The sequence below is a fragment of the Actinospineispora eucalypti genome, assembly GCF_039543365.1.
Lineage (GTDB): Bacteria > Actinomycetota > Actinomycetes > Mycobacteriales > Pseudonocardiaceae > Pseudonocardia > Pseudonocardia eucalypti.
On record NZ_BAABJP010000052.1, the window covers coordinates 115,344 to 173,014 of the forward strand.

General features: G+C 70.8%; 4 protein-coding genes (2 of these 4 cut by a window edge). 3 read left to right on the forward strand and 1 reads right to left on the reverse strand.

Annotated features, from left to right (window positions below):
* Window positions 1–9,911, reverse strand: partial view of a DUF4781 domain-containing protein gene (locus ABEB12_RS35875; RefSeq protein WP_185063164.1) — the 5' portion only. The gene continues 42,241 nt to the left of window position 1, outside the view; 9,911 of the gene's 52,152 nt are visible here — the first part of the coding sequence; its start codon is at window positions 9,909–9,911; the stop codon falls past the left edge of the window.
* Window positions 9,912–9,918: 7 nt separating this feature from the next.
* On the opposite strand from ABEB12_RS35875, the gene ABEB12_RS35880 reads away from it, so the two are divergent.
* The 3 genes from ABEB12_RS35880 to ABEB12_RS35890 form a co-directional block, all read left to right on the forward strand.
* Window positions 9,919–10,221: a hypothetical protein gene (locus ABEB12_RS35880; RefSeq protein ID WP_185063163.1), complete on the forward strand. Its 303-nt coding sequence runs from the start codon at window positions 9,919–9,921 to the stop codon at window positions 10,219–10,221.
* A gap of 51 nt (window positions 10,222–10,272) precedes the next feature.
* The gene (locus ABEB12_RS35885) at window positions 10,273–10,542 is read left to right on the forward strand and encodes a hypothetical protein (RefSeq protein ID WP_185063162.1); all 270 of its coding nucleotides are present in this window, start codon (window positions 10,273–10,275) and stop codon (window positions 10,540–10,542) included.
* 1,673 nt (window positions 10,543–12,215) lie between these two features.
* A protein-coding gene (locus ABEB12_RS35890) for a rhomboid family intramembrane serine protease (protein WP_185063161.1) crosses the window boundary here: on the forward strand, window positions 12,216–57,671 show its start. Its footprint extends 77,307 nt past the window's final position; only the first 45,456 of its 122,763 coding nucleotides appear in the window; its start codon is at window positions 12,216–12,218; its stop codon lies beyond the right edge, outside the window.

Genomic DNA, 57,671 nt, shown 5'->3' on the forward strand with positions numbered 1-57,671 from the left:
TCGTGCACGCTGCCGTTGCCCTCCAGCCACCACATGCCGGCGCCGTTGCCGGTGGCGGCCAGGCCGCAGGACTTGGCGGAGGTGCAGGTGTTGTCCTTCCGGCCCCCGCCCGGGTTCTGCGAAGCGGTCGGGTCGCCGTTGCCGAAGGTGACGTGGCCATTCCCGCCGGAGGCGCACTTGGTATCCGTCGTGGAGCAGTTGCGGCGGTCGACGCCTTCCTGGCCGGCGTCCTTCGAGTAGACGGTGTAGGTGCCGTCTCCGTTGGCCCGGTAGCCGATCAGCGAGTCACCCTTCTCCAGCACCGAGGAGATGGTGTCCAGGTCCCACGGGGTGTAGCCGTACTTGTTGGTGATGTCGGCCCACTCTTCGGGGGTGAGGCCGTCGGTCTGCTCCCGCATCGGGTACATGTCGTTGCCGGAGACGATCGTCTCCATCATCTCGCCGGAACCGTCCCGCTTCATCAGCTTGATGGTTCCGCCGCCCTCGTGGGCGTAGTTCCCCAGGTTGCCCAGGCCGTCGCGGCCGATCAGCAGGTTCGGCGTGCCGTCCAGGTCGATCTCGTCGGTGAACTTGCCCTTGCCGATGTCGGTGTTGCTGATCGAGCCCTTGCAGCCGCCGTTGCAGGTGAAGGTGAACGGGGCGCCCCGGGTGTTGCCGAAGCTGCCGTTGTTGATGTTGTCCGGGCCGCCGCCGACCGGCTTGTTGTTCTTGAGGTGCAGGTTGGTGTCGGTGATGCCGTCGTGCACATTGCCTTCGCCCTCGACGACCCAGCCACCGTTGCCCTGTCCGTCGCCGGAGAGGCCGCAGCCCACGTTGGCGTCACAGGTGTGGTTGTCCTCGGGCTTGCCGCCCGGGGTGGACGGTCGGCTGGTCACCGGGTTGCCCGACTGCGGGATGTTGACCTCACCGCCGCCGCCGGTGATCTTCGGGTCGCACTCGGCGGCCTTGCACGTGCTGGTCTTGACCTCGGTGGAGCCGGCCTCCTTGGTGTAGATCTCGTAGCCGTCCTTGGTCTTCTTGTAACCGATGGCCGACTCGTCCTTGCTGAGTCCGTTCATCCAGGTGTCGAGGTCCTTGACCTCGTGCCTGGCCCGAGCGGCGGCGGCGCGGGCCATCGCCACCTGCTCGTTGTAGGACGGGCCGGTCTTGACGAAGCCGGTGGCGTGCTCCGCCTCCTTCACGAAGCCCGAGCAGTCACCGAAGCAGTCCACCTTGGCGCGGGCGGCGCGGGCGTCGGCCTGGGCCTGCACGCCGCAGCTGCCGCCGCCCTTCTTGTTGCCGTGGCAGGTGCCCGACGCGTCGGCCTTGCCGTAGCCCGACGGCTGGTCGGGGTTGGCCTTGCTGGCCTGCACCGAGTAGTAGTCGTGCGCCTCGGCGTGCGCGGAGTAGGGGTTGGTGCAGTTCTTGGCGCCGGTGCAGGTGGCGCTGGCCTGCGCCTGGCCGGGCCCGGCGGTGGCCTTGGCGAACACCTGCACGGTGCCGCCGCCCATCTTGCCGTCCTCGGAACCGTGCGCGTCCGCCTTCGCCCAGTTCGGCCCGGCGCTGGCCCGGTCGGACGCCTTGGCCTCGAAGTGGTAGCCGCAGTCGGCGCCCTTGGTGCCCTGGCAGCTGGCGCCGGCCATCGCGCTGCCGTCGTCGCTCGCCCCGACCAGGCTGCCGCCCGCGCACTGGCCGCTCTGCGAGAGCTTGCAGTCGCTGTGGGCGTTGCCGCTGGACTTGGCGGCCTTCGCCTCGCCCTCGCTGTGACCGGTGCAGCCGCCGGCGCCGCCGCACTGGAAGGCGACCTGCACCATCTCCGGCGACGCGGTGGCGCTGGTGCCGACCACACAGCCGGAAGCGGCGTCGCACTTGGCGTCGGACTTGGCGTTGACCTTCTTGGCACCGCTGCCGTTCGAGTCGCTGACCGCCTTGACCGGGCAACCGCCCTCGGAGCCGTCGGTGCAGGTGACCGCGACCTGCGCGGAGGTGGCGGCGAACCGCTGCTTCTCGTCGACCCCTGCGTCGGTCGCGGCGGCGCTGGTGGAGATGCGGATGCCGGCCTGGCAGGACTTGGTGCCGTCGCAGGCGGCGCTGCCCTCGCCGGTGCTCTTGGCGTTGCGGCCCTGCTGCTCCAGCTCCATCTGGGCGTTGCCGGTGACCTTGCCGGTGCAGCCTTCGGGGCAGATCAGGTTCGAGCCGGTGTCACCGGTGGTGGCGTAGCCGGGGAGCGGCTTGTCGTCCTTGGGGTCCTTCTTGTCCTTGCCCGGGTCGACCTGGCCGGAGTCGCGGAACAGCATCACGGTGGCGTCGCTGGTGGCCGCGCAGCCGTTCTTCCCGCCGGTGCAGGTGGCCTCGGTGTGCGAGTTGCCGGGGGCGCCGGTCACCTTGCCGGTGGTGGTGGCCTTGCAGCCCGTCTTGTCGCCGCCTGCGCACTGGGCGATGGAGGAGGACTGCGACCACGCCGCCGGAAGATCCTTCTCGGTGAGCAGCGTGTCGGCCACCTTGGTGGCGGACTCGGCGTCCTTCTTCGCCTGCTCGGCGGTCTTGCTCGCTTGCTCTGCGTGCTTTTTTGCCTTGTCGGTCGCGCCCGGGGCGGCAGCGGCCTGCTTGGCCTGCTCGGCGTCCTGCTCGGCCTTCTTCGTCGCCTCGGCGGCGGCGGTCTTGTTTTGAGCGGTGAACACGTCCGCGACGACCTGGCCGGAACCGGCGGTCGACGTGGAGGTGGCCTGGCATGCGGCACCGGTGGTGTCGCAGGTGCTGGTGGTTTCGCCGGTGGCTTCCGGTGGGCCGCGCGAGCCTTCACCGCCGTTGTTGTGGCTGGTGCCGGTGATGCCGGTGGCGGAGCTGTGCGGGGTGCCCTTGCACTTGGTGGCGCCGTCGCAGTTCAGCGTGGCCCACGCGGTGGTCCAGGAGGAGGCACCCGGGACGCCGGCGCCGCCGGTGTTGGCGGAGGAACCGGGGGCGGTGGCCGGCTGGTTGGGGTTCTGGCCGGGCTGGTTCGGGTCCTGGCCGTCGTCCTGCCGCGCGGTCTCGCCGGTCTTGCCGTTCTTACCCGCCTTGCCGTTCTTGCTGTTGGCGGCGCCGTCCTGGGGCTGGCTGCTGTCACCGTTGTCGCCGACCTGGGTGTTGCTGGTGGTGGCGTTGTCGGTGGGCTGGTCCTGGACCATGGGGCGGATCACGTTGGCGTCGGGGCCGGTGGAGGAGCCGCCGTTGATGACCGCGGTGCACTGGCCGCCGGTGGCGCCGGCGCAGGAGCCGTCGGCCTTGTTCCCGCGCGGGTCGTCGGAGACGCCGGGGTTGGTGGCCAGCACGGTCCCGGTGATCTTGCCGCCGCAGGTGGTGTCGCACTCCATCTTGCCGCCGATGGTGGACGCGGCCGAGGGGCCTTCGCCCAGGCGCTTGGCGTTCACCTCGGCGTCCTCGCCGGCGTAGGTGAGGGCGGCGCCGGGGCCGGTGGTGGCGTTGGACAGGGTCTGCACCTGGCAGGAGGTCGCGCCCTTCTCACAGCCGACGGTGCCTTCGCTGGTGCGGGGCTTGCCGCCGTCGACGGCGCCGTCCCAGGCGGCCGCGGTGGTCTTCGCGGTGCCCTCACAGTCCTTGCTCTGGCAGTCAAGGGACGCCGAGGCGCGGCTGGTGGAGGTCGGACCCGAGGTGGGCTGGCCGGGCAGCGGCTTGCCGGTCTTGGGGTCGTACTTGAGGAACTCCGGCGCGCTGGAAGCGTCGGAGCTGGTCTGGCCCAGGCAGTCACCGTTGCGCACGGTGCACTCCGCGGCGTCCGAGGAACCGCGGCGGTGCTCGGAGACGCTGGTGTCCAGTGCGGAGGTTTCGGTGTAGGAGTTGCCGCCACAGGTCTTGGCGTCCTGGCAGCGGACCTGGGCGTCGGCGTGGGAGACGCTGACGACCCCGGCGGGGATCTTCTTGCCGTCCGCCCGGACCTGCTCCTCGCGGTAGGCCACGGTGGTTTCGGTGGCCGACCCGCAGGTGCCGTTGGTGCCGTGCACCTCGCACTTGGTCACCCCGTCGGAGTCGCGTAGGCCCTTCACGTCTCCGGAGGCCTCGCCGGAGGTGGCGCCGTTGTCGGAGGCCTTGCAGTCGGTCGAGCCGCAGAACAGCACCGCGGTGGTCTTGCTGGTCGCGGTCAGGCCCTTGCCCAGCTCGGCGATCGGGTCGACCTTCTTCGCCTTGACCGGCTTGCCGTCCGCCCCAACGGTCGGGGTCTCGGTGGCGGCGAGCTCAGTGTCGAAATTGGTGCCGGCGTTGGTGTTGGCGACGGTGCTGCTGGAGTCGTTGGCGCAGTCACCGGTGGCGCCGCCCACGGTGCAGTCGTGGTGGGCGTCGGTCTTGCGGGTCGCGGTCTTGCCATCGATCCCGGCGGTGATCTGGGCGGTGGTGGCGGTGTTCGCCTTGCCGCCGCAGCCCTTGGTGTCCTCGCAGTACACCGAGCTGTGGGCGAGGGTGCCGTCGCCCTCGTCCTCACCCAGGCCGGAGGAGGTGGTGCAGGAACCGCCCGAGACCTCGCAGCCGGCGGTGCCGGTGTGCACCCGGTTGTCGGTGTTCTTCTTGGCCGGGGTGGCCCGGACCGCGGCTTGCCCCGTAGCCGGGTCCGCGGCCACCGCCGGGATTTCGGGAGTGGTCTCGGTGTTCTCCGTCTTGCCGTTCGCGGTGCTGGTGGCGTTGCCCTTGCAGTCCTTGGCTCCCTGCGCGCACCGCACGGCGGCCTCGGCGGCCGGCTTGCCGGGGGTGCCTTCGTCGTCACTGGGGCCGAACAGGAACTCGGCCAGCCAGCCGCGCTGCCCGGTGGTCGGGTCGGTGCCGGCGGTGACCGTGCTGGTGGTGTCACAGCCGACCGCGCTGGCCTGGCAGTGCGCCTTGCTGGTCGCCTCGCCGTTCTCCTTCGCGCGGGCGGCGGCCTGAGCCGGGGTCTCGTTGGCCGGGGCCGGTTCGGTCTCGGTGGTGCGGCGGCCGGTGGAGGTGTTGTCACAGGTGCCGTTGCGGGTGTTGCAGTCCGACCCGGCCTGGGAGGCGTTGGCGAACCCGGCCAGCGCGCAGTCCTTCGTGCACGCACCCTGGGACTCCGAGGTGCCGTCCTTCTTCCCGGCCGCGACATCCTTGGCGTTGGGGGCGGTGGGCAGTTTCCCGTTTTCTGTACACCCGTTACGCGCCTGACAGAACGTGTCCGAACCCTGGGAATCGGCGGTGGCCGACAGGTTGCACTCGCCCTTACCGCAGGTGGTTTCCGCGGTGGTCTTACCGGCCTTGGTGGTGGTGCCGCAACCCTTCTCCGGATCACAGAACGCATTCGCCACCCGGTCCCCGCTCTTCGCCTCGGCCGAACACCCGGAGACACCGATCAGGCAGTAGCTCTGATCCTGCTTCAGCTTGCCGGTCTTCGGGTCGATCGCGGCGGTGGAGCATTGGGCGAACGCCCCGTCGTTGGAGCACGCCGCGCCGGCACCGCCCTTGCCCAGGTTGGCCTGGCTGACCGTGTCATACCCGGCGGCGCCGCGTAGCTCGGCGGTCTGTGCGTAAACCTGGTCCTGCTGGGTGTTGTAGGCGGCGGCCTGCTTGTCATAAGCGGCCTTGGTGATCTTCCCCGCGTCCAGCTGCTTCTTCGACTCGTCCAGCTTGGTCTTCGCCGCGCCCAGCTGCTGCTGACCGGTGACCACGTTGTTGAGCAACTCGCTGTCGTAGGGGTCGAGCTGGCCGGCGGACTCATTCGCCTTGGTCTGCAACGCCTTCTGGGCGGAGACCTGCTTGTCGTACTCGGCCTGGGTGATCTTCTTTGCGTCCAGCTGCGACTTCGCCGCGTCCAGCTTCTTCTGGCCACTGAGCACCGCGAGCCGGTCATCCAGGGCCTGCTGGGTGGACTGCGTCGAATAGTTCGGGTCCCACCAGTTCACCGACTGCGCGGCGCCGGTGGTGTTGCTGTTCGGGTCATCCAACAGCCGCGGGGGGCCACGGTTGGACAGTGACTGCGGCTGGCGGGTCTTCAGGTTTCCGTCGGCCAGGGCACACTCGACGTCGCTGTCGCACTGGGTGCCGGCGAACTGGCCGTCGTTGTTGAGCGCCCAGCCGTTGTCCTTACTACCACTACCGCCCTGGCCACCCTGGGTGGCCTGCTGGCCACCGCCTTGCTGCCCGGCGCCATTGCCCTGGCCGTAGCGATTCCCGGCCGCGAGTGCGGTGAGCACATCCTGCGCGGCGTTGGTCAGCATCTCCCGGGCCTGCGAACCCGCCTGCTGCCCAGCCACCTGGCCGACCAGACCAGAAACGACGTCGGTGACCCCACCGAGGATCTGCTCGAAGTCGTCCAGCCCCGCGGGCCGCGTGCCCTGCCCCTGGCTCTGGCTCGAGCGGGCACCGTTGTTGCCGCCGCCACCGTTGGAGTTGCCGCCCCCAGAGACACCGAGGGTGTCGAGCAGGTCCGAGACGAAGCCATTGGTCAGCTCACCGATCCGCTGACCCAGATCACCCTGCTGCTGGGGCCGCTGCGAACTCTGCCCCTGGTGCTGGCCGGCGGCGGCCTGGCCGTGACCGTTGCCCTTGCCACCGAGGCCGATCTGGTCGAACAGGTCGGTGAGGAAGTCATCGACGGTGTCACCGATCGACCCGCCCTCGCGGCCGGTGGTGTTGCGGTTGGCCTGGACCGGCCGCTGCACACTCCCACGCGAGTCACGCGGGGAGAAGGCGTCGCCGATCTGGTCCCGCAGCTCGTCGAACGCCTCGCCGACCCGGCGGCCGGCCTTGTCCCCGGCCACCTGGGACACCACCTCGGTCGCGGCATCACCGAACCGGCCCAGCACCTCGTCCAGGTCAAAGTCGCTGTCCTGCCGCTGCTGCGTCTGGCGGCCGGCGCTCTGGTTCACCGCCGCCGCCCGGCCGGTGCTCGGGCGGGACACCCCGAGGTCCTGCAGCAGGTCGGAAACGAACTGTTCGGTCCGCTCACCGATCCGCCCAGCCAGCTGGCCGCGGTCGCTGCTCATGCCGGCCTGACGCACGCCGCCCTGGGCTGGGTTCTGGGTGGTGCCGCCCCCTTCACCGGCACCACCCGAAAGCAACTGGCCGAACACCCCGCCCAGGGCCTCCTGCGTCTGTTGCGCGGCGTCCTCCCCGGAGACCTGCCCGACCAGGCCCGAGGCGGTGTTCACGAAGTTGCCCAACGCCTCGTCCGCGCTCGGGGCCTGCTGCTGGGCCTGGTTCTGCTGCCCGGTCTGGCCCTGCTGTTCGGTTTGACCCTGCTGCTGTTGCTGGGCGGCCTGCTGTTGCTGGCCGGCGGCCTTGGCCTCCGCCATGAACGCGTCGTAGTACAAGCCCTCCCAGTAGTCCGGGTCATCGGAGAACGGACCACCACCGTGCTCCGACCCACCCCGGTTACCGCCGCCGATGCGCTCCATCAGATCCGACACGAACTGGTCGGTCCGATCCGAGATCGCTCCGGCCAGATCCTGCCCGCCACCCCGCTGACCGGTGCTCTGCTGGGCGCTGTTCTGCTGGGCGCTGTTCTGCTGGGCGCCGCCGTTGTTCTGGCCGCCGCCGGAGAGCAGCTGCTCGAACAGGGTGCCCAGCGCCTGCTGGGTCTGCTGCCCGGCGTCCTCACCCGCGACCTGGGACACGATCCCGGAAGCGGTGTTCACGAAGTTGCCCAGCGCATCCTCCAGCGACGGCTGCTGCTGGGAAGCCTGCTGCTGGGCCTGACCCGAACCACCGGCCGAACCGTTCGAACCGCCGTTGGAGTTGCCGCCGACACCGAGCAGCTCCAGCAGGTTGCCGACGAAGTTGTTGGTCAGCTGCCCGATCGCCTGGCCCAGATCGCTCTGCTGCTGGGGAGCCTGCTGTCCCTGCTGGCTCTGGCCGTTGCCCGACGGGCGGGAGATACCCAGCTTGCCGAACAGGTCGGTGAGGAAGTTGTCCACCGACTCACCGATCGCCGCACCGAGGTCGTTGGACTGCTGGGGCTGGGTCGAGGCCTGCTGGGCCGGAGCCTGACCGCCGTCGTTGCCGCCGTTCGAGCCGCCGCCGACGCCGAGCAGCTCGAGCAGGTTGCCGACGAAGTTGTTGGTCAGCTTGGTGATGTTCTGCGCCAACTGCTGCTGCCCGGTGCCGGTCTGGTTGCCGGTGTTGGTCGGGCGGGGGTCGACGCGGCGGGCGGTGTGCGGGTCCACCCGGCGGGCGGTCTGCGGGTCGATGCGCCGGGCGGTCTGTACCTGGCCCTGCTCACCGGCATCCGGGTCCACCCGCCGCGCCACCGCCGGGGTCACCCGCGCCGCGGTGGCCGGCTCGTCCCGGCGGGCGCTGGCCTGCTGCACCCGGGGGGTGGCCTTGCCGCCCTGCTTACCGAGGACATAGTCGACCACCTGGTCGGCCTTCTCGGCCCACTTGGCGTAGGCGTTCGGGTAAGCCGAGCGCTGCACCGCCTGCGCCGCCTTGGTGATCGACTTGCCCTGCCAGCCGTCGACGTTCTTCAGGGTCTTGAAGAACTTGGTGGCCGCGTGCACGGGGTCGAGGACCTGCTTGACGGTGCCCCAGCCCTGCGACGGCCGCTGCTGGAACAACCCCAGCGAGTCCAGGTCGCCGTAGCGGACGTTCTTCAACCTCGACTCCTGCAGCGCCGCCGCCACCGCGGTCTGCAGGCCCTTGCGCGGAACGCCCAGCTTCTGGCCGACCTCGATGATCGTCTCGGCGTTCTTCGCCTGCTCGGCGCTGATGCCCTTGGGCCGCTTCACCGCCTTCGGCTCGGCGGCCGTGGCGGCCTGGGTCGCCGGGCGAGCGGTGCCGGTCTTGCCGCCGGCGTTTCCAGTGGTCTGCTTGGCCGGGCCGTCGCCACCGATCAGGTCTAGGAGGTCCTGGGTGAATCCGCCGGTCAGCTTCCCGACCGCCTGGCCGATGCTCTGCTGTTGGCTCGGCCGCTGTGGTGAAGCCTGCTGCCCCTGGCCGTTGTCGGCCGGGCGGACCGCGCCGCCGTTGCTGCCGGAGCCGGAGCCGCCGTTGGTGGAGCCGCCGCCGACACCGAGCAGCTGCAGCAGGTCGGACACGAAGCCGTTGGTCAGCTTGGTGATCTTCTCGGCCAGCTGCTGGCCGGCACCGCTCTGCGAGCCACCGCTCTGCAAGCCGTTGTTCTGGGAGCCGTTGCTGCTGCCGGGCTTGAGCGCCTGGGAGAACTGGTCGGCCAGGTCGGTCAGCGCCTCGTTCACGTGCTTCGCGGCCTTCTTGCCGGCCACGTCCTTCACGATCCCGGTCGCTACGTCCACGAACTGGTCGAGCACGTCGTCCAGGCCCTGCTGCCGCTGGGGCCGCTGCGAGCCCTGGCCGGAATTACCCGAGCCGGAGCCACCGTTGTTCTTGCCGCCGCCGACCAGCTGCACGAGGTCGGAGACGAAGTCGTTGGTCAGCTTGCTGATGTCCTCGGCCAGGTCGGACCGAGTGATCTTGCGGGTGGAGCCGTTGGGGTCGTCTTGCTGGTTGCGGGGGAAGCGGTTCGCCGGGGGACCGCGGGCACCGTGGTTGTCCGAACGGGGGTCAACCCGCGCCTTGTCGCGCTCGGGGCAGCCGATGGCCAGACACACCAGCGGCGCGTCGTCGGACTCGGGCCGCACGAGCGGGTCGTGCGAGATCTGCTTGGGGGAGCGTTCCGGCATGGAGAGGGCCTGCTGGCCCTGCGAACCGTTGCCGCCGGCGCCTCCGTTGAGCTTGTTACTGACCGCGAGCGCTTCGGACACCTGGTCGGTCAGCTCGGTCAGTGCCTCGCGGGTCTGCGCGGCGGCCTTCTTGCCGGCGACCGTGCCCACGACCCCGGACACCAGGTCGACCACGCCGCCCATCATCTGGTCGACCTGCTCGGTCGATGGCGCCCGCGCGCCCGAAGAAGAGGACGACGGACGCGCGTCACTCAGGTCCCAGTCCGCGAACCGCTCGTACCCGGACCCCTCGGACACTCCGCCGTTGCTTCCGGCGGTGCTCGCGGTGGCGCTCCGCGGCGAGCTCGACTGGCTGGAACCCGTCGACACCGCGTGGCCCAACTCGTCGAACAGCTTCGACACGAAGTCCAAGACCGGCTCAGTCACCGACCGGGCCGGGGTGCTGGCAACCGGCGGCGTGGCCGTCGACTGCTGGGCACTGCTCGGCTCCGCGTGGCCACCGGTCACGAGCGGCCATTCGGTCGTCTCGGCCGCGGCCGGCTGGTACCGGGCGCGCAGTTCGGACAACGACCGTGCCGGAGTCGGCGTGGCCATCGAAGCAACCTGACCGTCCAGCCCGACCCGCTGCTGGGAACCACCGCTGTTCGCCGGAGCCGGCTTGGCCGTGGAGTTGCCGCTGAACGTCTGCGACCAGTCGGGCTCATCGGCAGCCGGGTCGGCGTCCTGGTTGTACGCGACCAAGCGCACGGTGCCGTCTGCCGAAGATTCGTTTAGGTCAGACCCGGTCGAAATTAACGTTGCGGCCATCCACAGCATCGCGGCGCCGAGCAACACCTTGCCGAACGACAGCGACAACCACCCGCGCAGCACCGTCGACCACACGGCGCAGCCGCGCCGCCGGTCGATCGCTGTCGGGGTAGCCATCTAGAACGTCACTCCTGGACGAGTCGGCAAGAGACCTGACCTCGCGCGAGCTAACTGGAGTGATCGGAACCGTCCGTGAACTGGGATTACGGAGGAACATCCTTACGGCCCCGGGCATCGTCCTGAGGGCAACGCAAGTCGATCCGCCTTCACCCACACCAGCAGGCCGAAGGCGTACCTATCGATCGACGCTAGCCACGGTCACGTCACGTGGAAGCGCATCCCCGGCGCCCGTCAGGGGCCAAGTCGATCGGTCCGCGCGGGCCAAAGCGTAACTTAAATCTTCTAAAGATGTCTATACGGTGTTCAGGAGTTATCTGCCCGTCATCTACTTGTAGAAGAGATCCATACGGCTTCCCAACAGATGTTGTAATGCAGACGACCACTGATCATTTCCCCAGGTCAGCCAGGGGTCGACGCACTTGGCGGCACCGGTGGCGACAGCCGAGCACTATTTCGTCCTGATCACGGATCGGAAAACTCGGATGATCGCTACCGGCAAGTAGCGGTATCCACCCCGCACCAAGGGTGGGACCTGCTGAAACGCTTCAACCGAGCCTCCGTCCGGGCAGGCGCCGAGTGCGTTCGCTCCAGCGCCCACCCACCCCCGACTGCTGGAGCCGTCCGGCACCCGCGCGGCCAAACCTGGCCGGCCGGTAGTCACATCGGACTCTGGCTACGACCCGGGCCACCCGCCCGAGCCGCTCCGCCTCAGCGGGCGCGTTAAACGATCTCGGTAAGGGTGTGCGCAGCCCAAAACTTGGACCACCGGGAGGTGAGCCGGGTGAACGGTGGACGACTCTCGGGAGTTCTCCACGGCCGGCGCCGAGAGCTTCGCGGACGCAGAGCGAGGGTGGCCGGGCAACTACCGCAGGGGCCTCGGACTTGAGTCCGTGGCCACCTAAGCACCCCTACAAACCGTGGCCACGACGGAGGGTTTGATGGCCACCAGATGTCCGTTTGATGACTGTCCAGTGGCCGGCAAGTTGGCCACTGATGGTGGCCATTCAACGCTCGACCAACCCCGGTTCGGTGGCCACACACGGTCAGCACGCAGCGGCCGCGTGGCCGGTGGCCACGCCCGACCGGAGCCCGTTTCCAAGGGTGACGCACGCTCGAAGCACCGCCACTTACCGACAACTCGTCACTCCGAACCCAAAGCTCTCTTAAGATCCTCAGTACTTGTTACTGGCATATGCAAGGCATGTACATTCTATTGTTTTCTCATTCGTCACCGAATGAACGATGTGAAGATGAATAAACATGCACAGTGTGGCGAAAATACGCCGTGAATGCATGTCAGGTGCCTGACAGCGGGGGTCGAGAATCACTGCTCTACAGTCGTTGAATTTTCGTCCATAACCGTTCCACCATCTGGGTGGACTCGGAGTAGCAGTGGACATGTGCTTGAGGATTTATGTACATTGGTTGTGCGCGACCGATCGACTTGGCGCCTGAGGGGGCTCCGGGGATGCGCTTCCACGTGACGTGACCGTGGCTAGCGTCGATCGGCAGGTACGCCTTCGGCCTGCTGGTGTGGGTGAAGGCGGATCGACTTGCCTGGCCTTGTGCCCGTAAGGATGTTCCTCCACGTGACGCCGACCGTGGTTGGTTCCGATCACTCCAGTACGCGCAGGTCCCGTCAGAGTCTTGGCCGTTCCGAGGAGTGACGTTTCGATGGCTACCCCGACCGCACCCGCCCGGAGGCGCAGCAGCGCCGCCGGGTCGATGGTGCTGCGCGGGCTGCTGTCGGTCGCGGCGTCGCTGTCGTTCGGGAAGGTGTTGCTCGGCGCCGCGATGCTGTGGATGGCCGCGACGTTCATTTCCGCCCAGTTCGCTTCTGATTCGACGGTGTCGAATGCTGCCGGGCAGGACGCCGTGCAATTGGTCGCTTACGAGCAGGACTCCGACACGGACGCGGATGAATCCGATTGGTCGTTCTCATTCGGTGGCGGCGAACAAAAGCCGACGCCGGTGAGCAATAGCGGTGGGGAATCCGTTGGTTTGGATGGCCGGATGGCCACGATGGCCACGGTCACCCCGGCGCGGTCATTGTCCGAATTGCGTGCCCGGTACCAGCCGGCGGTGGCCACCGAGTCCGTGGCCACGGATTCGGTCGAGTGGCCATTCGTTGGTGGCCACGACGGCACCGGTGGCCAGCAGGCCGCGGCCACGAGCGGTGGCCAGCACGATGTGGCCACGGCCCGCCCGGCGGCCACGGACGGTAACCTCGGCCAGACAGTTCACTCCGTTGTCGACCCGGTGACCGAGTTCATCAGCGCCCTGCTCGACAAGATCGTCGGCGCGGCCGGTGAGCCGGAGCCGGGCAGGGGTGAGGCGACCTTCCAGGCGCAGACCGCCACCGAGCCGAAGCAGCCCATCGCCGACCGGAACGCCACGGACCAAGTCACTTCGGAGAAGCGCGTCGCCGCCGAGCCGAAGCGCACGATCGCCGCCGGAGCCGAGCACGCCGACCGGACGGCCTCGGTGCCTGCCGGTGAGACGGCCGACTCGGTTGGTACCGTGGTGACGAAGCTCGTGTCGGGTCTGTTGGAGCGTCTGGCCGAGCACACCACTCGCGGTGGTGGGGCTGGCGACTCGGCCGCGACCCCGGCCGCGTTGACGCGTGAGGTCACCGCTCGGGTGTCGGACGCCGCCGCGAAGGCCGACAGCAACCCCGCCCTGAGCGACCGGATCGTTGCCGGCCGGCTGGCCGCGGCCGACCGGTTGGTGGATGAGCGCCTCGCCGATGTGGACCCGTTCCGCGCGTCGACCACCCACCAGGCCGGCTCCGGCGGTGCCGCGGTGAAGGCGCCCGCGGCCGAACAGGTCGAGCAGATGATGGGCGGGATGGTCGACCTGGTCTCCGGGATCGTCGGCCGGGTGGCCGGCACGCAGGCCGGTACGCACACCCGCGCCGCGCTGATCGAACTCTCCGGGCAGGTCTCCGAAGCGCTCGCGGTCAGCAACAAACTCAACAAACACAGCGGCGCCGCCGGTGGTTCGAGCGATCTTCAGCTCGCCATGCCCGAGCGCGCCCCCAAACATGTTTCGCACGGCGGCTCGGGCCTAGCTCCCGAGACCGATGAGCGGCCCATCACCTGCCTGGCGCTCGGCTGCACCGACCAGGACCCGAGCCTGATCGGCCACCACCCCGGTGTTGGCGGCGGACGCGGCCCCCCGCAGACCTACCGTCCTCGCCCGCAGCACGACAGTCCCTCCGAGAACGACCCGGCCTCCTGGTCGAGCAAGCTCCACCGCTCCCCGGCCGGCGGCACGACCGACAACTTCATCGACGGAATCCTCGGGTTCGTCCGGGACCTGATCGGCAGCCTGCCCCACAGCGGCGGTGGCGCCCAGCACCGGCCCACCCCCCAGGGTGACTGGGGCAACCAGATCAGCGACCTCACCCACGACTTCGTGTCCGACCTGCTCAAGGCGATCGGCACCAACACCGGTGACAACAACGCGGGCCAGACCCCGCAGCGCCCAAGCACCAACACAAGCCAGCAGGGCTCACAGGGCTCGCAGCGGCCGACCCAGCAAGCCCTCAGCCAGGCCATCACCACGCTGACCGAAGGCTTCGTGTCCGACCTGCTGAAGCTGCTCGGCGTCAACGGCTCGACTGGCAACACCGGCACGGGCCAGGCCCCGCAGACGCCGAGCACCGGCACCAGTGAGCAGAACAACCTCGGCCAGGCCATCGGCCAGCTGACCAACGACTTCGTGTCAGGGCTGCTGAAGCTGCTCGGCGTCGGCGGCAACAGCTCCGGTAACGGTGGCGGCCAGAGCGGTTCCGGGCAGCAGCGCCCGCCGGCCAACCAGAACGGTGGTTCCGGGCAGCAGCAGTTGGCCGCCGGGATCGGCAAGCTGACCGACGGGTTCGTGTCCGACCTGTTGGAGCTGTTGGGGGTCCAGGGCGGCGGCAACGGTGGCGCTGGGAACTCCAGGGGCACCGGGCAGGGTGCGCAGCGCCCCCAGCGGCAGCCGGACCTGGATGAGGTGTTCGACCGGTTCACCGACATGGTCACCGGGATCGTGAAGGACGTGGCCGGTAAGAAGGCCGCGAAGAAGGTCACCAAGGCCCTCGAGGGGCTGACCGACCAGTTCACCCAGGCGCTCGGCCACAACGACCGGCCGAGCCACAACAACGGCGGCTCCCAGAACAGCGGCGCCCAGAACGGCGGCTCGCAGTCCGGTCAGAACAACGGCGCCGGCCAGCAGCTCGCACAGAACATCGGCAAGCTGACCAACAACTTCGTCTCCGAGCTGCTGCAGCTGCTGGGCGTCAAGGGCTCCACCAGCAACGGCGGAGGCTCCAGCCAGACCCCCCGGAAGCCGAGCACCAGCAACCAGCAGAACAACCTCGGCCAGGCCATCGGCCAGCTGACCAACGACTTCGTCTCCGGCCTGCTGAAGCTGCTCGGCGTCGGCAACGGCTCCGGCGGCAACGGTGGTGGGCAGGGCGGTTCCGGGCAGCAGCGCCCACCGGCCAACCAGAACACCGGCGGCTCCCAGAACGGTGGCTCCGGCCAGCAGCAGTTGGCCGCCGGCATCGGCAAGCTGACCAACGGGTTCGTGTCCGACCTGCTGCAGCTGCTCGGCGTCAAGGGCGGCAACAGCAACACCGGTGGCGGTTCCAGCCAGACCCCGCAAAAGCCCAGCACCGGCAACGGCCAGCAGAGCAGCCTGGGTCAGGCGATCAGCGAGTCGGTCAACGACTTCCTGTCCGACCTGTTTAGCAAGCTCGGCATCTCCCACCCGACCGGCAACAGCGCCAGCCAGGGCCAGCAGGACCAGGGTTCGCAGCGGCCGACCCAACAGAACAACCTCGGCCAGGCCATCTGGCAGCTCACCAACAACTTCGTCTCCGGCCTGCTGAAACTGCTCGGCATCGACGGCAACGGCACCGGCGGCACCGGTGGCGGGCAGAGCGGATCCGGGCAGCAGCGCCCACCGGCCAACCAGAACACCGGCGGCTCCCAGAACGGTGGCTCCGGGCAGCAGCAACTCGCCGCCGGGATCAGCAAGCTGACCAACGGGTTCGTGTCCGACCTGCTCGAGCTGCTCGGCATCGGCAAGGGCTCCACCGGCAGCGGCACCAACACCGGCGGTGGTTCCAGCCAGACCCCGCAGAAGCCGAGCCAGCGTCCGAACCTGGACGACGCACTGGGCAACTTCGTGAACCTGGCCTCCGGGATCGTGTCCCAGGTCGCGGGCAAGAACGCCGGCAAGCAAACCCAGCAGGCCCTTGCCGGTCTGTTCCAGCAGCTGCTCGGTAGTGGCGCCGGTAACCACGGTGGCGGGCAGAACGGTGCCGGCCAGAGCGGTGGCTCCGGCCAGCAGCAGCTGGCCGCTGGGATCGGCAAGCTGACCAACGGGTTCGTGTCCGACCTGCTGGAGCTGCTCGGGGTCAAGGGCTCCACCGGCAACGCCGGCTCGGCCCAGGCCCCGCAAAAGCCGAGCAGCAGCAACCAGCAGAGCAGCCTGGGTCAGGCGATCAGCGAGTCGGTCAACGACTTCCTGTCCGACCTGTTCGGCAAGCTGGGCATCTCTCGCCCGACCGGCAACAGCAACAACACCGGCCAGAGCCAGCAGGGTGCGCAGCAGACGACTCAGCAGAACAACATGAGCCAGGCCATCGGCCAGCTCACCAACAACTTCGTCTCCGGGCTGCTTCAGCTGCTCGGGGGGTCCGGCGGCCCGCAAGGCAAGCACGGCCAGCAGGGTGGGTCGGGTGATCCGGGTCCGTTCTCGGATGACATGGACTACTGGGAGGGCTTGTACTACGACGCGTTCATGGCCGAGGCCAAGGCCGCCGGCCAGCAGCAACAGGCCCAGCAGCAGGGTCAGCAGCAGGCCGCGCAGCCGATGAGTGTGGAGCAGGCGCTGGGCAACTTCACCGACCTGGCCTCGGGGCTGGTGTCCCAGGTCGCAGGCAAGGATGCCGGACAGCAGACCTGGCAGGCCCTCAACGGAATGTTCGAGCAGCTGTTGACCGGTGGGGGCAGTGGTGCGGGTGGCGCCGTTAATGGGGGCGGCGCCAGCCAGTCCACCCGCCGGGCGGGTTCGGTTGAGGAGCTGACCGAGGACTTCACCTCCGACCTGCGCAAGGCGTTGGGTGTTTCCCGCGGGAGCGCCGGCCGGGGCGTGGATGCCCGCAGTGGCGACCGGCGCCAGTCCCGCTCCACGAGCGGTGAGGAGCTGGAGGGCCTGGACGGGGTGCTGTCGCGGTTCGTCGATGGCGCCGTCGGGATGGTGTCGAAGATCGCCGGCGACAAGGCGGGGCGACGCGCCGAGCAGGCGCTCGACGAGTTGCGCGACCAGCTGACGGACACCCTGCACGGTCACAGCGAAGGTCAAGGGGAGGGCCGGCAGCCGGCGCAGGTTCAGCACAACACGGTCGGGAAGATCGCCGGCTCGATGCGGGGCCAGGACAGGGCCGGGTCGATCGGTGACTCGGTGTCAGAGTTTCTGTCCGACCTGTTCGACTCCCTCGGTCTGTCCCGCACCCCTGGGAGTGGTCGGGGCCAGTCCGGCCTACAGAACCAGCAGAGTCAGGGTCAGCGCGGCGGTGGGTTGGCCGAGCAGATCACCGACCTGACCAACGACTTCGTCTCTGACCTGCTCAAGACCCTCGGGGTCTCCGGCGGCAACGCTGGCGGCAACGGCGGCAGCTCCAACGGCAACGGCGGCAGTAACGTCGGGGGTGGGTCCAACAGCGGGAACGGGACGCGGCCGGCCACGCTGGATGACTTCTCACAGATTTTGGGTGGGGTGACCGATGCGGTGTCCGGGCTGGTCGGCCAGGTGGCTGGGCAGCAGGCCGGTGACCAGGCCCGCCAGCTGTTGACCGCCGCCGCGCAGGACGTTCTCGACGCTCTGGCCGCGAGCGGCCGCTACGGCCAAGGCACCGGCGCCGGCCAAGGCGGCCAAACCGGAGGCCAGGCGGGCCAGGACAACAGCTGGGGCCTGAACAGCGAGGGCCAGTTCGCCGGCACCAACTGCGAAGGCGACGTCGAATGCGCGCTGGCCAATGGCAACCTGCAGACCCGCCAGCCCCAGTCGTTGTCCAACCGCGGCCCTCCGCAGCTGCTGGATGACCCCAACCAGAGCACTGATCAGCCGGTCAACTGGTGGGACCCGAACTACTCGGAGCAGACCACCGCCAAGGCTCTCAATGACCGGCTCGCGGTGATCCAGGGTCAGAAGAGCCTGGACGCCGCGAAGGGCCAGCTCGACGCCGGGAAGCTGGCGCAGGCCGACTATGACAAGCAGGTCGCCGCCCAGCAGGCGCGCCAGACCACCGCCGACCAGTCGCAGAGTCAGCTAGCCCAGCTCGACCCGTACAACTCCCAGCTGCTCAACGACGTTGTGTCCGGCCAGCAGAACCTGGGCACCGCCAAGGGGCAGCTGGACGAGGCGCGCAAGCAGCTGGACGCCGGCAAGATCACCCAGGCCGCGTATGACGAGCAGGCCGCCGCCTACAACGACCAGCGCGACACCGTCTTCGGCCAGACCGCCGAACTGCGCTCCGCCGCCGGGTACGGCCGCGCGGCCCGCGCCGATGCGGGTGCCGATGGCGCCGGCGCCGCCTGCTCCAACTCCGGCGCGTTCGCCGAATGCTCGGTCGCCGCGATCGACCCCACCACGGGCCGGGTGAAGCGGGACCAGAGCTTCTGCCTGGTCGGCATCTCCGGATGTTCGAGCACGGTGACCGCGGGCGACCGGACGGCGAACGCGTTCTGTGACCCGGCCAAGGGCTGTGGCACCGACACCAAGGCCGGCGCCACCACCGCGAACACCACCTGCGGCATCGGCGAGTGCAACACCTCGGCCAACGCCGATTCGCGTGGGGTGGACACGTTCTGCCAGGCCCGAGGCGGCTGCACCGAGAACGGCCGCACCCCGACCCTGCCGGACAACACCGACCTGGCCGGTTCGATCAGCGCGGGGAAGAAGGAGGGCTACGCCCAGACCACCGGCGCCTGCACCAAGGACTGTGCCCTGGCCGGCTACGCCACCATCACCGAGGCCGGCGCGGACTGTGCCACCCGCAACGGCACCTGCGACACCGACTCCACCGGCGCCCGCACCCGGGAGAACGCCCCGGACGACGAGACCGCCGCGCAGGCCGCGCAGCGCCGCAAGGAGAACGGTTCCGCGACCAGCAAGGCGCACTGCGAGGTCGCCACCATCGGCTGTGACACCACCACCACGGTGGCGGCCAGCCTGGACGAGTCCACCGGCCGCTACGGCTGGCAAGCCCTGCCGACCGGCGGTGACACCAGCACTGACTCCACCGACGCGCCGGCGCCGGCCGCCGAGGCCGCCGCCCGCTGCGCGCAGGGCGCCACCGGCTGCAAGGGCAACGCCGCCACCAACACCGACGGCCGCACCGAGAAGACCACGATCACCAAGGCGGCGCCGGCGGTGCTGAACAGCGCCGGCGCGCAGGTCGCCCCGGCCACGGCCGAGCAGACCAACACCGACGTGCAGTCCCGCAACGGCGCCTCCGACTGCACGATCAACGGCGGTGACTGCGTCGCCTCCTCCGGCGGCGACGCCGACCAGGGCTCGCTCAGCGCCAGCAACATCACCTGCGACCAGGCCGCCGGCTGCGGCGGCGCGGCCAACGCCGCCACCCACGCCGAGGTCACCGCCGGCGCGAACAACACCACGGCGACCCAAGCCACCGGCGCCTTCCACCAGTGCACCGCCAACGCCACCGACGGCCAGTGCGCGGTGGACGCCTCCTCGACCGCCACCAACACCGGCACCCCGCTCACCCCGGCCGACCTGGTCGCCCAGCCCGCCACCAACGCCACCACCACCGGCGCCCCGGCCACCTCGGCCGCCCCGGTGGATGTGGCCACCGAGCTGGCCAAGGGCCTGAACGCGAATAGCGCGACCAATGCCACCCTGCACTGCACCTCCGCCGACTGCCGGGGCAACCTCAACGGCGCCACCTCCGGCGGCGTGCCCGGCTCGAAGGACAGCATCGGCACCACCAAGTGCGACGCGCACGGCGCCGGCGCCGACTGCGGCCAGGCTGCCTCCACCGAGGTCTCCTTCCGCGAGGCACAGGAAGCCGGCCTGAACGGCCAGCCCGCCACCCCGGCCGGCACGGTCAGCGTCAGCCACGCCGACTCGCAGATCCGCTGCACCCACACCACCGACAGCGCCAACACCGAGTGCGGCGGCAAGTCTTTCGCCGAGACCTCAGCGCTGGACACCGCGGTCTCCCCGAACCGGCGCGGCTCCTCCACCGCGGGCGACTGCACCGTCAAAAACGGCGACTGCCTGGGCCAGGCCAGCTCGGACGCCTCCACCGTCACCGACTACGTCAAGCTCGGCGCGGACGGCAAGCCGCTGCCCGGCCAGCCCACCGCCGGCCCGACCTCCACCTCCCGCGCCGCCGCGAGCCTGGACTGCCAGACCACCACCTGCCAGGGCAGCGCACACACCACCTCCGCCGCCTTCGACGGCGCCATCGACGGCGGCAAGCCGCGCACCTCGGAGGCCACCGTCGGCTGCGAGCCGGGTGCGAGCAGCTGCCAGGTACAGACCCTGTCCAACGCCTTCACCGGCACCGGCGCCGCCCTCACCTACGCCGGCGACAGCAACAACCCGGCCACCCCGAACGCCGAGCGCCTCGGTACCGGCCCGTCCGCCGCCTCGGTCGCCGGCGGCAAGCTGGTCTGTGAGCAGGGCGGCGACTGCGGCGGCGCGAAGATCACCCTGACCGCACTGGCCACCAACCCCGGCGTCTCCGACGCACCGCGCGGCAACCAAGCCACCAGCGGCTGCCCCGGCGCCACCGGCGGCACCTGCACCGCCGTGGTCAACGGCGCCGCCTCCTCCAGCCCCGACGCCAACAGCATCAAGCCGATGGTCACCGACCAGCCCAGCAGCAACGCCACCACCACCAACCAGCAGGTTGGTGGTGGTGGCAACGCGAACAGTGCACAGAACGGCCAGGCCGCCACGCAGGGTGGGCAGAACAAGAACGGGCAGCCGGGGCAGAACCCGAACCAGCCCGCCGTGCCCGCGGCCCCCGGCTCGTCCGCCAGTTCCGGCGGACCGACCGTGCCCGGCGCATCCAGCTGGACCAGTGCTTGGGCCACCCTCGACTGCGCCGGCAACAACCCGTGCGCCGGCGGCCCGCAAAGCTCCGCCACCGGCATTGCCGGTATCGACCACGCGGCCGGCGGCGTCGGTAGCCACGGCCCACCGCAGGGGACCAGCACCACCAACAGCACGTGCACCACCAGCAGCTCCGCATGCCAGACCAGCAGCACCTCCGTGTCGGGATCCGGCCAGGTTGTGGCCGACGTGATGACCGAACGGGCCAAGAACCAGGCCGACCAGGCCACCCAGCAGGCGCAGCAGGCTCGCCAGGCCGCCGATCAGGCCGGCCAGCAGGCCGCCGCCCCCGGCGCCACCGACGCCCAGAAGCAGGCCGCTGGAGACAAGGCCAAGGCTGCCGACCAGGCGCAGCAGGCCGCCCAGCAGGCCACCGACGCGGCGAACAAGCCGATCAGCGCGGACACGGTCCCGGTCACCTGGTCCGAATCTTCCTCCTTCGCCCAGTGCGCGGGTCCCGGCTGCACCGCCACCAGCAGCGGCGCAATCGCGGGCCTGCCGGGCGTCACCCGCACCGACGCCACCTGCACCTCCGGCCAGACCGGCTGCGCGGTCGGTAGCCAGGCCACTGCTACCACCAACGTCACCGCCGGCAAGGGCGCGGACGGCAAGCCGCAGGCCGGGCTCACCGGCTCCGGCCAGGCCACCTCGCTGATCTCCTGCCCGGACGCCGGCTGCACCGGCAAGGTCACCGGCAGCGCGAACGCTTCCGGCGGCCCGGACAGCCAGCACACCAACTCCACCGCGACCGGCGACGCCACCTGCGACGGCAGCACCCGCTGCGCCGCGCAGCTGTCCGCCAGCTCGATGGTCACCCTGGCCACGGGCCCGAACCCGGCCGCCGACGCCACCACGCAGATCGTCGCTGGCTGCGACAACGGCACCCCGGGCGGCTGCGCCAGCCATGCCGAGTCGCACACCACGGTGACCGGAGCCGCCAAGGTGAACGGCAAGGCCGACTCGGTCTGCCAGGCGTCCGGTGGCTGCATGGCCGGCACCGAGGGCGCCGCCGCGAAGGACTTCGTGCAGCTGTCCGCCAGCTGCATGGGCACCGGTTGCCATACGCACACCGAGGGTGTGGCGCACGCCAACGCACCCGGCGGCACGAACGACTCCACCTCACACACCGACTGCGCCGCCGGGGAGAAGGGCCAGTGCGCCGGGGCCACGCAGGTCGCGGCCAACGAGGAGGCCTCCACCGCCGCCGCCACCTGCACCGGTGACTCGGGCGCGAAGTGCTCCTACGAGGCGGAAAGCCACTCCAAGGCGGCTGCCGGCAAGTCTCACGCGAATGGCGATGCGCACGGCTCCGGCGAGATGGGCCAGGTGCAGGTGACCTCGTCGGCGTCCGCGAAGAGCGAGGGCAGCACAGCCGAAGCGGCTGCGGCGGCGACGTGCGTCGGCGCCCCGAACTGCTCCGCAAAGCACCTCGCGCACGCGGCGAAGAGTGACCGGTACGACCAGCAGGCGACCTGGACCGACGAGGGCGGGTACTGGACCGCCAATGGCTCCGGCACCTGCTCCGGGTCGCGCAACGGCGGCTGCGGCGTGCAGGCCTGGGCGCAGGCCGGGCCGGGCGGCAGCGGTGGCGCGAAGTGCAGCGGCGACTGCGAGAACTTCAAGCAGGAACAGGGTGGGCCGAGCCAGTTCACCAAGACCGCCGACTCCGGCCAGGAGATCGCCGCGAAGCAGGCGGCGGCGGCCGCGGCAGCCGCCGCGGCGCAGAACGGCGGCCAGGGTGGCCAGGGCGGAGGCATTCCGGGTGTCGCGGTCGGCACGGACGGTAAGCCGATCCTGGGGCCGGACGGCAAGCCACTGACCATTGACCAGGTCCCGCTGGACGGGGTGGCCGCCTACGCCGGCCCGAACAAGGACGGCAAGCCCACCACCCGGATCAAGGAGTCGGGCCAGCCGGCCACCCCGGACACCGCGATCGCGCCGACCGACCCGTGCGCCCAGGCCGGCAAGTGCACCACGGCCAGCGCGGACAACCAGATCTCGGCCAGCTACTACACCAAGAACGCGCCCGAGGGCGGCCCCTACGAGACGATCACCCCGACCGCCCCGGGCAGCGGCAAACAGCGCATCGTGCGCGGCCAGACCAGCGCCCAGATCACCCAGGACAAGGACGGCAACAACGCCCAGGCGTCGGTCGGCGGCACCGGCACGGTGCACGACGGGCGCACCAACGAGACCATCCAGATCCGGCAGGCGCCGTCCGCGACCTTCACCAACACGCTGCGGTTCAGCGACCCGAACACCCGGTTCAGCGGCGCCACCGGCCCCGACGCCCCCTACGGCATCGTGGGCAAGTACACCTACACCGGCCCGACGATGCCGCTTCCGGCCAACGCCAAGCCGGGCTCCCCAGGCTTCGACACCATGGAGGTCGACGGCCTGAGCCTGGACGGCGTGAGCGGCCAGACCAGGACGAGGTTCATCGGCCGGGGTGACAACGGCGGCCCGGCCTACTTCGAGTTCAAGGGCAAGGGCAAGTTCACCGGCTTCGACGGTGACGTGGCCATCTCCGACGGCAACGGCGCGGACCCGGGGAACACCCTTACCAAGATCACCACCCGGGGTCCGCACGACCAGAGCGGCAGCTACATCATCACGGGTGGCCAGACCGGCGAGGTGGACCTCAAAGAAGGCCGCACCATCAAGATGGGCGCCGAGTGGAAAGCCCAGAAGCTGACCCTGGACCAGGCGTACGCCGCGGGGAAGATCTCGAAGCCAAGCCTCGCGATGACCCCGGAGCAAGCCTCCATGATGGAGGCGGCCCTCCCGCTGGACGCACGCTCGATCGACATCCAGGGCTCGAAGGACGACGGGATCTCCGTGGTCACCCCGAGCAACGGCGTCGGTGGCGTGATCGACTGCCACGGGCAGTGCACGCCCACCCGGCCGGCCGGTGAGCAGCCCACCAAGCCCTGCGCCAACTGCCAGATGCACATGGAGCTGCCCACCGGGACGGGCCCGAACCCGAACGGCACGGCGCGGGTGGTCAACCTGGACGGGCGCAACACGCTGGAGTTCACCGACCCGTTCGGCAACGGCGGGGTCTGCACCGGCTCCTACTGCACGCTGGTCCAGCGCAACGGCCCGGGCGGCGGCACGCTGTGCGAGGGTCCGGTCACCAGCTGCCACCTGAAGAACTCGCTGGGCCAGACGCAGAACCTGGACAAGGCCGGTGACTGCGGGCCGCGCGGCTGCGGCGCCTACCTGCTCAACCCGTACACCGACGGGCCGAACGCGGGCCGCAACTCCGGGCGCGGCTGCTTCGGCGGGGTCGGCGGCGGTTGCTCGAGCACCACGCCGGACGTGAAGGACCTGGGCTGGTACGGCTCCAACAACGACGGCTCGCTGAACCTGATCACAGATCCGGACATCCGCCGCGTCCCGGGCGACAGCGTGCTCGACCAGCAGCTCAAGGCCGCTGACAAGGAGCGCTTCGACCGGGACGGCACCGTTCCCGGCATCATCCCGTCCGAGGCGCTGGACAGCATGAGCGGCGACCAGCGAGACGCCTACCTCAAGTCGCTGAAGCTGTCCGAGCAGGACAAGGGCCTCGCGATACTCACCGTCGCCGGGCGTGCCAGCGACGCGCAGTACGACCTGGACCAGGTGCTGGCCCTGAAGCCGACCCTGGACGCGGCGAACGCGGCGGCGCAGGCCGGGCACAAGCTCACCCCGGAGCAGAGCCAGGCGGTGGACAAGGCGAACGACCTGGCCGCCAACTTCGACTCCGCCCGGCGGGTGCTGTCCGGGGCCACCATGGTTGCCGGCATCCCGATGATCGACAACCACCGCCCGGTCGACTCGATCGAGCAGCAGTTGGCCCAGAACCCGCAGCTGCAGGCCGACCTGCTGGCGCTCGCCAAGCAGCGCGACCCGAAGGCCACCAGCCCGATGCCGGAGATCGGCCGGCTGACCGGGCTGCCCAACGGGGTGAGCGACACCGGCAAGCCGCTGGGGCCGGACAACAAGCCGGTGCCGGAGACCCTGCCGACGAACCCGGACGGCACGCCCAACCTGGACTTCGTCAAGCAGGAGGCGGCGAAGATCGTCCAGCTGAGCCTGATCCCCCGGCAAAACGCGCAGGAACAGGCGCAGGACGCCCGGAACAAGCGGGTGGCGGCGATCAACGGCGGGGCACCGGCCAGTGACGAGGAGCGGACGGCGCTGGACGCCGAGGGTGACCGGCTGAAGGCCGAACAGGGCGCGCTGGACGCCGCCCAGGCGAACATCAAGGCGCTGTCGCCGAAGTCAGGATCGGGCGGCTCGCCGGACCGCGACCGGGCTCGCCAGTACGACGCGGTGTTCGCGCGGTATGGCAACACCGACATGGCCGCCAAGCTGGCCGCGATGAACGAGGTGCAGGTCGGCGCCGAGCGGGCTTCGGCCAAGCTGAACGAGGCGGGTAACAAGGACGAGGCGGCCCGCTTCGATCGGCTCGCCGCCGTGGCCGGGAACGGCTACGACACCGCGGCCAACGACCCCGGGTCACGCACCGGGGACAACAAGATGGGCGATTCCCGACCGGTCTCGTCCGCCACGCCGGACGCCTACTACATGCTCCGCTCGGCGCAGTTCGGGCACGACTGGCAGAACTACCACGACAAGTGGGACCTGTACTGGGATTCGCCGAGCGTCCAGGGTGACAAGTTCCGAGGCGCCACGGCCGCCGACCGGCGCGCCGAGTTCGCCGCCGAGGGCAGCCCGCAGGCGATCAGTAACGAGCTGTTCGGCACCGGCGACCCGCTGCCCAGTGACTTGGACCAGCTGCGCCGCCACATCATCCCCGAGGTCAGCGGCTACGGGAAGGCGGACAAGGTCGCCCGGGCCGCGCTGGACCAGGCCGGCCCCGGCGGGAAGGTCTACGAGCGGGGCACGATCGTGCAGGACTCGCAGACCGGCCAGCTGCGCTGGATGCAGATGTGGGTGGCGCAGAAGGCCGACGGCAGCTCGGAGGTCCTCGACTCCAACGCCAACCACTACCCCGACCTGGAGACGTTCCAGGAACGCAACGAGATCCTGCGCAGGGACGACACCTTCATCGGGGATGACAACATCACCCGCGTCGGTGGGAACGTGCACCTCACCACGGTGGCCGGCAAACAGGTCCCGGTCTACAAGCAGGTGATCAACTGGGGTACCTACGCCATCAGCACCGTGCTGATGTTCACCCCGGCCGCGCCGATCGGGTTCATCGGGCTGACCGCGAACAGCCTCTACCAGACCTACGACACGTTGCACGGCCGGGCGAGCGTCGGGCAGACCATCAATCCGTTCGACAGTTCCGAAGCGGCCATGGCCTGGATCGGCGGCGTGGCCAGCATCGCCGGCCTAGGCAACCTGTCGTCCGGCAGCCGCCTCCTGATGGGCCTCGGCGAGGCCGCCAACTGGACGTTCGGCGGGATGTTCGTCGCCAACGGCGCGATGATCGCCGCGAACGCCGGCGAGATGGGGCCGGGTGACTGGCTCCAGGCCGGCAGCGACATGCTCGGCAACGGGCTGATGTGGCTGGGCGGCAAGGCCGCCGCGCACCGCTCCGACGTCAGGTTCACGGATACGCTGCGTGCCGGTATGCCCCCGCCGACCGCCGCGACCGGCCTGCTGGGCACGCTGGCTGTCGTCACCGCCAATAACAACAACAACAACAACTCCGGGCCGCTCACCCCGAACCAGCTGCGCGGGGCGGTGACCGGCCAGCAGACCGGCGTGACCACGGTCAACCAGCCCGGCGGCCACAGCGGCAACGGCACCCAGCCGGGCACCGGGATCAACACCGGCAACGGCCAGCACGAGGACGGGCCGGCGCCGCTGGGTCCGAACCGCAACTGTGCCTGTGAGGCGGAGGTACGAGCGGACAACTCGGCGAACCCGGGCGCGGTCAACCTCGCCGACGTGCCGGCGGCGACCGCTACCACCCAGGACACCGTGACCGTCGTGCGGCACTTCCAGGAGAAGTACAACACCCACGACGAACCGACCACCGCGACCGGGTTGAACCAGCGTATGGCCGATGCGGACTCGGGCACCGACGGCTTCGTGTTGAGCAGGAACGCGGACGGCACCGAGCACATCGTGTACTTCAAGAAGGAAGGGGACACCACCCGCTACTTCGACGGTGACCACGAGCTGTCCTCGGCGCCCGATGACACCGTGTCGGTGATGTTCCGGGGCTCCGGCCGGAGCTCGGGCGGCCCGGCGCGCGAGTACGGCCAGCACGTCGGTGCCCGGTCCGAGGAGTCGGGCGAGGGCACTGGAGGAAGCGGTGACGAGGCCACCGGCAAGGCGCGTGATGCCGGGCGGGGCACCGGGGACATCCCGGGCAGTGGCGAGCGGTTGGCCGGCGCCGGGCGCGGCGACGGTGAGCCGGGTGCCGGCCCGTATCGCGGCACGGGTGAACCCGGCGGCGAGGTCCGCAACGTGCACGAGCGGGGCGGCCAAGCCGGCGGCGCCCGCGACGGCACGCCCAGTGGCTCGGCCGGCAAGGCGGTCGAAGGCTCGGGGCAGCGGGCGTTCGGCTCAACCGGCGACGGCGAGCTGGGTGGCGCCGGCGATGGTGAGCTGGTGGCCGGGCACCGGCCGGCCGGGTCCGACGGCGGAACCGATCCGACAGTGGCGTCCGTCCGGGGTGGCCCAGCGGCGGGCGCAGGCCTGAACAGCGGCCAGGGTCCCGGTGACTCCGTCGCTGGTGGCGGCCCGGGCCCGGTCAGCTCCGGCCGAGACGGCGTGGGCAGCGGTGCCGGTGGCGTCGGTCCGGGCGGTGGCTCAGCCGGCGGGGCTGGCGTGGCCGGTGCCGGGGCGGGCGGCGGCGCCGCGGCCGGCGCGGTCGGTGGCACGGGTGGCAGGCGTGCCGGCACGCCGGACGGCGATGCGGTTGCGGCCAAGCCGGCCAACACCAGCCAGCCGGCGAACACCAGCCAGCCGGCCAACGCGACCGAACCGGCCGGCGTGGCCGACACGGCCACGACACCGGCCGACGGCACCGCCACCGTGCGCGACACCACCGATGCCACAGCATCTACCGGTGCCAACTCGGCCGGCCACGGCTCCAGCGGCGCAACCGGCCAGGCCGGGCGGCCCACCACGCCCGGCTCGGACCCGGGCGGCAACCCGACCCAGCCCGCGGAAAGCGCGGGCAACGGCGGCGCTGGACCGGCCGGACAGGGCGGCGGCCCGCACGGCGCCGGCACCCCGCCGAGCAGCGAGAAGAGCGCTGACAGCACGACGGGCTACGCAGAGAACACCCGAGGGTTCGACCCGAAACCGGACCCGAAGAGGGATGACCGCTCGTCCGGCATTCCACCGCCGCGGGAGCCCAACTCCTCTTCACACGACGGCGGTAGCGCTGACGGGCATGACCAGACGCCGACACCTCGGCAGCTGCGTGAGCAGGTGCAGTCCAAGCAGCGGTCGCTGTCGAACGCGGCAGAACCCGCCGCCGAGCAGTTCCTCGATGCCTACAAGCAGGAGCATCCGAACGGGGGGATCGAGGACTGGCTTCCGCACCAGGTAGTGGCCCTGGCCAAGGCTCGGCTGGCGGCCGATCAGTCCCGTACGTGGATGGGCCGCACGGTTCGTGGCTTGATCCTCGAGATGCGGATGGGCGCCGGGAAGTCCCTGATCCAGGGAGCGATCGGGTACTGGCTGGCGCTGGAGGGCAAGGGAGTCCACCAGGTCTTCCACACCAAGGAGAAGGCAGGCAACTTCTTCGAGGAGATGCGCCCGGTCTATCGCCGGCTGGGCATGGAGGCCGGGCAAGCCAAGCAGGGCATGACGGATGCCGAACTACGAGTGGAGTTCGCCAAGGACCTCACCATCGGCGAGAAGACGATCTTCGAGCACACCAACCAGAGGGACGCGAAGGCCGCCGAAGGCCAGAAGGTGGTGCAGCGCGAGCTGCGCCATTACGTGGTCGACGAGGCCGATGACGTACTGAACTGGCAGGCGCTGAACCCGTCGGTGATCGCCGAGCGGATCACCACGAACCTGCGCAAGGTGCGCACCAGCCACCAGATCAGGGCCGCGGTCGATCAGGCGATGCGGCTGGGCGCGGGTGACTACTCGTTCACCCAGTCGGGCAAGGCCAAGCTGACCGCCTCCGGTGAGCAGACGCTGAGTGGGTTGACCGACAAGCAGCGGGCACAGGTCCTGGACGTTCTGGAGACCGCTCGCCAGCACGCGCTCAACCGCGACCACATCTTGGACGACGCGGTGGTGCTGCTGTCCGAGGGCACCGGGCGGGCGAACCCGCACCTGCGGTTCAACGGCGACGCCCATCGGGTCATGGAGGCCATCTACGGGCTGCCGATCCACGAGCCGCAGCGCATCGTCAGCTCGATCACCACCCCGAAGTACGTCAAGAAGTACACCGGTGTGGTCATCGGGCTCACCGGTACCGCCAAGGCCGACGAGAAGCTGTTCTGGACGTTCTACGGGCTGCGGGTCGAGACGATCACCGTCAAGATGCCCGAGGCCCAAGAGGTCGGCTACGACGTCTACCCGACCCAGAAGGGCGCCGACGAGGCACGGGTCTCCGACACGCTGGAGCGCAGCAAGAACGGCCAGCCGGTGACCATCGGTGTCAAGTCCATCCCGCACGCCCAGCGGCTGGCCCAGATGATCGCCGAAGCGTTCGCCAAGATGGGCGTGACCGCCGAGGTCAAGCCCGGTGACGACGGCGAGACCGTCAAGGTCCGCATGGTCAACGCCCTACCCGAGTGGGCGGCGAACGAGGGTGACACGGTCGCCAGGGCCAAGCTACCGGGGGAGATCACCATCGTCACCCAGGCCGGCGCCCGGGCCACCGACTACCGCGCCGGTGGTGACAAGAAGTTCTTGGGCCAGACCGACGCCGAGCACGAAGCCGCCAAGGACCAGGTGAAGAAGGCCGGCGGCACGCACATCGGGATCAGTGCCAAGGGCGAAACCGACAGCCAGGACAGCCAGCTAATCGGTCGAGGCATCCGAGGCGAGGACGAGACAGCGACCTACGACAAGAAGCTGTCGCTGGAAGACGAGCAGCTGGCCAAGTACGCGCCCAAGAAGAAGCTGGCCGCACTGCAGGCGGAGGTGAAGGGCCAGGAGGGCAAGCTGACCGGCGAGCAGCTCGAGCGGGCGAAGAAGCTGTTCGACGACGCCGAGCAGAACGCTCGGAGTGCGAATCGCCGGCAGCACCGGCTGATCAACCTCAGCATCTTCGGCCGGCAGGTCGGCCTGCGGTTCGCCGACGCGGTCGCCGTCGCCGACGCCGGCAACCCAGTCGGCTCCCGGGGCAAGCGGGCCACCGGCACCGAGGAGGCAGACCCCCAGACCATCCGGGAGCAGGCCGCGCTGGACGCTTACGACGCGGCCACCCAGGACGCGCACGACGCCCGCCAGGCGTTCTACGACGCCCTCGCGGCCTCCCGACGCAACCCGAACGACCCCGCGGCCTCGGCCGCCCTCGACCAGGCCGTCCACCGGTTGTACGAGACGCTGGGCGACCAGCGCCAGTCGCTGGACGCTTACCAGGAGGCATTCGGCGAGGGACACACACCGTGGGAGTCGGGCGCCAGCGAGGAGCAGGCCCCCGGGCACCAGGACACCGCGCACGACCAGTCTTCCCACGACGAGGACTCGCACGGCGACGAAGGCTCGGGCGACGAGGGGCAGCACGGAGACGAAGGCTCGGGCGATGCGCACACGCCGCCGTCGCAGGGGACGAACCCGACGATCGGCGCCGGGCACGCCGGAGTTTCCGCCGAGGCCGTCGAGAAGGCCCGCCAACTGGCCCAGCAAGGCGACTACCAGGGTGCCGCGAACGCCCTCGCCCCGTTCGCAGGCGCCCCCGAGGTGCGCGGCCCCGACGGCGAGGAGTGGCTGCTGACCGGGCACGCGGCGGTCACCGCCGGCCAGGCGATCGGGATTCTCCACGGGCTGGCGCGGGGCAACGCCGCCACCTTCGCCATGCACCAGCGCCACCTGGCGCCGACGCTGGACGCGCTGCACACCCTTGTGGCGACCCTTCCGGCGGACTCCCTGGTCACCGTGCCGATGCTCAACGCGCTGCAGTGGACCTTCAAGCTGCACCAGAACGCCCGCCAGCTGCGCCAGCAGGCCGAGTCCCGGGAGCGAATGGCCGACTTCGTGGCCGGCAACGGCGACGAGGCCCTGGCCGCGCGGCTGCGGGTGGTGGCCGAGCAGCTGCGGGCACGGGCACAGGCGGAGCTGGACCGGGCCGACCTGCTCAACTGGCCGAACCGCCCCGACTTCGAAGCTCTGCTCGATGGCGCCGACAAGTCCGGGAAGCAGCAGGGCACCGGCACCCAGCAGCAGTCCGGGACCCAGCAGGACAGCGGGACCCAGCAGCAGTCTGGGACCCAACAGGACACCGGGACCCAACAGGACAGCGATCCCGCTGACGCATCGGCGTCCGCACCGGGCCGCTCCCGTGCCCTGCTCATGACCGCACTGCGCGGGCTGGGCTGGGCCGGCGCTGCCGCGGCGCTGTTCGCGGTCGGCGGCGGGTTCGGTGGCGCGGCTGTGATCGGCGCGTCGGTGCCGCTGGTGCTGGCCGGCGGGGCGCTGGTCGCGGCGCTGAGCGCCGGGCTGCTCCAGCTGATCTCGATGCTGCCCAGGATCCGCGGCCCGCCATCGGCGGCCGCGATCCTCGCGGTCGCCCTCCTGGTGATCGCGAACATCCACTACATCGGTGTCACCGACCCGACCGTGGTCGCGTTGGCGTTCGCCGGTGCGGTGCTGGTCGCGCCGCTGCTGAGCTGGCTGCTCAACCGTCGCGCGAAGCTCGGTAACACGTTGTCGCCGCAGAAGCTGGACGCGCGGCAGCGGCCTCAGGTGGGCGAGATGCCCCGGCCGGGTAGCCGCGATGCCGCATCGGGCGGCCCGCTGGCCCTCGACGCGGCCGACGGCTCGATCGTCTACGACGGCGACCCGCGACTTGCCCCCCTGCCTCAGTGGCTGCCACTCGGCACCCCGAACGGGATGACCTGGCGCCTCAACCAGACGCAGGCTGAGCTGCGCACCGTTCAGGGCCTGCTGGACCGGGCGGCGCCGGGCGTGCTGGTGCTGTTCTGGGTGCACCAGGGCGTGATCTACGCCGATCCCCGCACGGTGGCCGCGTTCGGGCGGCTGTCCCCGCGCAACCAGCACGCGATCATGACCCGGGAGATGCTCCGGGTGACCAACCCGGACCGGCCCGACCTGGTTCAGCAGTACGACCAGGCGCACCCCGAGCTGGGCAGAGCCATCCAGGCGCTGACCGCCGAGCTCGCCGCCGAGCCGAGGCCCTCGGCGCCGGCTCCGCGCCGGGTGACGGTGCCGGCGAGCCCCCGGGACGGGCCTTTGGACGCCAGGTCCTGGACCCGCCACGCCGAGGGTCTGCTGCGTGAGGTCCGGCGGTTGCGCAACACGGACCGCGAGCGGGGCTGGGAGCTGTTGGCCCAGGCCGCCTCCGCGCTGGGTCGGGCCGAGCTGCTGCTGCGGGGCGACCCGGACAAGTCGGTGCACCGTGCCTGGCAGCGGGCGGCGGACAAGCTCGCCGAGCTGCGCGGTGCGGGCGGCTGGCGGCGTGCCGAGCCCGATGCTCTTGCCTCGGCCGCACCGGCCGGCGCGCGGGAGACCGGCTTCACCATCCGGATCCGCGACAACCGGGTCACGCTGGAGATCACCCTGCCGAACGGCGCCACGCTCGTCGTCGACGGCCGCCAGATCCACTGGGAGCTGGGCAAGCACGCCTCCGCGCTGGACGCCTTCCTCAGCACCATGGCCGACCAGCTCGGATACCTGCTGCCCTCGGTACTGGACAACGCCGACCGCCAGCGCTGGCTGCTCGAGGTGGCCGCACGGGTCGCCACGGCGGAGAACCCGATCGTCCAGCGGGACGGCCCGGTGCGGATCTACCGCGTCGACCTTGGCGAGCCGATGTTCTCCAACACCGAGGGCCGCCCCACCAGCATCGTCAACCTGGTCACCTACTCGATCGAGCCCGGTCGCCACCTGCTGACCGGCCTGCGCCCGGTCAGCGCGGGGGCGCCGCTGGAGCTGGCCGCGCACGGCTCGCCGATCACCGATGCCGACGCCTCCCGGGTGGTCCTGCGCGATGCCTCCGGACGGGGCCTCGGGACCGCGGTCGTCATCCAGGAGGCGACCGACGACGAACCGGCGTACATCCTGACCGCCGCGCACCTCGCCAAGGGACAGGCGCAGGCCGACGGGCTGCCGGTCGTGACCTGGGTGACCCTGCCGGCCTCGGCATTCGGGCCTCTCGAGGGCGTCGCCCAGGCCGGCAACGACGTCCTCAACCTGCTGCGCCACGAGGACGACCAGCAGCCCGGCATGGACCTGGCGCTCGGCGCGGTCTACGGCCTGAAGAAGAAGGCCGCCCGGCTCGCCAGCGGCCCGGCCGAGGTCGGCGACTGGCTGGCCTTCGCCGGCTACCCGATGAGCCAGTCGCTGGTCCTCGCCGGGCCGGTCAACGGGCGGCTCCCCGGCCACCTCTCCTCCGAGGTCCTCGCCTCGGGCGGGCTGTCCGGCGCCCCCGGCTTCGATGTGCGGACCGGTGAGCTCAAGGCCATCGTCAGCTCCGGGAGCACCCTCATCTACGCGGCCGACGTCCCGATGATCCGGGCCTTCCTCGCGGCCGCGATGCCCCGGCTGCGCTCCTTGATCACTACGGCCGGCCCAGGGCCGCGCCGGAGCGGCCTGGTCTGGTCCTCGGGTGCCCCTGCGTCGTCGACGGTTGGCCTGGTAGTGCGCAGGAACGGCTCCGTCGAGCTGGTCGACTTCGCCTCGTCGGGCTCTCTGTTCCGGTGGTACCTCGCGCAGCAGGCCCTGGGCCTGATCCGGCCGGGTAGCCCGACCTTCGACGTGGTCACCGGCAACGCGGCCGAGCAACTGCGCTGGGAGCTGGGCGGGCGAGTTACTGCGGTCTACCTGTTGAACCGGGCCGGCCCGGTGCATGACTTCCACACGCTCACCAGCCGCCTGCTGGCCCGCCTGCCCGCAATGGAGCGCGAGCTCGACCTGCTGGGAGTGGCGGTCGACAGCCTGCTCGCGCACGGTGCGTTCGGCCTGTCGGTCAGCAGCGTGCGCGAGCGGTTCGAGCGCGAGGCGCGTTCGGTGGACGCCCTCGAGGCGCTCCTCACCGGCACCCGGCGGCTGGCAGCGACCCCAGAGCTCGACCGGCTTCGTGCCTACCTGCCGGCCTTGGCCGGCCGGCGCGACGCGTTGCGTGCCCAGCTCGACCGCATGGCGGGCACCGCAAGCGCGGATGGTTCAGGGCCGGCACGCGTGCTTGCCGACGCCGGCCACGAACCGGAGGCCCGCGGTGCGAACGCGGACGCCGACGAGCTGGCGGAACTCGCCGCACAGGCGGCGACCGAGCTGGCGGCCGCGGAGTCGCTGCTGGCCGGCGCGCGGCGTGACTACGACGCACCCGCACCGGGTGATGCGGACACCGCGGATCCGTGGCAGCGGGTGCCGCCGGCGCTGGAACGGGCCACCGTCGCACTGGCGCGCGCCGAGCTGGCCATGGCCGGGCTGCCCGCGGATGCGCGGCTCTTTGAGCTGGCCGAGCGGTTCGGCGCGGCGCTGCGGGAGCTGGACCGGCTGCGCGCTGACACCACCGACAAGTTCTGGGACGACCCATACCGGTTCAGCCACCTGCAGCGGGTGTACCAGGACGCGCTGGACACCGACTTCGACCCGCGTCCGCTGGCCGACACCGTGGACATGGTCGAGCTGGCCGAGGCGGAGATCCGCGAGGCCGTGGAGAACGCTCCGGAGCTGCTGCGGTTCGGGTCGCAGAAGTGGCAGCCGGTGCGGGTGGTACCGGCTGGCGCGGTGGCCGCCGGATTCACCGTGCTGGTGGATCGGGACATCACGCTGGAGCACCGGTTCGGCGCCGAGGGCACGTTGGTGGTCAGTGCCAAGGTGCTGGGCCAGGTCGCCGAGGACGCCCAGGTGTGGTTGCCGGCCGCGCTCGACCAGCGGGGCCGCATTGCCTGGCTGCTCGGGCTGGTCGGTGACGCGGCATCGCGCGGTGTCACCGAGTTCGAAGCAGGCCGGCCGGTCGGCCTTGCACCCACCAACCCCGGCCGGCTGACCAGCGGGGTCGAGCTGACGCTCATCGAGGTCGAGCCGGGCCGCTACCAGCTCGAACAGGTTCGGCCGACCGGCGCCGAGACCGGCCTGCCGGTACAGCTGCCCGGCGGCGGGGTGATCTACGCACCGATCATCAGCACCGGCGACGCCGCCGACGCGGACGCGGCCGCCCTGACGCTCACCGGCGAGGGTTGGACCGGCGCGGTGGTCACCAGCGGCGGCGCGCGCGGCAACAACCAGGACGGCGGGCTGCTCGGCGAGCAGGACGGTCGGTTCGTCGGCGCGATCGGTGATGGCGTCAGCCACTCGGCACACCCGCGCGACGGCGCGCACGCCGCCATCGAGCTCGGCGCCACCACGTTGCTGTACTCCGCCCCGGCGGCGTTCGGCGCCCCGGACCGGCAGGCCGAGGTCGCGGTGCGCGTGGCCAACAGGGGGGTCATGGCGGTCCCCGGCACGGCGGAACACGACCATTCGGCAACTACCTACGCCGCGATCCAGATCGTTCCGCTGCCGGACGGCCGCTATCGGGCCACCGTGCTGGTCACCGGCGACAGCGTCGTCTATCGGGTCACGCCGAACCGGGTCATCCCGGTCAACGAGCCCGAGTTCCACGAGGGCAGGCGCAACCAGCCGAAGGGGCTGCTGGGCAGGGTGATGCTGGAGAGCGGCCCGCGGGCGCTGACCTTCGTGCTGGAGGAAGGCGAGTGGCTGGTCGCGGTCACCGACGGCGTCACCCGCTACCTGTCGGCGGACGGCCACGAGCTGCTCGACCTGATCCGCGGCGCCACCGACCCGGCCAGTGCCGCCCAGGCCATCATCGACTTCGCGGTGGCGCCGCCGCGCGGCGAAGATCACGCCACCGCGCTCGTCATGGCCCCGAGCACCGGCCCGGCCGGCGCGCCCCACGCACCGAATGACGCCGCGGCGGCGGTTCGGTTGCCGGCCCAGCCTCGGCGGTCCGGTGCCACCTTCACCGAGGCTGAGCGCGGCTCCGTCGAGAAGGCCGTTGCGCATTCCGTGCCGGTGCTGCGCATCAGCCGGCCGCACGGCGAGCGCAAGGGCATGGTCGTCCTCGAACACTTCACCGAGCACATGCGCTGGCACTACGGCGGCAGCCCGACCGATCTGTACTACTACCCGGCACCGGACGGCTGGGACTACATCGATGCCCGCATGTACGCCGCGCTGCAAGCCGGCGCTGACCTGGACCGAGCCCTCCAGCCTGACGAGTCGGTCCAGCTGGAAGAGCCGGCGGCGGAGCCGGACTGGACCTCCTTGGCTCGGCGAGCCGAGCAGGTCGCCGCGTTGCGCACCGGCGACCCGGAGGTGTTCTGGGACGCCCTGGTCGGGATCACCGGTGTGATGCGGGCGGCTCACCTCTGGTTCTTCAACCAGCTGGAGACGCGCGCTGAGCAGGACGAGTACATTGACCGGCTGGCCCCGATCGCCCGCGTGATCGTTGACGCCATCCAGGGCCAGGACCTCACCCGGGCCATGCTGGGTGGCCAGGCCCGGGTGTTCTACCTGCGGGACACGGTGCTCGGCGCGATCGGCAACGCCTCGGTGCTGCTGCGGCCACAACCCGAGCCCACCGCTGCTCCTGCCAAGCGGGGCCGGTTCGGCAGGTTGGTGCGGAGCCTCATCGGCGGCACCGGCCCGGCTCTGCACCCTGTTGACGGCGGGAAGCCGGTCAAGCTCACCCCGGGTACGACGCTGCGCATCGGGCGCGGCGAGCCTGGCCATGCCAACGGCAACGACGTCCTGGTTGACGACGGCCGCACCTCCCGCACGCACGCGGACATCCGCTACGACGCGGAACAGGGTGGCTGGGTACTGCGCGACATCGGTTCCAGCAACGGCACGTTCGTCAATGCCGAGCAGGTCGAGGAACGCTTGCTCGCCGACGGCGACCAGATCAGCTTGGGTCGCGAGCGGGGGCAGCACTTCACCTTCGACGCGGGTAGCCGGCCCGATCGGAGTTGGGCGCCGCTGGCCGGTGGGGCGCTGGGGCTGGGTTGGTTGCGCGACTGGGTGTTGGCGCATCCGGTGTGGACCGCGGTGGCCGCGGTGGTGATCGCCGTGGTGGTGGTGCTGGTCGTGCCGGGGCTGCGCGCCAGGCTGGCCGCCCGGTGGGACCGGCTGACCGGTGCGGTGTTGCGGTCGCGGGTTGATGCCGCTGGTGAGCGGTTGCGCACCGGGTATGACGGCTTGCGTGCCGCGATCGCCTCCGGCGAGGGTGTGCCCGAGGCGGCCGCACGGGTTCTGGCGGCGCAGCGGCGGCTGTCCGGGTTGCTGGCCCGGTTCGCCGAGCGGGTGTATCCAGAGTGGCGGCCGGAGTGGGCGTTCTCCACCGACGCCGAGATCCAGGCGGTGCTGGCCGATGTGGTGGATCGGCTGGGCGTGGACCGGGCGCTGCTGGTGCTCTCGGACGTTGACGAGGCATTGACCGCCCCCGAGTCGTCCATGTCGCACCCGGCGCTGCTGCCGGGGGCGGCGCCCACCTTCCACGCGCACGCAATGCTCGGTGCCCAAGCGGGACTGAACTCGGGCCGGGCGGCCTCGCAGCTGATGGGCCTGTTCGGCACCGAGCCCGGCGACGGGATCAGCGTGGTCGGCCTGTTCGGCGCCCAGGTCCGCCGCCCCGGCGCGCGGTTGCCCGAGACGCAGCGGGCGCTACGGCAGCAGGCGTGGCGGGACGCGCTGAGCGACTTCCACCGCCAGCACTTCACCGACGAACACGCCGCGGTCGGTATCGAGCCGATTGACAAACTGGGCCCCGACGGCGAGCTGCTCATGCGTGCCTACGACTGGATCCACGCTCCCGCCGAAACCCGCGAGCGGGCCAACGAGCTGGGCACGGCGCTGCAGGAAGCCGCCACCAACGACCCGCGGTTCAAGGTGCAGTCCGGCGCGAACGTGTTCGACCTGACTCACCCCGAGGTGCCGCCGTCGAAGATCACCGGATTCGCCGAACTGATCAACGACCTGCCGGAGGGTGTCCGCCCGATCCTGATCTACGGCGGCGACTCCGGCAGCGACTTCAACGCCATCAACGACGCACTGCAAATCGCCCGGGGCGAACGACCCGACAGCCTGCATCAGCGGGAACTGTTCGACGCCGTGGTCGGCCGTTGGGCCACCGAGGACGACATCATCTCGGTGGCGGTGGCCGGGCCACACACCTCGAGCAAGTTCGTCGAGAAAGCCACGATCCGGGTACGTGGGCCTCCGGGCTACCTGCGCATGCAGTTGATGCTCAACCAACTCCTGCTCGACCGCTGGCTCGACGAGCACGGCCACGGGACCGGTGACAACCGACCCGGTCGGCCCGCCAGGCGCTGGACGAGGTGGACGGCCGGCGGCCTGTTGGCCGCGCTGGCGGGATTGGTCGGGCTGGGTGTCGGCGGTAACACCTCCCGGGACCCGCACACCCAAGAGCACGCCGACCGGCCGGGCGTGGTCCTCGAGCACCAGCCGGTGACCGAGCCGACGATCCTGACGCTGCGCGTGGCGTACACCCAGGACGGCGACACGCCGCGCCGCTGGATCGAGGGCCTCTATGGCATCGAGACGGTGCGCGATCCTGAGGCGTTGCACCGCGCGATGGTGGCGCTGCGGGCGGTCAACCAGCACATCACCGACGAGAACTGGCCGGCCACCCTGGATACGCCGTTCCCGACGGGCACGAAGCTCGACCTGCCCGAGGGCACCGGCGCGGAGTGGACCGTGACGCACCCGGTGCTGACCGGGCACCAGCACGACGCGGTGACCGTGATCATCGCCCGGTTCGGCCTGTTCACCCCGTACGGCCACGCCGACCCGGCGGTGCTGGTGGGCGCCAACCCGGGCGTGTTCGCCCACCAGGACGCGGACACCGTGTTCCCGGATCAGGGGCTGACCGTCCCCGCCGGCGGCTACGGCACCGAGCCGGTCACGGTGACCGTGCCCGGCCCCGCCGAGCCCGGGCAGTCCGGTGACCTGCCCGCCCCGGGGGAGACGAACACCCCGGGGCCGTCGCAAACCCGCGACGAGGCATCGCCGTCCTCGGCTTCCTCGCAAACCGAGAGCCAGGCGCCGCCGTCGTCGAATGCCGCACCGACCGGAAACGAGTCGTCGACGACGAGTGCGGAACCGACCGCCGGTGGGCAGCCGGACCACGGCCAGTCCTCGCGGGGAAGCGGCGTGTGGCGCTGGCTGCTTGGCCTGGGTGGGCTTGCGCTGGCCCTGGTTGGTGGGCTGTTCGGGTGGCGCCACCGGGGCGCGGTCGGCGACTTCGTTACCGGCGTGTTGGCGGTGTTCGGTGACTGGTCGGCGGACTTGCCGGTTCGGTGGCGGGTCGGTTTTGGGATCACTGCCGGGGTTGGTGTCGGGGCCGGGACGGGCGTGTTGGCGGCTACCGGCGGCACCGCTCCGACCCTGGCCGCAACCGTGGCCGCCGGCGTGGGTGTGGCGGCGTTGCTGCGGCTGTTCTGGTCGCCGATCAAGGCACGCGCCCCGAACCTGACCGCGGAGCGGGTGGTGCGGGCTCTGGTGTACGCGGTCTTCATCGCGCTGTCCGCGTTCGCCATTCTCGCCGGCCCGGTGTGGGCACTGGTGCTGCCTCTGGCCAGCACGATGGGCATGTTCGTGCGGGCCACGGTCAGCACGCTGACCGATCTGCCCGGCGACCTGCCGGCGCGGCTGGCCAAGGCCCGGCGGGTGCAGCTGAGCCTGCTGACTTTGCACACCCTGAGCTTCGTGGTCAGCCTGCACGCGAACGTCCCGGTCGGCGACATAACCACCTGGGTGTTCATCGAGTCGCTGGTGTTTGCCGTCTCGCACTTCGGATTCGTCTTCGCCCTGAAGCTTCCCCGCCTGGCCGCCGGCAACGTGGACCGGCTGGACCCGACCCTGAACAGCCGGCCAAGGCAACTGGGCCGGTTCTGGGCATTCGCCCTGTTCGACCTTGGGCACTGGGCCTGGCTGTTCCGGCTGTCCGCGCCCATCGACTGGGGCGGGAAGGGCTACTTGGCCGCCGCGCTGGGCGGGCACTGGGTGATCGGTGCGGTCCTGATCACCATCTTCTCCATGGCGATGTCCATCGGCTGGCGCACCATCCACGTCTACAAGACGGACGTGAAGAACAACCAGAAGCACATGCTGCCCGGGCCGAGGCTCACCACCTGGTTCGACGACGGCGCGATGAACATCGTGGCCGCCGGCCTGATGTGGCTGATCAGCCCGGTCGCCACGATCATCACCGGTTCGCTGCTGGCGGCGTTGACCACGTTCGTGGTCGGCTACCTGATCAAGCACGGCGACCCCGTCGGCCCCGGGATCAAGGCCTTCGCGGTGAACGTGCGGTTGGCGTTCACCCACTGGTCGCTGCCGCTGACCCGGCAGTTCCGGATCGGGCTGCGGTTCAGCCTGCCGGTCACCGGCGGGCTGGCGCTGGAGCTGCTGGCCTTCACCCCCGGCGGCCCGGTGCAGGTCACCGCCGGCGCGCTGGCCGTTACGGCTGGCGTGATCATGGCGCTGCGGCTGCTGATCACCCCGGCCTGGGCGCGGGCACTCGGCCGCGCCCAGGCAACGACGAACGCCGGTCTGGTCCGCCAGCTCGGACTCCTCGCGCTCAACGCCTGGGGCAGCTACCAGACGCTGGCCTCCGACCTGCCCGCACCGGCCAAGGCCGTGATCCTCACCGCGAGCGCCGTACTGGCGCTGATCATCACGCGGCGTGGCCCGCCGAACAACGGCAACGGCCTGGACAACCACCTCCCGGCCACGAAGTCCCCATCCGCCACAAGGCACGTGGCCCGGGTGCTTGCCGTGGCGATTGCCATCGCGGCGGTGATGATCGTGCTGACCGCCGCGCCAGCAGCCGCCGCACCGCTCACAGCGGCCACCCCAGCCTCCAGTTCGACGCCCGGCGCCCTGCCCGCGTGGGGGCTCGCGCTACTCGCGGCCGGCGTACTGGCGGTGCACGTGGCCGTGAAGGGGCCGGACAAGCAGCGCTCCCGGCTGCTCGGCCGGGGCGTGGCCCAGCGAGTGACGCGCGCGCTGCACCGGTTCACCGGGGCCGCGCTGCTGGTCGCCGGGCTGAGCGCGGCGTTGCTGGCGTGGTGGACGGGGGAGCCGACGGTGCTGGCCGCCGTGGTGGTGAGCGGCGGCGGGCTTCTTGGTGGGGACGGTGGATCGAGCCGCTGGTCGGAGTTCCTGGCGGGACGGTACGTCGCCATTCGGGACGGTTATGGACGAACGGTTGCCCGGGTACAGGACGCCGGCCTGGAGGTCGACCAGGAGGTCGCGCTGAGCGTCGGTGCCAAGCGCGCGGAAGTCCGTGTGGTGCTCTCGTCCGAGCAGTTCCGAGTCTGGGCGGCGCTCGGGCCGGACTTTGCGCTGCCGGTTGGCTTCACCTTCGTTGTGCTGGGTGGGCTCATCGATCGCGTGGCCGAAGCTCGGGTGAGTCTGGAGCAGACCCAAGACACCCGGATCGAGCCGCTCGATGACCTGGTGGCGTACGGTCTGTCCGGCCAATGGGTGACCGACGCCGAGGTCTTCGCGGTCCTCGACGAGGAGTGGACGCCCGAGCAGCGTCGTGGGCTGTTCGAGAAGATCCTCGGCCCGCAGGGGGTCCCGGCGCTGCCCGAGCTGGACGGGTTGGGACCGTTTACCACCGCTCGCGCCCGGGGCAGCCGGATCGTCGATGAGCTGCGGCGCGCCCGAGTCGACGCGACAACTCCCGGCGAGCTGACCGCGAAGCTGGGGCTGTCGCCCCGCGAGCAGGCCGAGGCGATCGCCGCGCACCCCTGGCTGGACACGAACGTCACCTGGGTGTGGGCGGTGGACCCGGCGGCCACCTCGGCTGGCTTCACCGCGCTCGTGCGGGACGACGGCACGCTCGCGCTGCGGCTGGAGTTGTCCATCCCGGGACGAGGCTCCCTGCTCATCCGGGGGCTGGACACCTCCCGCTTCGGCGGGCCGCTGGCCACGAAGATCCACACACTGCGCGGGATGAGTGCCGATTGGGCCGCGCCGGACGGATGGCCGGAGTCCGCGTCCGGGGACCTGTTCTTCGAGTTCCTCGCCGACGGCTGGGCACATGGCGTGCTCGGCGCACCCCGGCCGGTGGCTGACGGGCTTTGGGCACAGCACCTCGAGCCTGCCGGGCAGTGGGGCGCGGCGTCCCCCGACGGCTTCGAGCTGGCGGTCGACATCGACGCGATCGGCACCTGGCTGGACAACGTCTACCCCGGCCCGCCGGCCACGATCACCCCGTCCGGAGACAGCACGATTCTCGTTCTGCACCAGGACGGGCTCGGCAGCGGCGTCCGGGTCGGCGAATTCACCGTGGCCACGGTGTTGCACGTCGTGCACGGCCAGCCGGCCAACCAGATCATGGTCGGCGACCCGGACCTGGGAGTTGCGTTGGTCACCGGCTGGGTACGGGCCGAGCTGGACGAGTTCACCCGCAACCGGCTGCTCGCCGAACAGGCGCCGCAACACCACGGCACCCTGGAGTTCGCGCTGCTGATCGTGCCCAACCTGCCCAACCTCTACGGCCCCGGGGTCGGCCCGCCCATAGCGGAGATCGGCACCGACCCAATCCCCGACGGCACCCCGCTGGACATCACCGGGCATCCCGGGTCCGCCCGGCGCACCACGGTCGGGCCAAGCCGCGACAGCGGCCGGCTGGCCCGGGCGCACACCCCCGGCGGTCACTCCGGAGGCGGCGCCTACCATGCGGGACACCTACGCGGCCTGGTCAGCCACGGCGGACCGTTCGGCGCGAAGATCGTCGGCCCCTCGGGGCTGCTCGCCGAAGCGATCGAGGTCGCCACCACGAAGGCGACGGACCTCGGGCTTCTCCCGCGCGAGCCGACGCTCGCGGACGAGATCAGCGCCCAGCTCGACGAGCTCGAGGCGGGCACGCGTGCGCTCGCCCGCGAACCGGCCAGCCGAGCGATCGCGGTGCTGATCCAGCTGCCCGAGCTCCGCGAGTCGCTCAACACCGTGCGAGAAGCCCTGCAAACCAGCCCGACCGAGCCGGTCTACAACCAGCTGGCCGACCGGGCCACCGCCGCCGATCTCGCGCTGGACGAGTTGCTGCACGACGCGGCTCGCGAGTTCTTCCGCAGTGAGCAAGAAATACAGCGGCGCCGGCGGCTCATCCAGCAAACCGTCGAGACACCGTCCGCGGAGCCGCACAACGAGCCCGGCCAGGCCATGACCCACGACCGGTCCGCTGACGATCTTCAATTGGATCACCGCATGCGCGACCTCCTCCGCTCACTCGAGGTGGAGCCGAAGCTGGACGAGAACCTGCTCGAGAACCTGCGCAAGGAGGCGTTCGAAAAGTTCTTCGGCACCCGACACGACCAGGGTGGCGACGAACGGCCTCGGGCGCCCGCGACGGGCCTGCGGATCATGGAGTCCTCGTCGCCGGCAGATCCGGCGGCCGAGGCCGAGCCCGGCATCGCGACCGAGCAAGGTGGCCGTGCTGGCGCGTTCCGCGCCGCGCTGCTGATCACCGCGATCGTGCTGGTCGTAGTGGCGATAGTGATCGCCCTACTGGTGACGACCCCTCACCTGCTGCCGGTGACCGGTGCCGCCGTGCTGTTCCCCGGAATCCGGCTCCGGCGGCTGATCGGCGAGGTCGGGCCCGGCGCATCCCGCGGCGGCGGCCTGGCAATCGACCTGACCGGTGCGCAGGTGCAGGAACTGCTGCCGGACGACGAGGCTCTCCGGCTGGACGGGGATGGCACCCCGCTGGACGGCAAGCTGTTCCGGTACCTGGCAAGAGGCCCGCCGCGGGTATTCACCCGCGCGGAGAAGGCCGAGCTGGCCGAACTTGCCGGCTGGGTGGTCATCACCGACGAGGCACCGCTGGGCGGCCAACTGCTCGGCTGGGGCGGCCGCCGCGCCGACGGCACCCCGGTCATTCTGCTGCCCCGCCACATCGCCGAACTGGTGCACCTGCTGATCGAGCTCGACCCGAGGTTCGCCCGCTGGTGGCTGGAGTTCCTGCGCCACGAACGCGACCACCACATCAACAACAACCACCACACCGGAACGGAACACGACCACGACAACGACCTCCTGGTCGCGTGGCTGCGTGAGCAGCTCCAGGCCTGGCTGGCTGGGACCGGCGAGCGCCTGAGCAACGCGTACGAGGCGCTGGGCGCCGCTGCCGACACCGGGGTGGGCATCGCCGAGGCGGCCACCGAGGTGACGGCCGCGCAGCAACAACTGGCACGGCTGCTGACCGGGCTGGGCTCCTGGGCCTACCCCGGCTGGCAACCGGGGGACTACACGTTCTCCACCGACGCCGAGATTCGGGCAGTGTTCGAGCCGCTGGTCGCCCGCATGGACCCCAGCACCGCGCTGATGATCCTGTCCGACGTGGACGAAGCACTCACCGACCCGGACTCCTCGATGTCACACCCTCGGCTGCTGCCCGGCGCCGCCGCCACCTTCCACGGTCACACCCAGCTCGGTGCGCACGCCGGACTCAACTCCGGTCGCGCCGCCTCCCAGCTCATGGGTCTGTTCGGCACCCGCCCAGGCGATGGGCTGAGCGTCGTCGGCCTGTTCGGCGCCCAGACCCGGTGGCCCGGTGAGGCAGCACCGGAAACCGCGCCCAAGCTGCACACCAAGGCCTGGTTGGCCGCCCTGAACGACTTCCTCGCCCGGCATTTCACCGACGAGCATGCCGCCGCCGGCATCGAGCCCATATTCAAGCTGGGGCCCGACGGCGAGCTGCTGATGGTTGCGTTCGACTGGATCCACGCACCGGCCGAGACCAAGGCCCGTGCCAACGAGCTCGGCCTGGCACTGCGCGCCGCCGCCGAGGCCCACCCTCGGTTCAACGTCCAGGCCGGTGCCGACGTGTTCGATCTGACCCACCCGAAGGTCCCGCCGTCGAAGATCACCGGATTCGCCCGACTGGTCGCGGCACTACCCGCCGGTGTGCGGCCGATCATCATCTACGGCGGCGACTCCGGCAGCGACTACAACGCCATCAAGGACGCGCTGGAAATCGCCGCTGGTCGCATGCCCAAGAGTCTGAGCCACCTTCGGAAGCTGTTCGCCGCCGTGGTCGACCGCTGGGCCGCCGAGCAGGACATCGTCTCTGTCGCCGTGGCCGGCCCGCAGACCAAGACCGAGTTCGCCCACAACGCCACCATCCGGGTGCGCGGGCCACCCGGTTACCTACGCGCGCAGCTCATCCTCAACCAACTTCTGCTTGATCGCTGGCTGGCCGAGCGTGCGAAAGCAACACCGGCCGCCGAGGCACCGGGTCTGGCCGGCATCGAGGAAGCGGATGCGGTGGCCGAGGGTTACGGTTTGGCGGCCGACATCCTGGTGCACCACGGTGCCGAGGGCACGGGCGTCTACGTCCCGGTCGGGATGGGCATGCTGGCCGCGAGGGACCCCGCACCCATCGTCGCGGTGGGCGCGGCCGAGTTCCTAGGGTCGCCGGGCATCGCGGTGTGGCGTGGCGGCAGCTCCACGCCGTTCGTGTTCCACCCCAGCGCGACCGGGTCCGCCTCGGGGCCGATCGAAGACGCGGCATCGGCGGCCCGGCTCCGCGAGCGGCAGGGCCTACCGATGGCCACCCAGCTGGCGGAGCTCGGGTTCGAGCTGGTCAGCGAGCGGTTGTGGCGCCACCGAGACTACGACTTCGGGTTGTTCGCGGTGCTCGACCGGCACGGTCACCTGACGGAGTTCTACACCGGCCGCTCGAGCCACCTCGTGGACCTGGTCGCCCGGTCGCGGGTGATCGGGGTCGAGCGGGTCACCGACCGGTGGGGCGATGAGGTTCCCGTGCTGCGGCTGGACGCAGGGTGGGTGCGTTACTCGGTGACCAGCGTGATGGCCGAGGCGTTGCGCGCCGAACTGCTCCGCGAGCCCCGCGCGGACGAGTTGGACCCGTCCCGGTTCGCGGTCGAGTTCCAGCCGCGCCGAGAGCCCAGCGGCTTCGTGGTGGGCGGTGACAACGAGACCAGGCTGATCCTCACCCTGGAGAAGATCAACGGGATTTCCGTGGTCGGGTTGACCGGCCGGATGCGGCCCGGCCGCTACGCCGACTCCGGCTTCCTGGGCGAAGCCGACAACCTGCTCGCCGTGCTTGCCCGCGACAACGACGTCGTGCGCGGCGTCGGGCTCACCCACACCGATCTCTACGACGCACTGCAGATCGTGGTCGCGGCCGCCACGCTCGGCCTCACCAAGATCATGATCGCCGGCCACACCTACACCATCGCGAAGTCGACCGAGCGGGGTCACGTCCGGTCGCCGTTCGAGGACGATGTCGGGACGCTCGGGGACAGCGAGTACTGGATCACCCATGAGACCAGTGGCCAGATGCTCGGCATCGCCTCACTCAACATCGAGCTGATCCGCCGCTACGGCTTCTACGAAGGTCCCGGGATCACTCCCCGCTATCCCGGCTACACCGGGCCCGGCGCGTCCTACCGTGCCTCGCCCGAGGAGATCATCACTGTCTTTGCGCACCTGCGTGAACGGGCCGGCGAGGAGCGGCTGGCCCGGGTCGTGACCGACGCCAACGCACGTTACGGCTGGTCAGGTGGGGGGTTGGCGATCGGTCTGACCGGCGAGCAGGTGCAACAGCTGCTCCCGGCCAGCGAGGTGGCCCGGCTCGACGAGGGCGCGACACCATTGAGTAGCCAGCCGCTGGTCAACCTGGCGCGGGCGCCAGTCGGCGTACTCACCCCGGCCGAGGAAACCGAGCTCGCCGAACTGACCAGGTGGGTGGTCGTCACCGACGAGGCACCGCTGGGCGGCCAACTGCTCGGCTGGGGCGGCCGCCGCGCCGACGGCACCCCCATCATCCTACTGCCCCGATGGGTCGCCGAACTGGTCAACCTGCTCATCCAACTCGACCCCAGATTCGCCCGCTGGTGGCTGGAGTTCCTCCGCCACGAACGCGACCACCACATCAACAACAACCACCACACCGGAACGGAACACGACCACGACAACGACCGCCTCGTCGGACAACTCGCGACGCAACTTCGCGCCTGGCTCGGCCACACCAGCGAACGGCTGGCCACCGCATTCGACACACTGGCCACCGCGACGGAATCCGGCGAAGGCGTCGGCGCCGCTGTCGCCGAAGTGGTCGCCGCCCAGCAGCTCCTGTCGCGGCTGTTGACCGGGCTGGGCTCCTGGGTCTACCCGGGCTGGCAGCCGGACTACCCGTTCTCCACGGACGCCGAGATCCGGGCCGTGCTGGCACCACTGGTGGCCCGGATGGGTGCGGGCGCCGCGCTCCTGCCGCTCTCGGACGTTGACGAAGCACTCACCGACCCCGACTCGTCCATGTCGCACCCGGCGCTGCTGCCCGGGGCGGCCGCGGTGTTCCACGGACACACGCTGCTCGGTGCGCTCGCTGGCCTGAACTCCGGCCGGGCCGCGTCCCAGCTGATGGGCCTGTTCGGGGTCCGGCCGGGTGACCGGCTCAGCGTGACCGGCCTGTTCGGTGCCCAGGTCCGCCGCCCCGGCGCGAGCGAACCGGAGACCCGGGCACCGCTGCTGGACCCGAGCTGGGTGGCCGCGCTGGAGGCCTTCCACGCCGAGCACTTCACCGACGAGCACGCCGCGGTCGGCATCGAGCGGATCAACAAGCTCGGCCCGAACGGCGAGCTGCTGATGATCGCCTACGACTGGATCCACGCCCCCGCGACGACCAAGGCCCGCGCCAACGAGCTCGGCCTGTCACTGCGCGCCGCCGCCGACGCGGACCCCCGGTTCAACGTCCAGGCCGGCGCGGACGTGTTCGACCTGACCCACCCGCAGGTACCGCCGTCAAAGATCACCGGGTTCGCGGAGCTGGTCAAGGACCTGCCCGAGGGGTTGCGGCTGCTGCTGGTCTACGGCGGTGACTCCGGCAGCGACTTCAACGCGATCAAGGACGCGCTGGCCATCGCGGCCGGCAACAAGCCGGACAGCCTGAGCCAGGAGCTGTTCGACGCGGTCGTCGACCGCTGGGCGACCGCGGCGGACATCGTGTCGGTAGCCGTCGCCGGACCGCACACCTCGCCGGCATTCACCGACAACGCCACCATCCGCGTGCGCGGACCCCCCGGTTACCTGCGCATGCAACTCATCCTCAACCAACTGCTGCTGGAGTACTGGCTGCGGGACTGCCTGAAGGCGGCCGATCAGCGGCTGAGCGATGCGTTCGATGCCCTGACCGGGGCTGTCGAAACCGGTGTGGGCGTGGGCGCCGCGGTCGCCGACATCGTGGCCGCGCAGCAACGGCTGTCCGATTTGTTGACCGGGCTGGACAGCTGGGCCTACCCGGGCTGGCAGCCGGACTACGCGTTCTCCACCGACGCCCAGATCCGCGCGGCGCTGGAGCCGGTGGTGGCGCGCATGGGCACGGCGGCCGCGCTGCTGATCCTCTCCGACGTGGACGAGGCGCTGACCGACCCGAACTCGTCCATGTCCTCGCCGGCGCTGCTCCCGGGCGCGGCCACCGCCTTCCACGGCCACACCGTGCTGGGCGCGCTGGCCGGGCTGAACTCCGGTCGCGCAGCCAACCAACTGATGGGCCTGTTCGGCACCCGACCCGGCGACGGCCTCAGCGTGGTCGGCCTGTTCGGCGCCCAGATCCGCTGGCCAGGTGAGGCGGAACCGGAAACCGCCGACGGGCTGCTCGCCCCGACCTGGGTCGCTGCCCTGGACAGCTTCCACAACGAACACTTCACCGCCGAACACGCCGCCGTCGGCATCGAACCCATCGACAAGCTGGGCCCCCACGGCGAACTGCTCATGCGCGCCTACGACTGGATCCACGCCCCCGCCGAAACCCGCGAGCGGGCCAACGAGCTCGGCCTCGCGCTACGCGCCGCCGCCGAGGCCCACCCTCGGTTCAACGTCCAAGCCGGCGCCGACGTGTTCGACCTGACCCACCCGCGGGTCCCGCCGTCGAAGATCACCGGGTTCGCCCGGCTGGTGGCCGCGCTGCCGGCGAACGTGCGGCCGATCATCATCTACGGCGGCGACTCCGGCAGCGACTGGAATGCCATCACCGACGCCCTGCGGATCGCGGCGGGTGAAATGCCGGCCAGCCTGGCTCACCTGCCACACCTGTTCGAGGCGGTGGTCGGCCGGTGGGCCGGGCCGGCGGACGTCATCTCCTTCGCGGTGGCCGGCCCGCAGACCAAGCCCGAGTTCGCTCGGAACGCCACCATGCGGGTGCGCGGCCCGCCCGGCTACCTGCGCGCGCAGCTCATCCTCAACCAGCTCCTGCTCGAACGCTGGCTGACCGAGCAGCTGGAAGCCGCCGGCGCGCGGCTAGCCGCCACATACGACGAACTGGAAACAGCGGCGGAGACGGGCACCGGCATCGGTTCGGCCGTCACCGATGTGGTCGCCGCCCAGCGGCAGTTGTCCGACCTCTTGGTCGGCATGGACGCGTTCGTCTACCCGGGCTGGACACCGGATATCGAGTTCTCCACCGACGCTCAGATCCGGGACGTGCTGGGGCCGCTGGTGGCCCGCATGGGCACCGGCACCGCCCTGTTCCCGCTGTCCGACGTGGACGAAGCCCTCACCGGGCCGCACTCGTCGATGTCCTCGCCGTCACTGCTCCCCGGCGCGGCCGCGGTCTTCCACGGTCACACCCAGCTCGGGGCCATGGCCGGGCTGAACTCCGGCCGCGCAGCCAACCAACTGATGGGCCTGTTCGGCACCCGACCCGGCGACGGCCTCAGCGTGGTCGGCCTGTTCGGCGCCCAGATCCGCTGGCCCGGTGAGGCCGTGCCGGTCACCGCCGACGGCCTGCTCGACCGAACCTGGCTGACCGCGCTGGAGGACTTCTTCACCGAGCACTTCACCGACGAGCACGCAAACGCCGGCATCGAACCGATCTTCAAGCTCGGCCCCAACGGTGAGTTGCTGATGGTCGCCTACGACTGGATCCACGCCCCCGCGGAAACCCGCGAACGCGCCAACGAGCTCGGCCTCGCGCTACGCGCCGCCGCCGAGCGCGACCCCCGGTTCAACGTCCAAGCCGGCGCGAACGTGTTCGACCTGACCCACCCACAGGTCCCACCGTCGAAGATCACCGGCTTCGCTCGACTCATCGCCGCCCTACCGGCAGGTGTCCGGCCGATCATCATCTACGGCGGCGACTCAGGCAGCGATCACAACGCCATCAAGGACGCGCTCACGATCGCCGCGGGCGCCAAGCCCGGCAGCTTGGCCCAGCACCTGTACGACGCGGTCGTCAGCCGATGGGCCAGCGCCGAGGACATCGTGTCCGTCGCCGTGGCCGGCCCGCACACCTCGGCGGCGTTCATCGAGACCGCGACCATCCGGGTGCGCGGCCCACCCGGCTACCTGCGCCTGCATCTGATCCTCAACCAGCTCCTGCTCGAACGCTGGCTGGCCGAGCGCGGCGCGGTTCTCCCGGTTGGGGCAGGCATCGAGGTACGGCTCAGTGGCCGTCTGCGTTTTGTCGAGTCGAAGCGCTCCGACTTCCGGGTTGTCACTGTCGAGGACGAACACGGGGTCGAGTGGATCGCGAAACGCGGTCGCGGCCTGGACTACCTGCTGGTATCGGTCGGCGCGACGCGACAGTTCCGGCTGCTGGGCAGGTTGGCTCCGCGAAGCCGGCTGCTGCTGACCCGCGACGCTGTACCCCACGGCAGGCTGGACGTACTCGCCGTGAACTCGGTGTTCGAACTCGCCGAACTGGTGCGCGAGCGTCGTCTGATCGAAGACGCGGCGCAGCGGCTGGATGACATGGTCGACCAGTTGGCGGTGAACTTCGTGCCGAACGGTTGGGTGGGTCACTGGGATGCGTTTGGTCCGGGTAACACGCTCGTCGGTGCCCCGGCGACGCCCGGTGTGGACGCGCCGGTTGGGGTGTACGAGGTCGACTTTGACACCGCCGATCGGCTGTGGCCGTTGTACCCCCAGCGGCCGAGGTCCTCCCTCGAGCAGGCCCTGGTTCGGATGCTGGATGGTGGCCTGCGCAGCAGTCCCGGTGTCTACGGCCGGCTGTCCGCGCAGGAGATCGTCGAGCAGCTTCGCCAGCTGTGGCGATACCGACACCGGCTGCTGGCCGCCGCGCTCACCAGCTCTGCGGCACACCAGATGCGGGAGGACCTGGCGTGGGTCAGCACCGTACTGGCCGCGGCGGACGCGGGCCACGGCCAGCCCCTCGGTGCCGCGCTCACCCGGGCGTTGGCCAACGCACGCCGGTTCATCGACCAGCGCGGCGACGGCTACGGCGACCCCGAGCGCCGAGCCCGCTACCTCGCTGAGGCCGACGCCCGAGCCGCCGCCATGGCCGAGCCCGATGTCCCACACGCCCCGCATGTGTCCGAGCTGACCGGCGATGAACTCGCCGAGTTGCTTGCCGCCCGCCGGGATGTCGCCGTGCACAGTGTCGACAAGTCCAGCGCACGCTGGCTTTCCACCAGCGGTGACGAGTCCGGCCATTCGGGTTCTGACCGGGCCTCGGGGTTGGCGCCGTTCGCGCTGGCTCCGCTGGGTTGGCAGCTGGGCCACCGTGAGCCGGGTAGATCCGATGCGCCGCTGCCCACCGGACAGCACGGTTTCGCTCCGTGGGAGTGGATGGGCGAGCACCTGCTGGTAGTTGGAGTGGTCGCCGCCGCACTCGTGGGTGTCGTGCTTGTGGTGTCTCCGCTGCGGGCCTGGGTGACCGGCGTGCTGGCGCAGGTGGTTTCCAAGCGTCGCTCGGCGGCCCTCGACGAGCTGAACCGGCGGACGGACGACATCTTTGCCCTTGCCCGAGAGACGCAGGTGCTGGCCCGGTACGGCCTGCTCGACCCGTCGTGGTCGGAGCGCCTGGCCGCGCTGCGGAAGCCCAGTGGGCTGCTGTTCTACCGTGCGCGCGACCGCAAGCTGACCGAGGAACTGCGCCGGGCCCGCGCCGCGCTGCCCCGCGCGGTGCTCGCCGGCCCGCTCGCGGCCGGGTTCGAGCTGGTCATCGTGGGTGGAGTCCGCAGGCTGGAACTCACCGGCTCCTCGGGAGCGATGATCGGCACGGTGTCCATCACCGGCGCTTACCTGGGTGCCGACGAGGATCTCGGGCTTGACGCGCTGGAGAACGCGGTCCTCCGGCTGGCCGAGCAGGCCCGGCCAGGCGCCGATGCGGCGGGTCTGGCGCCGTACGAGCTGATCGCCCGCGAGTTGACCACTCCGCACAGGTCGACCGTGTACCGCCAAGGCCTGGAGTTGCACCGCTCCCTCGGCGACCAGATGGCGTGGGTGATCTGGGCCGGTGAGCTGATCAACATCGACACACTGTCCGCCGGCTCCTGGCGGTTCACCGTGCCCGCGAGTTACCGGTTGGCTCCGATGATCGACCGCGCCGTCGACGTCACCAGCGACAACGGCAACGGTTCGGCGACCGTGATCGAAGACGGGTACGCGGTAAGCGCGGCGCATGTCGTGGTCGGCGCGCCGATCGAGTCGGTGCGGGTGGACGGCTTCAAGGTGGCCGCGATGGTCGTGCTCGGGGACGGAACCGACCCGCGCAACGACTTCGTGCTGCTGCGGGTGCCCGGCCTGACGGCCCGTAACCGCGTCCGCATGGACTCCAGCCTCGCCGCGGTCACCACGGTGACGGCCGTCGGGTTCCCGAACGACAAGTTCACCGTCCTGCACGGGCCGAGGCTGGCCGGTGGGGACGACGACATCATCGATTACCAGGTTCTCTCCGGCGCGGGCTCCTCCGGCAGCGGCGTGTACAACGATCGCGGCGCGTGGGTCGGCGTGCACATTCAGGGCGGACCCACCTTCGGGCGTTTCATCGGGCCACGGCGGACCCAGGAGCTGCTGGGCGAGGCTTCCGGGCGGATGGACGGCCAGGAAAGGGTCATCGCGGGGGTGTTCGCGGCGCAACCGACGCGCACGTCGATCCCGCTGGCCGAGCTCAAGGCGGCGCTGGCCGAGTACGGCGTCATCGCCGCGACCTTCTGGATCGAAGAGCTGGTCAACGGCATGCCGGGCCTGTGGGCCGACGACACGACCGCCTACCGGGTCTCGCGGCCGAGCCGGACAAGCGACCCGTCGCGGGACACCCCGTGGATCCACTCGCGGGCGAATGAGTCGCAGGCGAGGTTGCGGGAGTCGCTTGCGGTGGCGCACAGCACCCTCGAGGCGTGGACCATCGAACCGGTCCTGATCGAGGACTCGCCCTCCTACGCGGTGCTGTTCAAGGAGATCAACCGTCTGCTGGCCGCCGCGTGGATGGCTCGCCTCGCCGCCCCGCTCGCCCTGGCCGGGGCGGGGCTCGCCTGGCTGCTCGGGGTCGATCCGCTTCTCGCCTCCGGAGCGGCCGCCGCGCTCGAGGTTCTGTTCGTCGACGTGTTGCTACCGCGCTACGCCGGCACCAAGCAGGCCGGCCGGCGCGGTCATGACCATGCGCTGGTTTGGCGGGCCTTGCCCCGGGGCTGGGAAGACATCCTCCGGACGATCTTGCCGGTGACGGCTGTGGCGCGTCCGGACCGGCCGGTGCGCGCCGGTGAGCACGGCTGGTCGGCCGGCCGAGGCAGGCCGCCGCACGTGGTGTTGCTGTCCACTGCCGACCTGGTCAGGCGCGTCGACAGGGAGCTCGGCGCCGAGGCGGGCGCCTGGGTGGCCGCGAACCTGCTCGGTTACCACCTGGACGGCACCATCTACGTGCTCGACATGTGGTGGGACCGGCTGGACAAGACGCAGCGGGCGCTGGTGATCGATCATGAGCTCAACGCCGGCCGCGACGAGCACGACGAGCACGCCGCCCGGGCCTTGGACGCGCTGCGCGCATCCGGTGTTACGGAGCAGGAAGGCCAGCAGCTGTTTGCCCGGCTGATGCACCAGGCGGGCCGGGTCTACCTGGCGCCCAAGGTGGACGGTCGGAAGCGGGTGCTGCTGTTCGGCGGCTCGACGGCTCCTCGGGTGACGGAGGAGCAGGCCCGTGGCTGGTTCACCGCGGCCCTCGGGGCGTCGGGCCGGGCATGGCAGCCGTCGGTGATCGTGTCGTTGGGGGCCGCTCAGGTGGCGGTGCTGTTCGGGCTCGACGAGGCGCGGGTTCGGCAGGCCGGGTTCTCGCGGATCATCGCCATGGCCGGGTACGCGTGGCACGCGCAGGCCGGTGCCGGGCACGATCACGTGCTGTTCTACCTGTCGGACGACCCCGTGGTGGAGCGGAGCTCGCGGCGGAACTCGGGGCTGACCACACGCACGGCATACGTCGACCTTGCCTTGCTGGCGGCCATCGCCGACTCGCCCGACAGGGATGGCGTCCGGCGGCTGGGCGAGGTGCTGCTCGACCCGAACCGGGCCCTCCCGGGGGGCGCCGAGATCCCGGCGGACCTGGCCGCGACGTTGCGGCGGCTGCTGCCCATGGGCGACGACAGGTACTGGGCGGACCAGGATCACGCTCTCGCCATCGCGTCCACGCTGCCCGGCGTCGGCCTCGACGCCACCGCGGTCCAGACCGCGCAACGCGCGTTGGTGCAGATCAGCGAGCCTGACTCGAGGGTCGGTGACCTTGGCGGGCTGATCCCGGTGTGGCGGCCCATCGGGCTTGGCCTGGCGTGGCGGGACGGCGAGGTGCTGACCGCTTCCCACGTGGTGAACCACGGTGCGCTGCCGAGGGTGCGGGTCGATGGGCAGCCGGCGCGGCTGGACCGGGCCGACGTGGACCGGGTCGCGGACCTGGCACGGCTGCGCGTGCCGGGGCTTGCCGGACGAGCGCCTGGCGTCGAGTTCGCCGACGCGGAGCTGCCGGCGGGCACCGTGGTGGCGATGTTCTTCGCCGAACATGCCGACCGCGCGGATCGGCCCGCCTGGTCGACCGTTGTGCTCGGCCCGGTCGATCCCTCGCAAGCCGGCCCCGATGTCCCGGCCGGCATGATCGTGGTGGATGCGCCCGCCTGGCATGGCTTCTCCGGTGGTGTCGCCGTCACCGTGAGTCCGGCGGGACAGCCGACGTGGGCCGGTGTGGTGACCGCACGCGACGACGCGCCCTACACCATGCCCTCGGGCGGGCCGGTGGAATGGGTCGAGTTGGGTCGGCCGGTAACTCTGCTTGCTTCGGCGCGCACGGCGAAGCGGTTCCTGGCCGATCGGGAGCGGAGCCAGGGCGACACGTCGACCTCGCTGCTTCCGCTCGCCGGTGTACCGCTGTTCGGCCACAGCTCGGTCCTGTTGGGGTTGGCCGTGACGGTGGGCGTTGCGGTGGTCGTGGCGGCACGGGTCGGGCTGCTCGCCAACCTGTGGACGCGGCTGCGGGCACTGGCTCGGGGGCTGGCCGAACGTGCCCCGCCGGTGCTGGCCCGGATCGCCGCCGCTGCCGGGTTGGCCGCGGGTTTGGTGCTGTTCGGTCCGGTCGCCTCGGCGTACGCGGATGAGGCCGGGGCGACCGGTGAGGTCGCGATGTACGTGCCGCCGTTGTCGCTGTTCCCGCTGGTGGTGCTGGGTGTGCTGGCGGTGCGGTTGTGGGCCGCGCACGGGTTCGGCGCACTGTGGCAGCGGGCGAGGTCGATGTGGGTGACCTGGTCGCTGGTGGCGATCACCGCGTTCATCTGGATGTCCAGCTCGAACCCGGCGGTGGGTGACGACCTCGGCTGGATCAGGCTGCGGCACGACCTGGGGCTGGCCCCGGACGGTCTGTGGGACGGCAACGTGTTCGGCCGGTGGGTGCTGAACGGCTTCATCCACATCGGTTTCGGCCACCTGCTGGGCAACATCACGGCCCTGGTGCTGTTCGGGGCGCTGGTGGAGCGCCGGCTCGGTTGGTGGCGGTTCTTCGCGGTCTACGTCGGCTCGCTGCTGGGTGGCTCGCTGGGTGACCTGCTGCTACACGCGCTCGTACCGGTGCACACGACCGCGTCCCTGCTGGGTCTGCCGCTGCGGAACACCGGTTCCTACGGCGTCGGTGCCTCCGGTGTGGTGTTCGGGTTGCGGGCGCTGGCGTTCTGGTTGGCCCGGCCTACCGACTGGCTGCCTGCGCAGTTCGGGTCGATCAAGCGGCGTTGGAACACCACGGCGGCGGTCGTGGTCGGCGTGGCGATGCCAGTTGGTCTCGCGGTGTGGAGCTGGTCCGGCCAGGGCGGGTGGTGGTCGGTCGTGCTCGCGGTCGCGCTGCCGCTGGCCGTTGCCGAACTGTGGCTGTCCGCCCCGGTGCGCACGCTCCTGCACGGCCACGGCATCGGCCCAGCACCTCGCCCGGCCGACGCGACACCCACCCCGGCGGGCCAGGTCGAGACGGCACAACCGGACCGGCTCCCGCACCCGGCGTGGCGGCTGCTCGGCGCGCTGGCCCGGGTGGGTTGGCTGTTCATCCCGATCGGGCTGGTCTGGTACGGCGCCATCGTCGAGGTCAACAACGTGGCGCATCTGGGCGGCGCGATCGTCGGGACGCTGATCGGCGCCGGAATCGCCCTGTTCGCCAAGATCAAGAATCGGGGGCAGCCGAAGCCGGCGAGCCGTGGCTGGCGCCGGCAACCCGACCCGGCGCAGGCACAGACCGCCCAGTTCGCCGACCGGATGAAGATCGCGCAGGGCGTGCGTGCCGCCATCGCCGCCAGCGAGACCGGCACCATGCACGTCGACCAGTTGGCCGCTCGGCTCGGGGTGAGCGCAGCGGAGATCAAGGCCACCCTCGACGAGCTTCCCATCGGTCTGTCGGTCGACTCGGCCACCGGTCTGGTCGGCAAACCAGCTGACCGTGGCCCGGTCCCGCCGGCTGGTCACGGCCACGACGGCCCGCTGGCCTGGCGGTGGAGGAAGCGCTGGGCACCCGCCGTTTCAGCCGCGTTGCTCGGGATGACTCCGGTGCGCCCGGTCCGACCGGATGAGTACGGCTGGTGGAGCAAGCGCGGACCGCCGCCGAACGTGCAGCTGATGTCGGCCGCCGAGCTGTCGCGGAAACGCGGTGTCGGCGCCCGGGTGGCGGCGAACCTGATCGCCTACACCACCGTGGACGGGCGCATCTACGTGCTCGACTCGTGGTGGAACCGGCTGAACAAGGCACAGCGCGCCCTGGTGATCGCCCACGAGTACGGCGCCCATGTCAGCGGTGAGATCACCGATCACGATAGGCACACCGCGCGGACGCTCGCGGCGTTGCGCGTCACCGGTGTCCGGCCGGCCGGCGTGCGGGGGTGGGGTAGCGCACGGCAGCGGCTCGCGGCCGCGGCGGTGGGAACTGCCGCGGCGCTGGCCGCGGTGGCCGGGGCCGCGGTGGTCTCGGCCGGGATCGGCGCGTTTGTCGGTGGCCTGATGGCCTGGCGCGAACTGATCGGTTCGGCGAACCGGCCCGGGGTGCTGCGCATGGTCGGCCTGGGCTGGCGGGACACCGGTTTGGCGCGCAAGGTCCTCGCGGTCGCTGCGGTTGAGCTGCCCGCCGGGCTGGACCCGGACGACGTGGTTCTGGCCCTGCTGTGGGTCGCGCGTGGCACGGGCGCCCGGCCACGGGAGGTGTCGGCGCGGGAACGGCGGGAGTTGGTCGAGGCCAGGCACACGCCGCTGTACCGGGGGTTGCACGGGCAGCAGGCCGACGAGTTCGCGGCCGCTTTCCGCGTCGGCGAGGAGCCCTTCGTCGGCCACGGCTATTACGGCAACGGGCACTACTTCGCCCCCGAGCTCATGCACGCGATGGGCTACGGACACCAGACCTTCGGCCGAGGAGCGCTGCTCGTGGCGTACCTGCCGCGGAACACGGTGCTGATCTCGAAGCGGGAGATGAAGCAGCGACGCAACCGCGACATTTCCCGGGCTCTGCGGCGTGGTCTGGCCAGGTTCGCGCTGTTGTTGGGCGAGCAAGGCATCTGGGGTGTCTGGAACGGGGTCGGCGCGGTGGGCGTCCCGCATGCCAACACCCTCGACCCGAACATGGAG